This window comes from Hymenobacter lutimineralis, from assembly GCF_008271285.1.
Taxonomy (GTDB): Bacteria; Bacteroidota; Bacteroidia; order Cytophagales; family Hymenobacteraceae; genus Hymenobacter; species Hymenobacter lutimineralis.
On record NZ_VTHL01000014.1, the window covers coordinates 1 to 57,194 of the forward strand.

Sequence of the window (57,194 nt, forward strand, 5' to 3'; positions counted from 1 at the left end):
CGGCCGGCTCAAAGAAGCGCGAGGCTTGGCCACCCGCTACGAGAAAACCGCCGCCTCTTTTTTAGCCGTCGCTCACCTGCTCGCCGCCCTGGATTGGATGCGCTGACTGTCCACACTCTCTAGAAAACTTGTAGCAGATAACTAAAAAACGGAAGAAAAAGAAAGGCCCCGCAACAACCGTTGCGGGGCCTTTAACATACACTCTAAGCTCTAATAGTCATCATCGTCGTAGCGGCCTTTGCTTTTGCCGCGGCTGCCGCCGAAGCTGTCGTCATCGTCGAGGTCGTCGTTGAAGTCATCGTCGTCATCGTCGCCGAATGAGCCAAAGCCGCTGCCGCTGTCGGGGTCTTCGGCGGCTTCGGCGGCCGTGAATTCTTCCTCCGTCATGCTCGCCAAGTCGAGGGCTTCGTCGTGGGAAGAGCCCGTGTCGCGCCACATCAGGTAGTCGGCATATTTGGCCGATAGTTGGTCCTCAGAGGAGCCGCGGGTTTTGCTACCGCCGGTTTTGGCGAAGCTATCCAGCTCGTCATCATCATCGAGGAAATCGTCGTCGAGGTTGTCGTATTGTCTCATGGCCTGGCTAGGGCAGTAAGGGTTGGAAATTCAAAGAAAGCAAGCCGTGCGTAGGCGGCAAAGATACGGGCAGAGCGGCCCCGAAGTTCAGTGGTCCGTGGCCGAACACCGGACGTTACAATTTAGGACAGAAAACCATTGCAGCGTGTGCGCAGCCATAATTCGGTGAAAATTTCTGCTGTAGCGAACTATAGTTAATGAGCAGGCCGGGCGCCAAAATCGGTAATCTGGAGGTGATGCTGGCAAAAATCGTATTCCTCCGGCACGTTGCTCGACACCAGCACCAGGCGCCCGGGCAGGGTATTTCGGACGTGCTCCTGGTACCAGGCCACGCCCGTGCGGTCGAGGTTGGTGGTGGGCTCGTCGAGCAGCAGCAGGGGGGCTTCGGAGTACAGGGCCAGGGCCAGCTTGAGGCGCTGCTTCATGCCGGATGAAAAATCGCGCACCAGCTTGTGGCGCGATTTTTCCAGGTACATCAGCTCAATCAGGCGGCTGGGGCTGTAGCGGGCCCGAAATGGCTTGAACCGGGCATGAAACTGCAGCAGCTCCAGCAGCGTGAGTTCCTCAATCAGCTCCAGATAGGGGGCCGCATAGGCCAGCAGTCCGGGCACGTTTTCCACCGTTACTGCCTGCCCTTTGAACGAGTACGTTACGGTCCCTTCCGACGCCAGCAGCTGCCCCGATAACGTATTGAGCAAGGTGCTTTTGCCGGCCCCGTTAGGCCCCAGAATGGCCGTAGCCGTGCCCGGTTGAAAGGTGTGCGTCAGCCGGCGGAATATCCAGTCGCGCACGAAGCGTTTTCCCAGGCCGGTAGCTTCAATCTGCATGTTCGTTAAGCTGTTAGCTGATGGCTGTTAGCTGGTTGAAAAAGCTATCAGCTAACAGCTTACTATCAACTACTCGCCGCCCCCGTTGCCGTTGCGGGAATAGCCCTTGATAACGCCCCGGCCGGAGTTACGAATGAAGTTCACGACCTCATCCCGCTCGGGCGAAGGGGCCAGCTCCAGCTCAATCTGGTCGAGGGCCGCGTTGTTGTTCAGGCCACTGAGGAAAAGCAGGCGGTAGAGCTGCTGGATTTCGGCAATCTTCTGGTCGGAGAAACCCCGGCGGCGCAGGCCAATGGAGTTGATGCCCGCGTAGCTGAGTGGCTCCCGCCCCGCCTTTACGAAGGGCGGCACGTCCTTGCGAATCAGGGAGCCGCCCGAAATCATGGCGTGGGCCCCGATGTGTACAAACTGGTGAATGGAAGAGGAACCCCCGATGATGGCGTAGTCGCCAATTTCTACGTGCCCGGCCACCTGCACCGTGTTGGCCAGAATGCAGTTGTTACCAATTACGCAGTCGTGGGCCACGTGCACGTAGGCCATAATCAGGCAGTTGGCGCCCACTACTGTCTTGAGCTTGTCGATGGTGCCCCGGTTCACCGTCACGCACTCCCGAATCACGGTGTTGTCGCCGATGTGGGCCGTGGTCCGCTCACCGGCGAACTTCAGGTCCTGCGGCATGGCGGCAATAACGGCGCCGGGAAAAATCTTGCAGTTCTTGCCAATGCGCGCCCCCGCCATAATGGTCACATTGGGGCCAATCCAGGTGCCTTCCCCGATTTCCACGTCTTTATCAATCGTGGTGAAGGGCTCAACGACGACATTCTGCGCAATAATTGCCTCGGGGTGGATGTAGGCGAGCGGCTGGTTCATTCGGTGGGTAATTAGTAATTAAGAATTAATAATTAAGAATTGTCTCAACGCCCAGGCAAACGGTGGTCGGCTGAGAATTATTCATTCCTACTTATTAATTACTAATTGAAAATCAGGCGTCTTTGCGGACGATGCTGGCCGTCATTTCGGCCTCCATCACCACTTTGCCATTCACGAAGGCCTTGCCGCTCATCTTGGCAATGCCGCGTTTGATAGGAGCCAACAACTGGCACTTGAAAATGATGGTGTCGCCGGGCAGAACTTTGCGGCGGAAGCGGCAGCTTTCGATGCCCATGAAGTAGGTCCAGTAGTTTTCGGGGTCGGGCACGGTGTTGAGTACCAGAATACCGCCCGTCTGGGCCATGGCTTCAATCTGCAGCACGCCGGGCATCACCGGGTTGCCGGGGAAGTGGCCCGGGAAAAACGGCTCGTTCATCGTCACGTTCTTCACGCCGGTTACCGTGTTGGCATCCAGATGAATGATCTTGTCGATGAGCAGGAAGGGGTAGCGGTGGGGCAGGATCTGGCTGATCTTGTTGATGTCCATCACCGGCTCCCGCGAGGGGTCGTACGTAGGCACCGGCGACGAATTGGCCTCCAGCATCTTTTTCTTGATTTTCTTGGCAAAGGCCACGTTGGCCGCGTGCCCGGGCCGGGCCGCCAGGATCTGGCCTTTCAGCGGGCGACCTACCAGGGCCAGGTCCCCAATCAGGTCGAGGAGTTTGTGGCGGGCCGGCTCGTTTTTGTGGCGCAGGTCCACGTTGTTGAGGATGCCTTCCTTCTTCACCGCTACTTTGGGCTTGCCCAGCATGGTGGCCAGCTCGCTCAGTTCCTCTTCACTTACTACGCGGTCTACTACCACAATGGCATTGCTCAGGTCACCGCCTTTGATGAGGTTTTGCTTGTAGAGGGCTTCCAGCTCGTGCAGAAAGCAGAAGGTGCGTGAGCTGGAAATTTCGGAGGCAAACTGGGTGATATCGGTGAGGGACGCGTGCTGGGAGCCCAGCACGGGGGAGTTGTAGTCCACCATCACTGTTACGCGGTAGTCGTTCAGGGGCAGGCCGGCAATTTCCACGGCCCGCGGGTTGTCGACAAACCGTATTTCGTCGGGAATTTCGAAGTAGTTGCGCAGGGCGTTCTGCTCTTCCAGGCCTACTTCCTGCAGGGGCTTGATAAACTCGTAGCTAGAGCCATCCATAATGGGCGGCTCGGGGCCATCGAGCTGAATCAGCACGTTATCGATCTGCAACCCTACCAAGGCGGCCAGCGTGTGCTCCACCGTGTTTACGCGGGCCCCGTTCTGCTCAATGGTTGTGCCGCGGCTCAGGTCCACTACGTTGTCTACGTCGGCGTCTACAATGGGCTGCCCGGGCAGGTCTACGCGCTGAAATTTATACCCGTGGTTGATGGGCGCCGGGCAAAAGGTCATGGTAGCTACCACGCCGGTGTGCAGGCCAATGCCGCTTACCGTCACGGGAGCCTTAATGGTATGTTGCTTGTCGTTCATTGATAAGCTGTGAGCTGCTGGCGTTTTCGCGGTTAGCTGACGTTCAAAAAAAATCGGAGAGGAGGGTGGTAAGGATCAAAAAGCTGCTAACCAATAACTAACAGCCATTCGTCAGCAGCTTCGCGTCTGCAAAGCTAGGACTTTTCAGGCGTCTGCGCATTGCGCTCCAGTGCCGTGAGGCGGCGGTCCAGTTCGGGCAGGTGCCGGAAGATGGCATTGGCCCGTAAACTGTCGCGCAGGCTAAAGGCGGGGGAGCCCTGCAGAAACTCGCCCGAAACCTTAATGGACTTGCCCACGCCCGACTGCGCCGTGACGGTGGTTTTGTCGGCCAGGGTGAGGTGGCCTGCAATACCGGTTTGGCCGGCCAATACGCAGTAGCTGCCTATCTTGGTAGAACCCGAAATACCGGTTTGGGCGGCAATAACGGTGTGACGGCCAACCTCCACGTTGTGGGCAATCTGCACCAGGTTATCCACTTTCGAGCCTTCCCGAATGATGGTGGAGCCCATGGTGGCGCAGTCGATGGTGGCGTTGGCACCTACACTTACATTGTCTTCCAGCACCACGTTACCAATCTGCGGGATGGGCCGGTAGGAGCCGTCGGGCTGGGGGGCAAAGCCGAAGCCGTCGGAGCCAATAACGGCGCCGGCGTGCACCACGCAGCGTGCCCCAATCACCGTATCGGCGTATATTTTAGCTCCGGCGTAGATAATGGTGCCGTCACCAATGCGGCACCGGTCGCCGATGGTAGCATGTGGGAAAATGAGCACGTCCTGCCCAATGATGCAGTTTTCGCCGATGTAGGAAAAAGCCCCGCGGTAGTGGTTGTCGCCGATGGTGGAGCCAGCGCCCAGGAAGGACGGCTCTTCCACGCCGCGGCGGCCAGTGCGGGTGCTTTGCTGGTAAAACTCCAACAAGGCCGTAAAGCAGGAGTAAGGGTCCTCTACCCGGATAAGCGCCGCCGTCACGGGCTGGCGCAGCTCCAGGGTGCGGCTTACAATGACGGCCGTAGCGCCCGTGGTGTACAGCTGGGGCTCGTATTTGGGGTTGGCCAAGAAGGTAATGGCACCCGCTTGGGCTTCTTCGATTTTTGCCAGCCGATCAACGCGTAGTGCGGCGTCACCTTCCACTGCTCCGTGCAGCACCTCTGCTATCTGGCCTACGGTAAATTCCATCAGGCAAAAGTAGAGAAATATCTATTTCCGCCCGTTACCAGCGGCTAGTGTCTGCTCGGCTGTGCCTCTGGCCTAAGCTGAACTACGGGCGCATACATAGTTACCCACCCATCGGCATATACAGGGCAGTAAGCTACGCCGTGCAACTGCAGCCGCGCCGAGCGGACGGGGCGTTCCAGCACCAGCAGATCGAAGGGCTTTGGGTACAAGGTGCTATTACTGAACGCGTACAACGGGTAGTGAGCCGACTGGGCGTAGTGGTGAAAATATAGCTGATGAAAAGGCGCCCGGTAGTAGACGTGTCGCGGCTGTCGGCGGCGCACCCACTGGTATGCACGCTGCAACTGCTGTTCGCGCTGCTGCATAGCAACTACTACTTGGTGGGCGCGGATTATTTTGTACACGCCATACGCGCCCACCAACACCATACTTAGCAGCGCAGCCCACCCTTTAGGCAGGCGGAAGCGCGTGAACAGGTAATCGAGGCAGGTGGCTGCTACCAGAAAGAAGTAAGGCAGCAGATACAAGAGTGCCCGGGCCGGGACCTGCACGCGCTGCAACGGCATTAGCACCAGCGGCAGCAGGAGCATGACCAAAGCAGCACCACATACCCGGCGCCGTTCCGGTGGGAGCATTGGCAGCAGGACGACGGCTCCTACGGGAACCAGAAAAACGGCCCACTCAACCAAGCGCTGCTGCCCAAACAGCTCGTGGATTTGCGCCTGCAAGTACGGCGTGTAGCTTTCTAAAAAGGCGCTGAGGGTCTGAGGAGCAATGTAGGCGTTAGCCACCAAGGACCTAAGCCCGGAAATGGCTATGATCGGGCTATATACCAGGAGCGCCCCGCCGACTATTACTACAAGAGCTAAAGCCAACGTAAGCAACGGCCTGGTTTGCTGGCGCCGCGCGAAGCCGGGAACGGCCACAACGGTAAGCGCCGCTAACACATACGCGTAGGTAGGCACGGTGTACATGCCCAGTACGCCCGTCAACACGAAGCCAAACCACAGGAATCCCTGTTCCTTCGGGGCCGCTAGCAGGCGTAGAGTGGCAAAAAACTACACTACTGATAGGGTAAGCAGCAAAAAATACCCCCGCCCAGCTACGGCGTAATACAGCGCCATAGGCGAGAAGCTAACTAAGCCAACAACTAGAAAGGCCACGCGGAAACCAGCGAAACGCAGGAGTAGCAGAAAGAGCAGCACCGTGCCGACCAGGCTTATCAGAAAGGCCGGAAGCCGTAGAACCAGGGCGGCATTATCAGAGAAGCAGCTAACCAGCCAGCAACTCAGGCTAAAGAGAACATGGTTGTTGGGGAAGGGGTAAAAGCTGGTGCTGGCCAAGGCACCGCCCCGCACAAAGTAGTCGTAGGTAGCCACCTCGTCGGTGCCTAAGGGGTAGGCCAGCGCGTAGTACAAGCGCACGGCTACAATGTTCAGCAACAGCGCTCCGCTCAGTCCCCACTCCAGTCCCGATAACGCCCGCCAGGTCTTAAGTAAGCTCCCGAGCAGGCGCCGAGCATCCCACCAAAAGGCCCGCATAGTATAGTCCCCAGGCCGGCGCCGTACCTCATAATAGGTAGCCACCGCCCCCAGCAGAAAGCAGCTGGTCAGCCCCGCTATAAATACTCGGTAGCGGCTAGCCTCTACGTGCAGCACAAAGCCCGGCACGTCGTTCTGCGCGTAGAGCGCGTGGCGTAGGGTCTGGAAATCCGCGGGAGAAGTGAAACCATACAGCAGGGCCAGACTACCACTAACCAGCAGCAGACACAGGGCAAACAAGCCTAGCGGCAAGCTGCGGCTTCCTTCAGCCAACTGCTGACGAAACGAGGGCATATTGGAAAGAGTAACAAACTGCCTCAACGTCAGCGGCAAAGGCAAAAGACCTAGGTGATGCTGCCCGCAGGACTACTGCAGTATTTCCTTGGGAAAGCAGATGTAGTGCTTTTCCACCCGCTGGCCCAGGGCCTTAATGTTAGGCAGGTCGGAGGCTTCGGCCACGTTCACCACCCGGCCACGCTTGGTCAGCACATCAATGGTGTCCTGGCCGTCGGCGTCGTAGGCATTGTTGCTGATGCGGCCCACCAGCATGAGCTGGGCCGCGTCGGCGGGGGCAAGGTGGAAGTGTTCAGCAATGAGCTCCACAATGCCCAGCTTGAACTCTTCCTCGAACGGCTCCGCCTGCAGCTGGATCTTGAACAGGTGCCGGTCGAGCATGCTTTGAGCCAGGTAGTTGAGTACTTTATCGGGGTGGTCGGCCCAGAGCTTCACCGCCCCCCACACGTCGGTATCGTCGAGGCGGGTGAAGCGGCGCAGAATCTGGTCGTCGGCCTCAAACTCCTGCTGGGTGACGTTGCGCGAGAGAAAGAAGTGCAGGTTGGGTGAGGCAGGCACGTCTACCCCGGCCCGCACCAGGTCACGGGCCCGCTGCATGATGCGAATCACCATCTGCTCGGCTGACGTCACAGTCTTATGCAGGTACACCTGCCAGTACATCAGCCGCCGACTCACCAGAAAGTTTTCAATGCTGTACACGGCTTTTTCCTCCAGCACCAGCCGCTCGTCTACTACTGTCAGCATTTTAATGAGGCGGTCGGCGCCGGGGCGGCCCTCCTGCACGCCGGTGTAGAACGAGTCCCGGTTGAGATAGTCGAGGCGGTCCATATCCAGCTGACTGCTCACCAGTTGATGAAAAAACGGCCGGTGGTAGGTGCCCTGGAAAACCTCAATGGCCAGCGTCAGGGCGCCGCCAAACTGCGTATTCAGCTTGTTCATCAGGTGCAAGCTCACCTGCTCGTGGTGCACATCGTGGAAGATGCTGCGCTCCAGCGCGTGGGAGAGCGGCCCGTGCCCAATGTCGTGGAGCAGGATGGCCGCCATGGCCGCCTCGCCTTCCTTGGCCGAAATCTTCACCCCTTTGTCCTTGAGTGTGCGTAAAGCCAGCGTCATCAGGTGCATAGCGCCCAGGGCGTGGTGGAAGCGCGTATGCAAAGCCCCCGGGTATACATACATGGTGAGGCCCAGCTGCTGAATGCGCCGCAGCCGCTGAAAGTAGGAATGCTCAATCAGGTCAAACAGCAGCTCCGTGGGAATGGTCACGAAGCCGTACACAGGGTCGTTGAAGATTTTTTTCTTATTCATTGGGGTCTTAGGGTCTTGGAGTCTTGGGGTCTTGGTTGTCGGCCAATTTCCTATTCCCCAAAGAACAGCTATGCTGAAAGCCGATGGAATTGTGACGGAGGCTTTTAGTGCTTAATGATTTCGGGATTGGGTTAAAAAAGGTAAAACTACGATGCGCGGCCGTCGGGCAGGTTGGCTTTTACTTTCTGATAATAGGCAGTCAGCATCCGGCGCAGCTTTTCTACGTCGGACAATAACTGTTCAGCTGTTTCCGTTGGTAAGTATTCCAAACCCTGGGCCAGGAGCAGTTGCGAAGCCAGTTCGCTGGCCGAGCCCATAGCAATGGTCAGGAAGCGGAGTAAGTCGGGTGCTGACTGCCGACCGCAGCCTTCCGCAATGTTGTGAGGGATAGAAGCCGCCGCACGGCGCATCTGGCTGGTGAGACCAAACAACTCCTCTTTCGGAAAATGGCGGGTGATGCGGTAAATAGCCAGTGTCAGTTCTTGCCCTTCCTGCCAGATACGCAGCTTGCGAAAATCGAACATACGGCTCCTGAAATAGACATTAAGGAAAAACGACAACGCAAGATTGTATCTTATTTACCGGATTCACGGTAAAGCTAGTTGCTTTGCCTTCAGCATTGCCGCATTTCAAATAGCTTGGGAAAAGCGGGAGTGGCCAAAAACCAAGACCCCAAGATCCCAAGACCCCAAGACCCCAACATATGCAATACTCCATCCTCTGGGCCGACGACGAAATCGACCTCCTGAAACCCCACATTCTCTTCCTCAAGGACAAAGGCTACGACGTGACGGGCGTAAACTCCGGCACCGATGCCGTGGAGGAAATCCAGGAGAAGACCTACGATATCGTGTTTCTGGACGAGAACATGCCCGGTCTCACGGGCCTCGAAACCCTCACCGAAATTAAAGCCCTGCGGCCCACCGTGCCCGTGGTGATGATTACCAAGAGCGAGGAAGAGCACATTATGGAATCGGCCATCGGGGCTAAAATTGCCGATTACCTCATTAAGCCCGTGAATCCCAACCAGATTCTGCTGGCCGTGAAAAAGGTGCTCGACAACAAGCGCCTCATCAGCGAAGCCACCAACTCAGGTTACCAGCGCGACTTTCGTCAGCTGGGCATGCAGCTTTCCGACCGCCTCTCGCCCTCCGAGTGGGCCGATGTGTACAAGAAGCTTGTGTATTGGGAGCTCGAAATCAACGAGACGGAAGGCAAGAGCATGGCTGAAGTCTTCAACATGCAGAAGGACGAGGCCAACACCTACTTCGGCCGCTTTATTACCGAGAACTACGAGGACTGGGTGAACGGCGACGACAAGGACGCCCCGCTCATGTCGCACGAGCTGTTCCAGAAGCGCGTGTTCCCGCTGCTCAAGGAAACCGGCGACCAGCCCGTGTACTTCGTGCTCATCGACAACCTGCGCTACGACCAGTGGAAGGTGCTCGAGCCCATCATTGCCGAGCTGTTCACCGTCGACTCCGAGGAAACCTACTACAGCATTCTGCCCACTACCACGGCCTACGCCCGTAACGCCATCTTCTCGGGCATGATGCCCGGCGACATCCAAAAGAAATACCCCAACCTGTGGGTGTGGGACGATGACGATGAGGGCAAGAACCTGCACGAGGCCGAGTTCATGGAAATCATGTTCCAGAAGGCCAACCAGAAGCACAAGTTCAGCTACAACAAGGTGACCAACCTGCAGGCGGGCAAGGACTTGCTGGGCAAAATGAGCAACCTGCACAACAACTACAAGTGCAACGTCATCGTCTACAACTTCGTGGACATGCTCTCCCACGCCCGTACCGACATGGCCATGATCCGGGAGCTGGCCGCCGATGAGTCGGCCTACCGCAGCATCACCCGTTCCTGGTTTCTGCACTCGCCCTTGTATGAAATGCTGCAGGTTATTGCCGAGAAAAAGGGCAAGCTCATCATCACCACCGACCACGGCACCATTCGGGTGAAGCGCCCCTACAAGATTGTGGGCGACCGGAACACCAACACCAACCTGCGCTACAAGCACGGCAAAAACCTGGGCTTCGACGACTCCCGCGACGTGTACACCGTGCGCAAGCCGGAGCGCGTGTTCCTGCCCCGCGAAAACGTAAGCACGGCCTACGTCTTCACCGTCGGCGACTATTTCTTCGCCTACCCCAACAACTACAACTACTACGTGAACTACTACAAGGACACGTTCCAGCACGGCGGCATCTCCCTGGAGGAATGCATCATCCCCTACGTGACGCTGAGCCCGCGAGGGTAGATGAGGATAAGTCATAAAAAAGGCCGGTCAGTTGACCGGCCTTTTTGCTTTAGGCGTACAGCCAATGGCCGTTGTGCTTGTGGTGATAAGGAAAACGTACTTCTGTTTCCTCAGCGCCCTGCCGCAATTGAACCAAAGCAGTGCGGCTTTGACTCCGATGCCGAACCCAAAGCAAGTGAGTGAAAGCCCTGCCGGGGTGGTAGAAATTATACGCAAAGCTGCGGTAGAGCCAGATGCGACCACGTTGCCGGGGAGTCCAGGCCCAGCGTTTTTTAGATTGTTTCATATTGAGCTGTAGGTTAATCCCTATAGCTCATGACAGGTACTTCGGTAGCGTTTCATAATCTCACAAATTTGGTAGCAAGGAGTTCTACTTGCTGTCATGTGCGGGGCTTGCTCCCGTCCTCATTGCGTGCGTATTGGAAGGCCCCACAACTAGAGAGCGGCTGTAAAGTAATAAAGGGCATCTAGTGATTCAAGCCACTCAGCCCTTACCCAGCCCGGCGCTTTTCATCCTCGGCGCCGCCCTGCCGCCGCTTGCTCGGGGCTACCTTATCGTTGCCGAAGCGGTAGTTGAGCGACAGGGTAACTACCCGCGACTCAAAGCGCTGGTAAAACCGCTCGGTGTAGTTATTGAAGGTCGTGGTAGCCCGGCCCTTGTTAGTGTACAGCACGTCGGTAGCATTGAGCTTCACGGTGGCTTTGTTGTTCCACAAGCCTTTCTGCACCCCCAAGGAAAGCTCGCCCTGGGGCTTGGAGAGGAAAAACGCGTACCGCTCCTTCGACTGGTACGTGGCGTTGAGGTCGGCTTTCCAGTCGTGGCCCAGCGTGAAGGTGCTGTTGCTGCTCAGGTTGAAGGCCGGGCGGCCCGCATTCAGGGCAGTGCCGGCTACTTCGCCCACGAAGCGGCTGTAGTAGAACACCGCGTTGTTGTACACGCTCCACCACTTGGCCAGCTCCACCGGGGCCGTAACCGTGAGCGAGTAGTTGTACTGCCGGTCCAGGTTCTGGCTGGTCGATACCACAATGCGGCCGCCATCCTGCGCGGGCTGCACGGTGCCCACAATGGGGTTGGAGGTTACGGCGTAGCTCAGGCCCACGCTGTATTTCTGCTGGAAGGTGTGCGTCACCTCGGCGTTGTAGCTGGTCTGGGGCAGCAGGGCCGGGTTGCCGGCGCCGTAGGTGGTAATATCGATGTAGGAGCGAAACGGGTTCAGCTGTCCGTAGGAGGGCCGGTCGATGCGGCGACTCAGGGAAACGGCCAGCTCGTGCTTGTCCGAGAAGGTGTGCTTCACGGCCGCGCTGGGAAACAGCTGGAAGTAGTGGCGGCTGAAGCGCTGGGTTTCATCCTCCGGCTTGCCCTCGGCGTTGGTTTGCTCCCCGCGCAAGCCCGCCTGCAAAGTCCACTGGGGCAGGGTTTGGTTGAAGTTCACGTAGCCAGCCACAATGTTCTCATCATAGCGGAAACGGTTGGAGCGGCGCGGGTCCCGCACCAGGTTGTCCAGGTTATCGGCTGTGGCCGGTATGCGAAACTCCAGGTCGTTGTCGGAGTTCACCCAGCTGATTTTGCCCCCGGCTTCCAGGCGCAGCGCCTTGGTTAGTGGCCGGGTATAGTCAGCCTTCACCGACTGGATGGTCAGTAGGCTTTGCTGGTCGCTGGTGAGGCGGTCGGCCGAGTCGCGGGGGAAGGTGAAGCGCGTATCCAGCAGCTGTCCCCGGCGCGTGTCGTAGCGGGCGTAGTCCCCATCCACGGTCAGCTCGTGGTTGCCCAGGGAGTCCTGGAAGGTGTGCCGGAAGTTTACGTTGCCCGAGAAGTTAGGCACGTCGCCCGTGCGGCCGTTGTCGGAGCGGTAGCGCCGCGTGGGGGTTCCGTCGGCGGCGTAGAGCTCGGAGAAGTTGCTGCCCTTGCTGTCGGTTTTGAGGGCCAGGCCATTGAAAACCGTCCCAATGCTCGTGTGCTCCGAAAGTGTGTAGTCCAGGCCGGCTTTCCAGCTGTGCGAGCGGCCGTGCCCCACGCTTTCATTGTCCTGATACGACTTGCCCACCAGCGTCCGGCCGTTGTCGGAGTAGTCGAAAAAGTCCCGGTTGATGGTGAGGGCGCTGAAGTTGCGGCGGTCGGCAAAGGTGTAGGAGCCAAACACGTTGTAGTGCTTGCGCCGGTGGTTGAGCGTGAGGCCCGAGGTGAGCTTATGGTAGCGCCCATAGCCCAGGCTGGTATTCACGGTGCCGTTAGTGCCCTGGCGCTGGTCCTTCTTCAGGTTAATAGCAATAATGCCGGCCCCGCCCTGGGCGTCGTACTTGGCCGGCGGGTTGGTAATCAGCTCAATGCTTTTGAGCTGCTCCGCCGGTAGCCCGCGCAGGTAGTCGGCCAGCTCCTGGCCCGTCATGGGCTGGCGCTTCCCATCGATGAGCACCAGCAGGCCCTGGCGGCCCCGCAAAGCCAGGTTGTCGTTGCCGTCCACCGTCACGCCGGGGGAGCGGCGCAGTACATCCAGGCTCGTATTGCCGGCCGCCAGCGTGGAGCCTTCCACGTTCACCACCGTGCGGTCGGCTTGGCGCTCATACAGGGGCTTGGTGCCCACCACCGTCACTTCCTTCAGGGTAGTCGCGCCGCTGGTCTGCAAGGTGATAAGGGGCGCCGTCACGGGGCTGCCGGCTACATCCAGGGGCCCGGCCCAGGCCCGCCGGAAGCCTAGTTGCGCCACCGAAACCAGGTAGCGGCCGGTGGCGGTGGCCTCCAGCCGGTAGGCGCCCCGCTCGTCGCTGAACTCCGATTTCACCACCACCGAGTCGGCGGCGCGGTGCAGGGTAACGGTGGCAAACTCCACGGCCGCGCCCTGGGCGTCGCGCACTTGGCCGGTAATGGGCGCAGTCTGGGCCCGGGCCGAAAGGGCCAGCAAGGTGCCGGCCAGGGTAAAAGCAAAGGTTTTCATAGCAAAACAGCAGGTTGGTGAGGGAAAGCAGCGGCGAGTGTCAGACCAGTAAATGTCTGTACGAATAATTTCGTAGTAAATATACGAATGTGTTCGTAGATGAAAAATGATTTTGGTTTTTGTTGTTAAGTCAGCCGGTCGGCAGCAGGGGAGAACTCAGGAAGCGCAGTTCAGGTAAATGCGGTCCAGCAGGCGCCGTAGGGTGGCCACTTCTTCGTCGGAAATGCCCTGGAGAGCTACGGCGCGGTTGCTGAGCACCACGGGCTCCACAGCGGCGAGGGTAGCCGTACCGAGCGGGGTTACCCGCAGGCGGGTGCGGCGGGCGTCGTGGGCCACGGCCTCCGAGGTAAGCAGCCCCTGCTTGAGTAGCAGGGCAATCATGCGGGCCACCGAGGCCTGGTCCTTAAGCACCCGCTCCGCTATTTCGGTCTGAGTCAGGTTTTGGTCTTCCTCAATCACCTGCAGCACCAGCCACTGGTCAATGGTAATGGCAATGCGCGCCCGGTCGATGTTGGCCTGGGCCAGCTTCCGGTACGTGCGGATGGCCCGGTCGATGGAGTAGAAAATGATCTGAGAAAGCATCAGGAAATGAATTTGATTGAATAGACCTATGATATGTTATAGAAGTTGCCTGCGTCTGACGAAATAATTCGTACTTAAATGAGTTGATTTGTAGTATGTGCTGATTATCAGCGAAATAATTTTGTTATTCAACTGAAAAAACTGGCCGCGGCTATCAGGCCCAATAAAAAACCCGGACTCAGCTGCTGAGTCCGGGTTTAGGAAAACCTGCCTGAGGCTGCTTAGCGAAGAGCGTCCAACGCGGCTTTGAGGCGAGGCAGGGCGGCCTGAACGGAGGCCAGCGAGGCACCACCCACGGAAGCACGGAACCAGGGGTCGGTATCGGCCGAGCCAAAGGCACTGAAGGGCACCAAAGCCAGGCGCGCTTCGGCAATCAGGTACGAGGTCAGTTCCTTGGTAGACGTCAGGACCTGCCCGGCCGGGGTGGTTTTGCCTAGCACATCCAGCTTGATGGTGAGGTAAATAGCGCCCATGGGCACCACGGCCTGCACGGGGTAGCCCTGCTGCTGCAAATCCTGGAAGCCCTGGTAAAGTGCCTCCAGGCTGGCCTGCACGCGCTGGCGGAAATCTCCGAGGAAGGCATCCACCTCGGGCTGCCGGGGCAGATAGGCGGCGGTAGCCACCTGCTCGGCCTTGGGCGCCCAGGCGCCCACGTGACCCAGAATGGCCTTCATCTTGTCAATAATAACCGACGGACCAAACGCGTAACCTACGCGTACGCCGGTAGCCGCCAAACACTTGGAAATACCGTCGATGTAGATGACGTAGTCGCGCAGCTCGGGGCGCAGGTTCACGGGGTCGTAGTGGGCGGTGTTGCCGAAGGTCAGCAGCCAGTAAATCTGGTCGTACATAATGTACAAGGGCTTTTCGTCGGGGCCCCGCCGCTTATTTTCGGCAATTACCAGGTCGCAGATTTCCTCCAGGTCGGTTTTGGAGAAAACGGTGCCGGTGGGATTAAGCGGGGAGCAGAGGGCCAGCAGGGTAGCCCCGGCCAAATGAGGTGCCACTTCGGCCGCCGAGGGCATGAAGTTGTTTTCGGGGGAGGTAGCCACCAGCAGCCCTTCAGCGCCTGACAGGTGGCAGTAGTGGTTGTTGTTCCAGGAGGGCACCGGAAACACCACTTTGTCGCCGGGGTCGATGAGGGCCAGGTAAGTGGCGTAGATGAGCGGGCGGGAGCCGCCGGCCACCAAAATGTCGTTGGGCGAGTACTGCAGGCCCAGGCGGGCTTCCAGGAAGCGGCTCACGCTCTGGCGCAGCTCGGCCACGCCGTTGGCGGGTGGGTAATTGGTGTTGTGGGCGGCGTAGGCTCCGGTGATTTCGGCGGCCAGCTCGTCGGGAATGGGGAAAATACCGGGGTCGAAGTCGCCAATGGTGAGGTTGCAGATCTGCTCCCCCTTGCGAATCATGTCGTTTACTTCGTTGCCGATTTTGATGATTTCGGAGCCGATAAGGCTGCCCGCCATCCGGGAAACTTGCATGGGTTGGTGTGGTTATGGTCGGCTAAAGGTAATAGGTGAGGCGGTGATAGGTGACTAGGTGACACGGCGTGGTACCGGCGGGCCGCTGGGGCGGCCGCCAGGCGGGAAGCTGGTTTCTATCCGTCGGCGGGCAGACGCACCCGCGGCGCGGGCTAAGTCTGCCGCCAGGTAGCACCTGTCACCTGTCACTCATTACCTTTGCCCGTATGCTGAGAGTTGATATTCCGGATGTAGCGGCGCTGCCCGCGGCGGCGGAGCAGGTGCGGGCATTCCTGGCGGGGCACTCTATCGTCTGCTTCGAGGGCGAGATGGGGGCCGGGAAAACCACGTTCATCAAAGCCCTGTGCGCCAGCCTGGGGGTGCGGGAGGAAGTAAGCAGCCCCACGTTTTCCTTGGTGAATGAGTACCGCGACGCCCAGGACCGGCCCATCTACCACTTCGACTTCTACCGGCTCAATTCCCCCGAAGAGGCCCTGGAAATAGGCACGTTGGAGTACTTCGATTCTGGCTATCTTTGCCTGATTGAGTGGCCCAGCCGCATCGAGCCTTTGCTGCCGACTGACCGGCTACTTCTCACGCTTTCCGTCACCGGACCCTTTTCAAGAGAATTAAGAATGAAGAAGGACGAATGAAGAGTTGGCCTTTTCCCGTTGCGCGGAGCTGCCAGCCCTTCCTTTTTCCTTCCTCCTTCTTCCTTCTTAATTAAACCAAGATGCCCGAAGCAGTACCCCCTGGATTTGAGGCGTTGGCCGCGAGCCGCGCGTATTTCACGCAGGAATCCATGCTGGCCGTGGAAACGCGCAAGCGCCGGCTGTTTATCGGGCTGCCCCGCGAAACGTCTCTGCAGGAAAACCGCATCTGCCTCACGCCCGAGGCCGTGAAGCACCTGGTGGAGGAAGGCCACGAGGTCGTCATCGAAAGCGGGGCCGGGGAGCCCAGCAAGTACTCCGACCACAACTACTCCGAGGCCGGGGCCTCCATTGCCTACACGCCCAAAGAAGTGTACGAGGCCGACCTGGTGCTGAAAGTAGCTCCGCCCACCGCCGAGGAAATTGATTTGCTCCGGCCCAACCAAACGCTGATTTCGGCCCTGCAATTCGGCTCCCTCTCGGCGGAGTACATTACGGGCATTCTGCGGAAGAAAGTCAACGCCATTAGCTTTGAGCTGATCAAGGACCCCTCGGGGGCCCGGCCGGTGGTGCGGGCCATGTCGGAAATTGCGGGCTCTACCGTGATGCTGGTAGCGGCCGAGTACCTGGCCCGCTCAAACGAAGGCAAGGGCGTAATTCTGGGCGGTATCACGGGCGTGCCGCCTTCGCAGGTGGTCATTCTGGGCGCGGGCACCGTGGCCGAGTACGCCGCCCGCGCCGCTACGGGCCTGGGCGCCGAGGTGAAGGTGTTCGACAACCACCTCTACAAACTGCGCCGCCTCAAGCAAAACCTGGGTATTCAGCTGTACACCAGTACCCTAGATACCTACACCCTCAACCAGCAGATTCGCCGCGCCGACGTGGTGATTGGGGCCTTGAATGCCGAGGAAGGCCGCATTCCCTTCATGGTGCCGGAGGATGTGGTGGCCTCCATGTCGCCGGGCTCCGTCATCATCGACGTGAGCATCGACCAGGGTGGCTGCTTCGAAACCTCGGAAATGACCAGCCACAGCAAGCCGGTGTACCGCAAGTACGACGTGGTGCACTACTGCGTGCCCAACATTGCCTCCCGTGTGCCGCGTACGGCTACCAACGCCCTGAGCAACATTTTCACCCCCATTCTGCAGGAAATCAGCCAGCACGGCGGCATCAACGAGGTGCTGTTTACGAACGAGCATTTCCGCTCCGGCGTGTACGCCTACAAAGGCTCCCTCACCAACTCCGTCATTGCCAAGAAATTCAATATGCGCTATAAGGAGCTGGGCCTGATGATTGCCGTGCGGAATTAGAACCACGGATTCGGGCGGATTTTTCGGATTTCACGGATTTTGTTGACGGCACGGCGGGCGTCCGGTAGCGGCTGCCATGCAGCCATTGCTCCGCTCACGGTGTGTGCCTGCTCCGCTCAGGCCGTGCGGAGCAAGCGCACGACCCGAGCGGAGCAACGCGTATCGGCCCCTGATTGCTTCAGGGGCGACGACTGAAGCAATCAGGGGCCGGCACTGAAGCAATGGGTGTGGTAAGCCTACCTATTCTGCCGAGCCAGCCACCAGCAGCGCCTTCCACGCGTCCAACAACTTTCCTTCTTCCAATAACTGCTTGCCTAGCTGCATCAGGGCTTGCTGTTGCGTGGCGGCCTCCGGCAACGCTAGAATGGCCAGCACGGCAGGCTCCTGGCGGTAGGCGGCTACTTCCTCGGGGGTGGGCAGGGCGTGGGCTTCCACGTTGGCGAGGCGGCCCAGGTTGTTGCCGGTGAGGATATCGGAGTGGCGGATATGGGCCGGGAGCTGGTCGAAGCCGATGCCGAGGTTGCGGTTGGGCTTGGGCACTTCAAACAGGGTTTGGGCGGAGCGGCTGTACCAGTCGCCGCCGAGGCGGGCCACCGCGTCGAGCTTTACGGGGTCGATGCCGATGCCGGAGGGCAGGATAATGTCTTCGCGGAAGTGCGCCAGCACTACCCGGCACAGCACCAGGTTGCCGGCTCCGTTGTTCTGGCCCAGCTCAATCACCTGCTCCACCACGCACTCGAAGGCGGCCGGGGCTTCCAGCACCCGGGGCGGGCGCACCCGCTGGCTCGCTACTTCGGTAAAACCGGCCTTTACAAATTCATTTACGCCCTTGGCGTACTCCGTGCTGGCCAGTGACATCTGCTCCACCATGGCGTAGTCGCAGATGTGCACCACGCACTCGGCTACCTCGCGCACATTTTGTAGGGTATGCTTCTGGGAGTTGTCGCGTACCCGGTTGGCGGGCGAGAAGGCCAGGATGGGCGGGTTGGAGCCAAAGCAGTTAAAGAAGCTATAGGGGCTCAGGTTTACGCGGCCTTCGGCATCTACGGTACTTACAAACGCCACCGGGCGCGGGGCTACGGCGCCCACCATAAATGGGTGCCAGTCGGAGGGCGAGAGGTCGGAGGGCGTGATGCTGCGGAATGGGGTGGGAGGGGTGGACATGGGGTGGAAGCAAGAATGAGATGCCAAAGGTCAGCGTTTGCGGGCAAACAGCGGGCAGGCGAAAAAGGAAATCCGGCGCACATGCCGAAGCGTGCCAGCGGAAAGATTTTCGGCGGTTGACGCCCGTCACACGGCAAGACTTCTGAACTATAGATACTTTTACCGCTGCGCCATCTGCACTAACCAGCCTCGCTATGTTCGGAATAAACCACATTAAGTTTGACTCCATGACCTATGCCATTCACTACAAGAATGGCCGGATAGCGAAAGAAGGGCGGGGGTTGTCGTTCTATTATTTCGGGCCCAACAGCTCCATCGTAGCCATTCCAATGGGCAGCAACGACCTGCCCTTTATCTTCAACGAAACCACCCACGACTACCAGACGGTTTCCATCCAGGGGCAGATTACCTACAAAGCCGGCAACCCCAAGCAACTGGCCGAGCAGCTCGACTTTACGGTGGACAGCCGCGGCGTGTACAAGAAAAACGACCTAGAAAAGCTGCACCAGCGCATCATCAACGAGGCCCAGACGGCTACTGCCACCTTCGTGCAGAGCCTGGGGCTGAAGGACGCCATGCGCGCAGCCAAAGCCATTGAAGTAAACATTGCCGAGGGGCTGGCTGCTTCCAAGGCTATTATGCTGCTGGGTATTGAGGTGCTGAGCGTGAATATTCTGGCCGTGAAAGCCACCCCGGAAATGGGCCGCGCCCTGGAAACCGAAACCCGTGAGAAGATCCAGCAGGAAGCCGACCAGGCCGTGTTTGAGCGCCGCAACTTTGCCGTGGAGCAGGAGCGCAAAATCCGGGAAAGTGAGCTGAACACCGAAATAGCGGTGGAGGAGAAGAACAAGCAGATTGCCGAGAAGAAAACCGAGGGCGAGATGCAGAAGGCCGAAAGCACCCGCAAGCTGCGCGAAATGCAAGTGCAGGCCGATATTTCGGTGGAAGAGCAGCGCAAGCTCCTGATTGAGCAGAACGCGGAAAACCAGCGCAAGGAAGCCGAAACCCGGGGCTACGTGCTGGAAACTACCCTGCGGCCCTACAAGGATATGGACTGGCGCCTGCTGGTGGCCCTCAGCAACAACCCCGACCCGAAGTTCAACATTGCCCTGGCCTTCCGCGAACTGGCCGAAAACGCGGGCAAAATCGGGAACCTCAACATCTCCCCCGATTTACTGGATTCCCTGCTGAACGATTCTGACAAGCCCCAGCCCGGCCGCCGATGAGCCTCGACTACGCCATTCTGGTACGCAACAAAACGCGCCTGGAGCAGCTCATGGAGCGTTTCAACACCAAGGCGCAGGCCAAGTTCTACATCGAAAGTGTGGGGGGCGAGTTTGCCGAGTACGAGGCCGAAAATGCCCGTTTCCAGGAGTCGTTTTCCCTGGTGCAGCGCCGCCTGTCGTCGGTAATCAAGAACAAGGTAGTCGACCGGGCCTACCTTCCGTCGTTTTTGTTTAACCCCAAGCAGCTGGTAGTAGTGGTGGGGCAGGACGGGCTGGTAGCCAACACGGCCAAGTACGTGGGCGGCATTCCCATCATTGCCGTAAACCCCGACCAGGAGCGCAACGATGGGGTGCTGCTGCCCTTCACGCCCCAGGACTTTCTGCCGGCCGTGGAGCGCGTGGTGGCCGGCCGTTTTCAGGCGCGGGAAGCCACGCTGGCCGAAGCCCGCCTCCACGACGGGCAGCGCCTGCTGGCGTTCAACGACCTGTTCATCGGGGCCGCCTCGCACGTGTCGGCCCGCTACCGCATTGCGTATGAAGAGGCGCAGGAGCAGCATTCTTCGTCGGGCATCATCGTGTCCACCAAATCGGGCTCGACGGGCTGGCTGAGCTCGGTATTCAACATGACGGCCGGTATGAGCCGCTTCCTGGAAGATGACGAAGAAGCCCTGCCGCGGCCGGCTCTGACGGAGGAAGAGCTGATGTTTGTGGTGCGGGAGCCATTTCAGAGCAAACGCACCCAGGCCGGGCTGACGGCGGGCCTGCTGGATACGACAACACCCCTACGCGTGGAATCGATGATGCCCACGAACGGCGTCATCTTCTCCGATGGCGTCGAAACCGACTTCTTGCAGTTCAATTCCGGCGCTATTGCCACCGTCGGGGTGGCCCCGGAAAAAGCGCGGCTGGTTTTGAAGAGCTAACCGTTGCCAATTGCTTTACTTCCTGAGATTACGCAGTAGCTGCCGAAGCCTCTGTTCGGGTTTCTGGTTTCGAGTTTCTGGTTTGTTCCTGACGTTCAACTCGAAACTCGAAACCCGAAACCCGAAACCCGAAACAGATACTGGATGCCTCACTGTGTAACATCAGTTACTTCCATTCATGATGCAGAATACCCAGCTAAGCAAACTCCTGAGCTATGCTCTCCGCCACCGCCCCGACGAGCTGGGTCTCACCCTCGACGCCCAGGGCTGGGTGCCGGTAACTGACCTCCTAACAGCCCTGCAAACCCGCGATGCCCGCATTTCTCTGAGCCAGTTGCAGGCAGTAGTAGCCTCCAACGACAAAAAGCGGTTTGCCTTTTCCGAAGATGGCCAGTTGCTGCGGGCCAGCCAGGGCCACTCCGTGGAGGTTGACCTGGGCCTAGAACCCGTGGTGCCGCCCGCAGCCCTATACCACGGCACCGCCACCCGGTTTGTGGCCAGCATCTTGGCCGAGGGGCTGCGGCCGGGCAGCCGTCAGCATGTGCACCTCTCTCCCGACCGCGCCACCGCCGAAGCCGTTGGCCGGCGGCACGGCAAGCCCGCTATTCTGCTGGTAGCGGCCGGGGCTATGCACGAGGCCGGAATTCCGTTCTACCAATCGGCCAACGGCGTGTGGCTGACGGCCGCCGTGCCACCGCGGTATCTGCAGCCGGAGCTGCCTGAAAGCATATGAAGCGGCTACTAACGTTAGCCGGGCTAGGCCTGCTAGCTGCTTCGGCAGCGGCTCAGCCTTCTGCCGGTTCGGCGGCCGATACAGTCCGGCTGCGCCGCCACATTGTCGCGCTTACATCCACGCCCGAGCCGCGCAACTATCTGCACCTGCCTAGCCTCAACCAGGCCGCCGACTATATTAAAGCCGAGCTGACTGCCGCCGGGGCCCGCCCTGCCGAGCAGACGTACACCGTGCAAGGCCGCGTGTATCGCAATATCCTGGGTTCGTTTGGGCCAGCTGAGGGGCCGCGCCTCATCCTGGGGGCGCACTACGACGTGTTCGGGGAGCAGCCCGGCGCCGACGACAACGGCAGCGGGGTAGCGGCCCTGTTGGAAGTGGCCCGCCTGCTGGGCCAGCAGGCGGCGCTGCCTTACCGGGTGGATGTGGTAGCCTATACCCTGGAAGAGCCACCGTTTTTTCGCACCAGGAACATGGGCAGCTACGTGCACGCTCAGGCTTTGCACGAAGCAGGCGTGGCGGTGCGGGGCATGGTGGCGCTGGAAACCCTCGGGTATTTCGACGACCGAAAGCATACCCAGGACTATCCACTGTCACCCCTGAAATGGCTATATGGCAACAGGGGTAACTACGTAACGGTGGCCCAGAAATTCGGGAACGGCCGGTTTGGGCGGCAGTTTGCCCGTCGTTACCGGGGAGCTGCTGCCTTGCCCGTGAAGCGCTTCAAAGCCCCGGCCTGGCTGCCCGGCATAGACTTCTCCGACCACCTCAACTACTGGCATTTCGGCTACCCGGCTGTACTGCTCACCGACACGGCTTTCTACCGCAACAAGCACTACCACCAGCGCAGTGATACGCTGGACCGACTGGATATGCGCCGCTTGGGTTTGGCCGTGGATGCTCTGCTGGCGGTGGTACTGCAACCTTAACTGCTAGGATGCGCCGACCAAACAACGAATGGCGCCGGCTAGTGGTAATAGGGCCAGTGGAAAATAGACCTGGGGCCGCCGGAGCGCTGGGTATTCTAGCCTCAGTCTGCCAGCGGTGGGGGCTCCGCTCATCCAGGTATAGGGCAGATGAAGCGCAGGAAACCGGGCCGTGGGTACTTCTTCAGGAGCCAGAAGCTCAAGCCGATGGCGCATTGGGTAGGCTTACCGTGAAGGTAGTGCCAACACCAGGGGTGCTACTTACATCCAGCTTCCCACCGCGCTGCTGAATAATACTCTGAATCATGTGCAGGCCCAGGCCTACTCCCTCGCCCTCGGCCGTGAGGCGGGTGAAGGGCTGGAATAGCCGGTCCCGGTCCCGGGCCAGGTCGATGCCGCGGCCATTGTCGGTCACCGTAAGCACCACTAGGTTATCCTGCCGATGGGTGCGTACTTCAATTACCGGGCGCCGCTCCGGGGCGCGGTACTTCAGGGCGTTGTGAACCAGGTTTTTCAGGATGCTTTCCAGGTAAATGCGCGGGTAATAGATGCTGGGTGCAGCCTGGAAATCGGCCGTGAGCTGCCCATATTGCTGGTGCAGGAGCTCGGCTACTTCGGCTTGCACCGTGGCAAATACGTCGGCAAAGGCCACGCCTTCCGGGGCGGAAGCCGCCGCCCCGTGCTGGGTGTGCAGCACCTGCAGCAGGCCCTGCACCGTGTCGGCGAGGCGGGTAGCCTCCTGATCCAGCAAAGTCAGGACGTGGTCCCGCACCGGCTCCGAAGACTCCTCGTGGTACACCTCCAGCAGGCTACGCAAATTCGTGGATGGCCCCTTCAGGTCGTGGGCCACGATGTGCACAAAGGAGTCTAGGGCCGTATTGGCCTCGCGCAGGGCCTGGTTTAGGCGCTGGGCCTCGTAGGCAGCGTCGGCGCGCGCCAGGGCCCGGCCGGCGTAGTCGGCTACCAGGTTGAAAAAGGCCCGGTATGCCTCGTCCAGGGGGCGGCGGGCGCTCAGGCCCACAATCAGCACGGTCGTAGCGGCGCTTCCCGGCAGGCCATTGTGCAAGGGCAGGAGCAGGGCACCCGAAGGCTGCTCGGGCCACTCCCCCGTGGGCCAGGAGCCAAAACGCTCGGTCAGGTTCTCGACCAGCAGAGGCGCACTGCGGCGCACGGCTTCGGCCAGTGGCCAGCCCGGGGAAGAAAAGTCGGGCACCAGCGGGAGGGCAGCCGGGGCCGCGGGCTCCCCGGCAGGCAGGCCAAACCAGGCCCGCAGCTGGGCATGGGAAGCGGCGGGCTCGTGCGTATAGAGCAGGGCAAAAGGTATGTCGGCCGCGTTGGTGGCCAGGGCACCAATGACGTGCTGGGCCGCTTCGGCCGGCAGAGCCGACAAAGCCGTTTGGGCCGTGAGGTGGCTAAGGAGCGCCAGGCGCCAGTGCTGAAGCACGGTAGCAGTGGTTTCCAGCGCCGTTACGAAAATACCGGCCACTACGCCGGCTTCGTTGTAAATGGGGCTGTGGGAGAAGGTGAAGTACGCCTCCTCGACCGTGCCCCGGCGGTTGGGCAATACCAGGCTGTTTTCGAAGTAGGTAGTCTGCCCGGCCAGCACGGGCTGGAAAATATCCAGCAGAAAGGGCCACATCTCCCGCCACCACGGCTCGGCAGGCTGGCCTAGGGCGCCAGGGTGCTTGCCTTGCAGAATGGTGGCGTACCCATCATTATAGAAGTGCACAAGCTGGGGCCCCCAGTGCACCATCATCGGAAACTGCGAGCCAAGATTAATGCTCACGGCCGTGCGCAGACTTTGAGGCCAGGTGCGCACGGGGCCAAGCAGCGTCTGGGACCAGTCCAGCTGCCGAATACGGGCGCCCATTTCCCCGCCGCCGGGAAACAGGCGCGCTAGTAGCTCCGCTTCCGGTAGCAGTTCGTTGGACTCAGCTGACAAAGGCATAAGGCTAGTACGCGAAGCGTCGCATGGATGAGTGCCGCCCCGTGGGCGCGGTAGCTCAAATATACCCCAACTATTTTTTGCCTGGGGTTTCCGCAGGCGGGAAAGCCCTTGGCATATGGTTCCCAGGCAGAGTTCCGAGTCGCGTTGGGGGTAGGCAACGTCCCAGACTCAACCAGCTAAGCAGCACCCCGGACGAAGAAAAACCACTCCTGGTACTCAGTTGCGGCGGCCCCGCCGGCCTTGCGCCGCTGAATAGCTTCTAAGGTCCTGCACTGCCTGCAACTACCCCGGTGGCCACGCTGCACCAGCCGCTTAAGTGGGGTGGCTGGGTGTGGGTAGCGTACCCACCCATACCCAGCCGGTTTGCACTAGTAGGTACTCCTGCCCATCAGGGGCCTGGTAGGGCCGGTGCGGCTTGCGAAGCACCCAGGCGGGCCAGCTGGTGGGGTAATCAAACCGGTCGAGCATGGCTTCCCAGCGGTGGGTGCGCCAGGAAAGCTGCCCGGCGCCGGGTAGCTGCTGGTACTCCGGTGGCAGGGGAGGGCCCTCCGGCACGGCGTGGCCGGAACCCGTAGCGTACCAACTGATGCGCTCCTGCACGCCGGCTACTACCTGGGAGCTGTGCGCAAAATCGGGCGAAACCAGCCAAACCGCCAGATAATAGGACTCGGGCTGGTTGTGAAGCCGTTGGTTCCAGGCCAGGAAAGTGTCCAGTAAGTACTGCGCCGCTACCTGACGTACCGCTTTGGGCGGCTGCCGCTGGTGCCAGTGCCAGGGACCAAGGCCGAGTTTTTCATAATCATAATGCCAATGCTTCAGGCTGGCAGGATTCAACGCAGCGGTACCTTGCTGGTAGCGTTGCTGAAGCCCGGCAAAGCGGCGGCGCTTGCCACGGATCTTTTTAGAAGCCGGCATAGAAGGATGATTAGTAGATTATTTGCTAAAATACTATATCTTTACTAAATACCTATAGCTAGTAGGTAAGCCCTTACTCACCCGCCTCATGTCCCAACTGCGCTGCCCCAAATGCGAATCGATGGAAGCTACGAAAAGTGGCGTGGTAGGGGGACGGCAGCGCTATAAGTGCAAGAACTGCGGCTACCACTACTCGGTAGCCAAGGCGGGCAAGGAAACCAATCCGTACTACGTGATTAAAGCCCTGCAGCTGTTTATAGAAGGCGTGAGCTACCGCGAAATCGAGCGGTTGCTGGGCGTGAGCCACGTATCGGTCATGAATTGGGTGAAGAAGTACGGGGTGAAGGCTCCCCGCCAGACCGGTTACCACCCCACGTATAAAATACTTAATCAGAAAGAGTTGGCGGAGTTTTTTCAGAAGCCCGAAAACCTGAAAAGCGCTGGCCTGATGGTAACGGAGCTGGGCGATAAGTACATGATGATCCGGTGGGAGCGGTTCCGGCAGGCCTAAGCCTATAGCGGTTAGCAGAACTATAGCTGGGGTGTGGCTTCCAGCGGGGGATTTTTCTACTTGGCGGTACCAGTCCGGCACCCCAAGGCGGTGGCGGTTGGCCCCGCCGAACTTTCCCTCACCGCAATTCCCCCAACCATGCAAAACGTCCGTTATGCGCTGGCTTTGAGCACCCTGCTCACGGCTACCGCCGCCACGGCTCAGATTCAGCCCGTGCCGCCGGCCCAGCCGGCCCCGCCCCCCGCCGCGCCGGCTGTGCCACCCACTCCGGCTGCCCCCACCGAATCGGTACCGTACGGGGCGGGCATGAAGGTGAACATCTCGCCCGATGGCTCGAAGTACGTGCGCTTTATTACCTGGCATCAGGTGTGGTCGCGCTGGACGAAGAACAACACTGGTACGCTGCGCGCCCCCGGCAAGCCCCAGGATAGCCAGGTGGACTTCGCCCTGCGCCGCTCGCGTTTTATTGTGCTTTCGCAGCTGAACCCGCGCTTTCTGGTGTACACGCACCTGGGGATTAATAACCAGACAGCCGTGAGCGGGGGCACCGCGCCCACCACCGACGGCAAGAAGCCGCAGCTGTTTGTGCACGAAGCCGTGGTGGAATACAAGGTAAACCAATACCTGAACCTGGGCGCCGGCATGCACTACCAGAACGGCCTCTCGCGCATGACGCGCTCCAGCACCATCAACTACCTCACGCTGGATGCCCCGCTCACCAACTGGCCCACCATCGAAACCATCGACCAGTTTGCCCGCGGCATTGGCGTGTACGGCAAAGGCCGCATCGGCAAGCTGGACTACGCGCTGTCAGTAAATGAGTCGTTTCTGACCAACCAGACGGGGGCCTTCAGCACTCCTCTGGGCCTGGGTACCACCGCCACCACCGGCACCGCCCCCGACCAGGTGACCACCAGCACCGGCAACAACACGGCTCAGTACAATCCCCAGGGAACCAACCACATTTACCAGGGCTATTTCAGCTACGAGTTTCTGGAGCAGGAAGGCAACCTGCTGCCCTTCAACGTGGGCACCTACCTGGGCGCCCGGCGCGTATTCAACATTGGGGCCGGCTTCTTCTATAACAAAGACGGCATGGTGTCGCGCCCCACGGGCAGCGTAGTGAGCGTGCCCGGCACGGCTTTCACCCCGGCGCAGACTGCGGCTATTGGTACGGAAAAGCACGACATTGCCCTGTTCTCGGCGGACGTGTTTTTTGATACGCCCCTCAACAAGGAGACGGGCACGGCCTTCACGCTCTACGGCGTGTACTACAACTACAACATGGGCCCCAACCACGTGCGCTTTATCGGGGCGGCCAACCCCGGCTATGGGGCCGATGCCCGCCGCGGCAACGCCGTGCCACAGTCGGGCACGGGCAACGTGGGCTACGTGCAGGCCGGCTACCTGCTGCCCAAAAATCTGCTCGGCCCCAAGGTGCGCGTGCAGCCCTACGCTTCCCACCTGCTGGCTGGGTACGAGGGCCTGAAAACCAGCACCGGCGAGCAAAAGAACGTGAACATCTTCGATGCCGGCGCCAACTTCTACGTGGACGGGCACAACGCCAAGTTCACCCTCAACTACCGCCACCGCCCCGACTTCACGAACGTGAACGACGTGCAGTACCGGCCCGAAATCACCCTGCAGACGCAGGTTTCCCTGTAAGCCGCTCGGCCCAGCTGTCAACCGAACCTTTCACTCCAACCCGTAATTCCCATGAACCAGCACTTACCCCAGCGCGACGCGGCGGCCTACGCCGGTGCCGCGCCCGTGGGCAGCCCCGTCGCCGACGAGGCCGTGACCCATGACAACAACGCCGTTTCGTCCAGTAAAATCTGGCAGGTGATTACCGCCTCGTCGGTGGGCACCGTCATCGAGTGGTACGACTTCTACATCTTCGGGTCGCTGGCCGCCATTATCGGGCCGGTGCTGTTTGGGCACCAGGGCAAGCTGGAAGACTCCCTGCTGGGGGCGCTGGCCGTGTTTGGGGCGGGCTTTGTGGTGCGGCCATTCGGGGCCTTGTTTTTCGGCCGCATTGGCGACATGATCGGGCGCAAGTACACCTTCTTGGTCACGCTGCTGATTATGGGTGGGGCCACCTTCGTGACGGGTCTGATTCCCAGCTATGATTCCATTGGCATTGCCGCGCCCCTCATTGTGGTGGTGCTACGTTTGCTGCAGGGCCTGGCCCTGGGCGGCGAGTACGGCGGGGCCGCTACCTATGTGGCCGAGCACGCTCCCGATAAAAAGCGGGGCTACTTCACCAGCTTTATCCAGATTACGGCCACTGGCGGGCTGATCCTGAGCATTTCGGTGATTGTGATTACGCGCAAGATCATGGGCGAGGAGGCCTTCAAGGAGTGGGGCTGGCGCGTGCCCTTCCTGCTCTCGGGCCTGCTGGTTATTGCTTCTTACTACATCCGCCGCAAGCTGCACGAGTCGCCGCTGTTTGCCAAGGCCAAAGCCACTGGCACCACCAGCACCAATCCGCTGCGCGACTCCTTCGTGAACCCCGTAAACCGCCGCCTGGTGCTTATTGCCCTGTTCGGCGTGACCATGGGTCAGGGCGTCATTTTCTACACCAGCCAGTTTCAGGCCTATTCCTTCATGAATAATACCCTGAAGATGGACTTGGTAGACTCCAGCACCATTCTGGTAACGGCTATGCTGCTGGCTACGCCGCTGTTCGTGTACTTCGGCTCCCTGTCCGACCGCATCGGCCGCAAGCGCATCATCATGACGGGTATGATCTGCGGGGCGCTGTTCACCATTCCGCTGTTCTACGGCATCAAGGCCTTTGCCGGGCCGCTCACCGAAATTACCCCGGCCACCGTGGATGCCGCCGGCAAAGCCGTGCCCGCCGTGATGAAGGCCCTGACGCCCAACATCCCCGCCATGATTGCCCTGACGTTTATCCTCGTGCTGTTCGTGACGATGGTATACGGCCCGATTGCGGCTTATCTGGTAGAGCTGTTTCCCACCAAAGTGCGCTACACCAGCCTGTCGGTGCCTTACCACATTGGAAACGGCGTATTCGGGGGATTTGTGCCGCTGGTGGCCACCTGGATAGGCGTGTGGGCCACCACCCAGCCCGAGGGCACTTTCGCCAAGGACCACAGCAGCCTGATCGGGCTGGCCTACCCGGTGCTGGTGGCTTTCATCTGCTTCGTGATTGGCGTAATCTATATGCGCGATGTGCGCAACGTGCGCATCATGGACTAGCGGTGAAAAAGTGAATTTGTGAGAAAGTGAAGTCCGTCGTGTCGCTGGCCCGGCGGACTTCGCATGAATCGGATGCCGCGCTGCGGTTTGCCGAAACCCGATAGTACGGGATGATTGTGTAGTATAGCCTCCAAACCCGCGAGTCAGCAACGCTCAACCCCCCTACGTATGCCACCCATTTCTCCCCAGGAACAGCCGGAGCAGCGGCGCGGGCAGCGCCTGCTGTTTGTGGGGCTGCTGTTTGCGGTGCTGCTCAACTTTCCCTTCCTGGCGGTCTTCGACCACGATGGGCGGGTGGCGGGTATCCCGGTACTCTACCTCTACGTGCTGCTGGCCTGGAGTGCGCTGGTACTCGCTACAGCCTGGCTGGTAAGGGCGCCGAAGAATCAGTAATTCCTGATCAGTAAAACAGAATTCATCAGGGAATAGAAAAGGAATAATTTCTCTGGCCTGCCTGCTGCTCTTTGCTGAATTACTAATTGCTAATTACCCATTCCTAATTCTCACCACATGCCCACGCTGCTGGTTCTTGGCTTTTCCTTCGGTTACCTCGCCCTGCTGTTTGGGGTGGCGTACGCGGCGGAGCGCCGGTCGGCGGCCCGGCGCAGCCTGGTGAGCAACCCCTACGTGTACGCCCTGAGCATGGCCGTGTACTGCACCGCCTGGACGTACTACGGCTCGGTGGGGCGGGCCGCGCACTTCGGACTGGAGTTTGTGGGTATTTACCTGGGGCCCACGCTCATGGCCCCGGCCACCTGGCTGGTGCTGCGCAAAATCATCCGCATCTGCCGGCGCCAGCGCCTTACGTCCATTGCCGATTTTATTTCCGCCCGCTACGGGAAAAGTGCCTCCCTAGGCGCCCTGGTGACGGTGGTGTGTGTGCTGGGAGTAGTGCCCTACATTGCCCTGCAAATAAAGGCCATTGCGGCTTCTTTCGACATTCTGACGCGGCCTGCTGCCAGCCTGAGCCAGCCCCTGCACACGGCGTCGGCAGTGGGCTCGGCCCTGTACACCACCGTGGCGCTGGCGTTTTTTACCATCATCTTCGGGGTGCGGTCCATTGAGGCCACCGAGCGGCACGAGGGCATGGTGCTGGCCGTGGCCCTGGAAAGCCTGGTGAAGCTGGTGGCTTTTCTGGCTGCCGGCTTGTTCGTCACCTACGGCCTGTTTGGGGGCTTTGCCGATGTGTTCGAGCGGGCCGCGGCCCTGCCCGAGCTGCGCCGCCTGTTTACGCTGGAAGGGGCCGGCACCACGCCGGGACAGTGGTTTACCTTGCTGCTGCTGAGCATGGCCGCCATTCTGCTCTTACCGCGCCAGTTTCAGGTGTCGGTAGTAGAGAACGTAAACGAAAACCACCTGCGCAAAGCCATGTGGCTGTTTCCGCTCTACCTGATCATCATCAACCTATTTGTGCTGCCCCTGGCGTTTGGGGGCCGCCTGCTCGACGGCGACGGGCACTTCGACGCCGATACGTTTGTACTGGCCCTGCCCCTGCAGGCGGGGCACCCCTGGCTGGCGCTGCTCATTTACCTGGGCGGGCTGTCGGCGGCCAGCAGCATGATCATCGTGGAAACCATTGCCCTCAGCGTGATGATGAGCAACCACCTGCTCATGCCCCTGCTGGTGCGCGTGCCCGCGGCCCGCGCCGAGGGCGCCCGGTGGTTTGCTTATCTGGGGCAGGTAGCCCTGCACAGCCGCCGCCTGGCCGTGGTGCTGGTGCTACTGCTGGCCTACGGCTACTACGCCGTGGTGGGCCACCTGCTGCCGCTCGTCAACATTGGGCTGGTGTCGTTTGCGGCGGTGGCGCAGTTTGTGCCGGTGGTGCTGGGCGGGCTCTACTGGAAAGGCGGCACCCGCCAGGGCGCTACCGCCGGCATTCTGGCCGGGTTTATCATCTGGTTTTTTACCCTGGTGCTGCCCACGCTGGTGGGGCCCGGCATGCTGCCCGCCGACCTGCTCAGCCATGGCCTGCTGGGCCAAAGCTGGCTGCGGCCCTTTGCCTTGTTCGGGCTCGACGGCCTGGATTATCTCTCGCACGGCTTGTTCTGGAGCTGGTTTTTCAACCTGGGCCTGTACGTGGGCGTTTCCCTGGGGCGGCAGCCTTCGGCCCTGGAGCAGCGCCAGGCCGAGGTGTTCGTGGACGTGTTCCAGCACGGGGCCAGCTTCGAAGGCCCGGCTGGCTGGCACAGCGCCGCGCCCCTGCCCGACGTGCGGGAGCTGCTGGCCGGGTTCCTGGGTAAAAAGCGGGCTAACCAAGCCCTGAAGGCGTTTCAAGACCGGTTCCCCGGGGCGCATACCACGGATACCGTAGCCCCACCCCAGGCCGACCCGCGCCTGCTGGCTTACGCCGAGCAGCTGCTGGCCGGCTCCATCGGCCCGGCCTCGGCCCGGCTGCTGCTGCGTTCTTCGGTGGGGGTGGAAGACATCAGCTTCGACAACGTAGTGGGCATTCTCAAGGAAAGTCAGCAGCTGCTGGAAGCCAACCGCCAGCTGCAAAAGCAGCAGCGCCAGCTCCAGCGCCTTACCCAGGAGCTGCAGGCGGCCTACGACCAGCTGCAGGAGCTGGACCAGCACAAGGATGAGTTTCTGTACACCGTTACCCACGAGCTGCGTACCCCGCTTACCAGCATCCGGGCCCTGGCCGAAATCCTGACCGACAACCCCGACCTGGATGAGGAGGAGCGGCAACGGTTTCTGCTTACCATCACCCGGGAGTCGGAGCGGCTGGGGCGCCTGATTACGCTGGTGCTGGATTTGGAAAAGTACGAGTCGGGCAAGGCTACGCTGGAGTTGGCACCCGTTGCTATGGCCGATGTGGTTACCGACGCCCTGGACGCCGTGGGTCAGCTGCTGCGCGACAAGCACATTCAGCTGCGCGTGACCATCCCGCCCGATTTGCCCCCGCTGCCGGGCGACCAGGACCGGCTGATGCAGGTGCTGGTGAATCTGCTGAGCAACGCCGTGAAGTCCTGCCGGGCCGATGGCTCGGGTAGCATTGCGGTAGCCGTGGAGGCGGGGCCTGACTTGCTGCGCCTCTCGGTGCAGGACAACGGCAAGGGCATCGACCCGGAGTTCCACCAGCTTATCTTCGACAAGTTCTTCCAGGCCCGCCATCAAACTATGCGCAAGCCCGAAGGCTCGGGGCTGGGCCTGGCCATCACCAAAAAGATAGTGGAGCTGCACGCCGGCCGCATCTGGGTGGAAAGCCACCCCGGCCACGGCGCCTGCTTTTCGGTAGAGCTGCCCGTTTCAATGAAAAATGAGGAATGAACAATGAACAATGAAGCAGCTGCTCTCACCACCTTCGGCCTCCGCGCCTTAACTTCTCGCTTCTAATTCTTCATTCCTCGCTCCTCATTCTTCATTCTTCACTCCCCGAAGATGGTTCCGCATATTCTCATTGTCGACGACGAGCCCAACATCGTCATGTCCCTGGAATTTCTGATGCGCAAAGCCGGCTATACCATCAGCATTGCCCGCAACGGCACCGAAGCCCTGGAGGCTATTGACCGCACGGCTTTCGACGTGGTGCTGCTGGATATTATGATGCCCGACGTGGATGGCTACCAGGTGTGCCGCACCCTGCGCCAGCGCCCCGACCGCACCGCCACCCGCGTTATCTTCCTTTCGGCCAAAAGCAAGGAGGCCGACATTCAAAAAGGCTACGATGCCGGCGCCGACCTGTATCTGCCCAAGCCCTTCAGCACCCGCCAGCTGATGGACAAAGTGAAGGACCTGCTAAACCCCGGAGCCGGCACCAAGCCGCTGAACCAGTAGCTGGCCTTGCTCACCCATTTCACTAACTCCTCACATTTCTTCTTTCCCATGCCCGACACCTCGCCCAAACACCCGCGCATCCGCAGCATCGAAGGCTACCACGAAGCCTACTACCTCAGCATTCATCACCCCGAAGAGTTCTGGGCCTCGGTGGCGGCGCCCTTTACCTGGCGCCGTAAGTGGGATAAGGTGTTCACCTCCGATATGCCAGCCGGCCGCAACGAGTGGTTTGCTGGGGCCCGCCTCAACATCACCGAAAACTGCCTGGACCGCCACCTGGCCACCCGCGGCAATAAGCTGGCCCTGATCTGGGAGCCCAACGACCCCAAGGAGCGTCACCTGCGCCTCACGTACCGGGAACTGCACCAGCGCGTGTGCCAGTTTGCCAACGTGCTGCACAACAACGGCGTGGAGAAGGGCGACCGGGTGTGCCTTTACATGCCCATGATTCCGGAACTGGCCGTTGCCGTACTGGCCTGCGCCCGTATTGGGGCAGTACACTCCGTCATCTTTGCCGGCTTCTCCGCCACGGCCATTGCCGACCGCGTGAATGATGCCCGGGCTTCGGTAGTCATTACGGCCGATGGCCTGAACCGCGGCACCAAGCAGATTCCGGTGAAGCGGGTGGTAGACGAAGCCCTGGAGCTATGCCCCTCCGTGCGCCGCGTGCTGGTAGTGGAGCACCTGGGCTGGCCCGTGCAGATGGAGGAGGGCCGCGACGTATGGTACCATGAGGAGGCCGAAGGTGTGGCCAAAACCTGCCCGGCCGAGGAAATGAGCGCCGAGGACCCGCTGTTTATCCTTTACACCTCGGGCAGCACCGGCAAGCCCAAGGGCGTGGTGCACAGCACTGCCGGCTACATGGTGTGGACGGACTACACCTTCCGCAACGTGTTCCAGATCGAGGAAAACGACATTTACTGGTGCACCGCCGATGTGGGCTGGGTGACGGGGCATTCGTACCTGCTCTACGGGCCGCTGCTGGCCGGCAGCACTTCCCTTATGTTCGAGGGTATTCCCACTTACCCCGACGCCGGCCGCTTCTGGGAAGTTATCGATAAGCACTCCGTCAGCATTTTTTACACGGCGCCCACAGCCATCCGCAGCCTGATGGCCGCCCCGCTTGACAACGTTCTGAGCTACTCCCTGGATTCGCTGCGGGTGCTGGGCTCGGTAGGGGAGCCCATCAACGAAGAAGCCTGGTACTGGTACTACCAGCACGTGGGCAAGGAGCGTTGCCCCATCGTGGATACCTGGTGGCAGACGGAAACCGGCGGCATTATGATTTCGGCCCTGGCCGGCATTACGCCCAGCAAGCCCACGCACGCCGGGTGGCCCATGCCAGGCGTATTGCCCGTGCTACTCACCCAGGAAGGCCAGGAAATTGAGGGCAACGACAAAGAGGGCTACCTCGCCATCAAGCAAAGCTGGCCAGCCATCATCCGTACCACCTACGGCGACCATGAGCGCGCCGTGCAAACCTATTTTACCCCGTACCAGGGCTATTACTTTACCGGCGACGGCGCCCGGCGCGACGAGAACGGGCTGTACCGCATCATTGGGCGCGTGGATGACGTCATCAACGTGAGCGGGCACCGCTTCGGCACGGCGGAAATCGAGAATGCCATCAACCAGAACGCCAACGTGGTGGAAAGTGCCGTGGTAGGCTTTCCGCACGATGTAAAAGGTCAGGGCATTTACGCCTACGTCATCTGCCGCCCCGGCGCCTGCGACACCACCACGGACAAGTCGCACGTGGAGGCCAGCATCATCGAAACCATTGTGGCCGAAATCGGGAAGATTGCCAAGCCCGACAAAATTCAGATTGTAACGGGGCTGCCCAAAACCCGGTCGGGCAAAATCATGCGCCGCATTCTGCGTAAGGTGGCGGAGGGCGACACCAGCAACCTGGGCGACACGTCCACGCTGCTGGACCCTGCCGTGGTCGACGAAATCATCGGGGGAAGAAAGTAACCACCTGCCCAGCAAAAAGCCCGAGCGGAGGAATCCGTTCGGGCTTTTTCGGTTGTAGCGCCAAGGCTTGGCTAGCCACAGGTTACAGAGCGTTGTAGCCCCGCTGGTAGCCTTTGCGCTTAGCGGGCTTCTTGTCGCCGGAGCTTAGCAGCACCACCGTGCCCGCCGCCAGGGCAGCCACGGTAGCCAGCTTCAGAATCAGGCTGGTGCGGTTGTGCTTCCACTCGACGGGGTAACCTTTCTCGGCGTAGATGTTGGGCACGGTGCCGTGGATCAGGTCGTCGATAATGCCTTCCACTACGTTTACGCGGTCGGCCAGCACCAGGGGCAGCCAGTGCCGGTAGCGGTTTTCGCTGTAGTGAAAGGCCACCCGGCGAATCATGCCGCTAAGGCCGCTTGGCGGTACGGTAGTCCCATACACGGCCGATACGTTGGGCCGCTCAATGGAGCGTAGCTTCTCGGTATCATCGTGCTGCAGGGTGGGGCGGTGCTTGCTGTCAGGATCCTGGCCTACATTCATGCGGGTCCGCATGGGGTAGGTAGGGTCGTTTTTGGGGTCGGCATCCACACCCCAGCCCGGAATCTGCTTGGGGTCGATGGGGGTATTGATTACGTTGGTTTCCATGGGGTCAGTCGGCGTTTCGGGTTGGCAGATTAGGGTATCAGCACCGGTTTGATGCAGTTGTCCAGCTTAGCGGAGAACATGCGGTAGCCGTCGGCCACCTCAGCCAGCGGAATGCGGTGGGTAATCAGCCCTTTGGGGTTGAGCGTCCCGTTCTGCACGTGCTGAATCAGGCGGGGCAGCAGCCGCTTTACCGAGGTTTGGTTGGCCCGGATGGTGAGGCCCTTGTTGAGCACGTTGCCAATGGGAATGAGGTTGTCGGTAGGGCCGTAAACGCCCACAATCGACACCACGCCCCCTTTTTTCACCGAGTTGATGGCCCAGTGGACGGCCGTGGCCGAGCCGGCCTGCAGCAGGAGCTTGCGCCCGGTAATAGTTTGCATGGCGTTGCCGGCAGCTTCAGCGCCCACGGCGTCAATTACGCAGTCGGCCCCAATCCAGTCAGTAATCTTCTTGATGAACACCACCGGGTCGCCAATTTCCTCGAAGTTGTACGCCTCGCAGTAGGAATAATTGCGCGCAAACTCCAGGCGGTATTCTTCCTTGTCGATGATGATGACCCGACCGGCCCCAAACAGCCAGGCGCAACGGGCCGCCATAATGCCCACCGGGCCGGCGCCAAACACCACCACCGTGTCGCCGGTCTGAATGCCGGCCATTTCCGCGGCCTGGTAGCCCGTGGGCACCACGTCGGTGAGCAGCACGGCATCGTCCAGGTCCATGCCCTCCGGAATGATGGTGGGCCCTACGTTGGAGTAAGGAACGCGGGCGTATTCCGCCTGGCCGCCGTCGTAGCCGCCGGCCGTATGCGAGTAGCCAAAAATGGCGCCTACGGCCGTAGCTTCGGTGTTGGACTCGTGGCAGTTGCCGAACATGCCCTGCCGACAAAAGTGACACTCGCCGCAGGCAATGTTGAAGGGCACAAGAACCCGGTCACCAACTTTCACTTTGGTGACTTCCGAGCCTACTTCTACTACTTCTCCCACAAACTCGTGGCCGAAGGTGGTACCTACCCGGGTATCGGGCACGTTGCCGTTGTAGAGGTGCAGGTCGGAGCCGCAGATGCAGGTACGCAGCACCTTAACGATGGAATCCTGGGGATGCTTGATTTCCGGCATGGGTTTCTGCACGGCGCGGACCCGCTTCGGGCCTCGGTAATCCATAGCTAACATATTTCTCCGGATTTAGGGTTTGGTTGGTGGGAGGGAAGGCCGGCTACCGGCAGTTTCGGGAGGAAATCTGCGCCGCGGCTGGCCCCAGATTAGTACTACCCTCCCAGCAGAAGGTTGCTACTGTTCAGCTTAGCAGGAAACGGATTAAGTGCGTTTCGAAGCCATAGTAAGTAGGAAGCTCTTTAAATAGTGTGTTGACTACTAGTTATATACTTGATAAGGCTTGCTGGGTCAACAGCAGGTGCTGCGCCCGGCAAGCAAAAAAATGCCCCGCGCTGGAGGAGGCGCGGGGCGGGTACTACCTGGAATGGGGTGGGCCTTGCTACAGATTGTAGAGCAGCTCCCGGGCATTGTAGTCGGGCACGCCGCGCGTGTAAGGCGGATAAAACTGCCCGTGGCGGGAATACAGGCCGTACACGTAAAAGGACTTGCCGTTGTAGAACTCGTCGTAGCCGGGCTCGAGGCGCATAGCCCAGCGCACGTGCTGGCCAGCCTCCGACAGGGCCGCTAAATCCTCGAAAGAATAAGGCCGGCGCTGTTTATCCACGGCCAGCCAGGGAATGTTGGAGTCAACAATCATCCACCCTTTCGCCGTCAGCACTTCCAGCGTTGCGTGGCTTGGGGAGCCCGGCCGAAACAGCTCCTTCCAGAGAGGAGTGGAAGGAACATCGGCATAAACGGAGACATGGCGGGTTTTAAAGCCCAGGCTCATGTAGATCTTTTCCAACACGCGGCTGCGCGAGTAGCAAAGGCCTTTTTGGCTGAGATATAAATCTTTGGGTTCCCGGGATTGGGCCACCGGAATGCTTTCGGCCAGCTCGGTGCGGGCCATTACCGCGTGCTGGACGCTTTGCAGCAGGCTGAGCTGCTCGGCGTACGACAGGCGCGCCGCTTTGGGCTCGGGTGAGGTGCGCAGGAATTTCTCAATGTAGGTGATGTCCTCGTGCGTGAGCGACTTATCCACGTTGTAGTAGTGAAAAGTGCCCACGGCTAGCACCACGGCCGCTACCAGCCCGGGCCAGTAGCGTTTCAGGCCTTTTTTCTTTACCCCCGAGGGCAGCGCACTTGGCTTAACCAGAAGAGATGTCATGAGAAACAGTACTTAAGTCAAGTGTAGAGAAGCTGGGCAAAGATATAGTTCTATTGCCGAATAAGCCGGCCAGGGTAAGAAAGGCGTAAATGCCTTAGCAAGGCTATTAGAAATGAACGTAGATAACTTTGAATATAATGAGATGAATATTTTATTTAATATTGAAATAAGCCAGCTGCCAGGCTGCGAATGAATAGTGGTGACATGCCAACAAACCCCTTAGGGCATTGTTTGCCGGGGAAAGTCAAGTACCCGTATTTTACACCGGCCCCACTCGAATCAGCATGGGGCTGGTGTATATGTAGAAAAAGTGCAAAAACAGGTTTTGGTGATTCTGACGCCGCGCACTCCTGCCCATGGCCTTCGGCCCGAGGCGCGACATCTTCTGGGTACAAGCAAATGGGCCAGGGAACGGGCTGGGATGGGATACCGAAGTAACTTCTACTCCCGATAGGCCTGGCAGGAGGTTACCCCTGCGCCGCCGGCAGCACCTTGCCCGTTACTTCGCCAAAGCCAATGCGCAGCCCGTCTTTTTCGCAGTAGCCGCGCATGGTTACCCGGTCGCCGTCCAGCAGGAACTTGCGCTCCGAGCCGTCAGCCAGGGGCACGGGGCGGGTACCGCGCCACCCCAGCTCCAGCATCGAGCCCAGGGAGTCGGGCGTGGGGCCCGAGATGGTGCCGGAGGCGTACAGGTCGCCCACTTCCAGGTTGCAGCCATTGGAAGCCTGGTGCGTGAGCTGCTGGGCCATGCTCCAGTACATCAGCCCGAAATTGGTGCGCGAAACGGTAGTCTCCGGTCCGTTTTCGGGCTGAATGGCGACTTCCAGGCGCACGTCGAAGTTGTGCTTGTCTAGCTGGCGTAGGTAGAGCAGGGGCTCCGGCTCCTGCACGGGGCCCGCCACCCGGAAGGGCTCCAGGGCGTCTAATGTGACCACCCACGGCGACACGCTGCTGCCGAAGCTTTTCCCCAGGAACGGCCCCAGCGGCACGTATTCCCAGCTCTGAATGTCGCGGGCGCTCCAGTCGTTGAATAGCACCAGCCCAAAGATGTGGTCTTCGGCGTACTGCACCGGCACCGTGTCGCCGAGCTGGGTGCTTTTGCCGACGATGAAGCCTACTTCCAGCTCAAAGTCCAGCTGCTGCGAGGGGCCGAACGTGGGCGCGGCGGCATCCGGAGCCTTGCGCTGCCCATTAGGCCGCCGGATATCCGTGCCCGACACCACAATGGACGACGCCCGCCCGTGGTAGCCGATGGGAATGTGGCGCCAGTTGGGCAGCAGGGCGTTGGCCGGGTCGCGGAACATGATGCCCACGTTGGTGGCGTGCTCGATGCTGCTGTAGAAATCGGTATAGTTACGGGGTTTCACGGGGCGCAACATGCGCACTTCCTGCTGGCGCAACAGGCACTCCCGCATCACCTCATCCGAGCGCAGAGCGGTATTGTCGTGGCGCAGCAGCTCCGAAACGCGCTGGCGCACGGCCCGCCAGGCCGGCCGGCCCAGGGCAATAAACTGGTTGAGGGAACGGCGGCGAAACACCTTGGGCATTTTGGCCCCCAGCTCCAGGTCATCAAAAAAGCCGAACTGGGCTACGGCGTACAAATCCAGCACGTACTCGCCAATAGCTACCCCCAGCCGCGGGCCGCGCTCCTCGGTTTCGAACACGCCAAAGGGTAGGTTCTGAATGGGAAAGTCGCTGCCGGGCGCAATATCAATCCAGGAGTGCAGGGCGGGGTCGTTGGGGTTAGCCATTCGGGAAGGGTGGTTGGTAGTAGCAAGGGCAAAGGTAGTGGCGGCGGCGGAATGCAGCCGGGAGGTGGAATCCTATGAAGGCGCTATCTTACGGCCGTAGCTCCCGCCACGTATTGCTGCAGGCGTTACGGGAGGATTTGTTTCGGTTAGAGGATACCCGTTGGAGCTATTGCCGAAACCGGGAAGGGATTTGGTTTTGGGGATATAAATGTTAATGATAATAATATGATAACACATCCTACACATAACATATCAGCCGAAAAAGCGACTGACTTGCTAAAAGACGGACTAAATTTAATTGACTTTTATATTGACGGAGAAATTAAAATAGAAACAAATGATACTTGGGAGAAAGAAGTTGTATTTGAGAATTGTATTATAGAATATTTTTCGGGTAGTGTCACTCATTTCGACAAGCCTGTGAGACTTGTAAACTGCCATTTCAAAAAATGCCAATTCGTTTTTACATACTTTTTAGGCGGTCTGATAGTTGATAATTGCACATTTGACAATTATTTGGACTTTCAAGCTGGCGGACATAATAAGATAGGCAACCCTCTTATTATTACGAATAACGAATTCAAAGGCTTTGTAAACTTCTTTGATTGTTGGTATGAAAACGAAGTGATAATTAGCAACAATAAATTTCACAATGGGACAAACTTGTTTGGTAATCCATTTAACATCCCTGTGACGTTTGATAAAAAACCAATTGTCAAAGATAATTTTGGGCAACTTGACTTAGATAATGAGGGGGGAGTGAGTAACGAAATGACATAAACATTAACCGAGACAATAACTACTGCCGCTAACAGGCGTTGGCCAAAAAGCGGTTTCAGCGCTTAAATGAAGTTTTGTGATGGCAGATACTTAAATGCTTCGAATTCTGCTTCTTCGCCAAGCTGCAAACGGTTAACCAAACAAGTATAATGCCCCGTCCCAACCGGAAAACCGGCAGGAGCGGGGCGTTGCTGTATAGATTTAAGCGAACCTGCCGAACTGGGGCGGCTGGCTGATACAGGGAGCGGTTAGAAGCACTTAAACACAACGCGTCGCCTTAGGCCTCGGGCGGGGTGGGTAGCCACTGGAGCAGCTGATCGAAGCTTTCCGGGCGCGGAGCCGTGTAGATGGGGTGGTGAAAAGCGTGCAGCTTTTCCAGCAAGGCCAGCAGTTGCCGACGCTCTACGGGCGTAAGGTCGCCGGCAATGAGCTGGGAGGCCTGCTCCATGCGCCCAAATACCTGCCAGAGCACGCTCCGGCCCGCTTCGGTGAGCGTGAGCAGCTTGCGGCGGCGGTCGGTGGCGTGGGGCTGCTCCTGCACCAGGCCGCGGGCCAGCAGGCGCTTAATCACCTCGGTGCCCGAGGCTTTTTCATGCACGTTGAGGGCCACCATCTCGGTTTTCGTCAGGGGCTGGTGGCCGAGCACCGTGGCCAGGTAAGAAAAATCGTCGGCCGTGAGCAGGGGAGTGCCCGCCAGCCCCAGCCGGATGTAGGAGCGGGCGTAGCGGTTCAGGAAAATGAGCAAGCGGCCAATCTCGGCCTCTACCGACATGGCCGGTGCGCCCGTGACTGTAGCCCGAGGCGTAGGCGCCACGGGCGGCGTTCCGGCCGTTTGGGCCTGCAGCCAGGCACTGAAGTCGGCCAGCGTAGCGCGTTCCGGGGTAGCCGGTCTGGCTTGCTCGTACGCCGCTACCTGGTCCAGCAGCTCTTTAAGAAATGAATAATCCATCACACGCAAGCAACAAGGTAGTAAGGCAAAAAGTGTGAAGAAATCGGAAGTAGTATGAAAACATATCTGGCTGAGCGAAGTTAGGAGGATATCAAACAAATAAAGTCGGGTGTCATGCTAATTCGCTACTGTCTGTTTTTTCTTTTGTTGGCGGTGAGTACGGCCGGTTTCGGTCAGGCCACCGGCGTGCTGGGCGGCACCGTGCGCGACCGAAGCACCCAGCAGCTCCTGCCCGGGGTAACCTTGGTGCTGGAGGGTACCTCCCTGGGTACGGCCACCGACGCGGAGGGGCGTTTCCGGCTGACGGATATCCCCACGGGCAGCTACAACGTGCGGGCGCCTTTCCTGGGTTACGAGCCGCTGCTGCGCGCAAACGTGGTCATCAGCTCCGGTAACGCCAACATCCTGAGCCTGGAGCTGACGCCCGCGGCCCAGCAGCTGGGCGAAGTGCAGGTAACGGCCAACCGCTCCGTGCGGGTGGCTACCGCCGAAACGCCCCTGAGCGTGCAGCGCCTGAGCGTGGAGGAAATCAAGAGCAACCCGGGCGGCAACTTCGACATTTCGAAGGTGGTGCAAACTCTGCCCGGCGTGGGCGGCGGGGGCGCGGGTGGCACCGCCGGCTTCCGCAACGACATCATCATCCGGGGTGGGGCGCCCAACGAAAACGTGTATTACCTCGACGGCATTGAAGTGCCCGTTATCAACCACTTCCAGACCCAGGGCTCCTCGGGCGGCCCCACAGGCCTACTCAACGTGTCGTTTATTGAGGAGGTAACGCTGAGCACCTCCGCCTTCGAGGCGCGCTACGACAATGCCTTGTCCTCGGTGCTGCAGTTTCGGCAGCGGGAGGGCAACCCCGAGCGGGTGCAGGGCAACGTGCGCCTGAGCGGCACCGAAGTGGCCGGCACGCTGGAAGGGCCCCTGGCCAAAAACACCACCTTCCTGGCCTCGGTGCGCCGCTCCTACCTGCAGTTGCTGTTCCAGGCCCTCGACCTGCCCATCCGGCCTAACTACTGGGATGCCCAGTTCAAGGTAAGCACCCGCCTCTCGCCCAAAACCACCCTCACGGCCCTGGGCGTAGGGGCCATCGACCATTTCGAACTGGCCGTGCCCAAAAAGGCGTCCCCCGAAAGTGAGTACACCCTGCGCAACACGCCCACCATCGACCAGTGGAACTATACCCTGGGCGTATCCCTGCGCCAGCTGCTGGACCGGGGCTACCTCAACGTGGCCTTAAGCCGCACCCAGCTCGACAACCAGTTGGACCGGTTTGAGGGCGGTACGGCCTTTGCCGGCGACGAAAGCCGGCGGGTGCTGCTCACGCGCTCCGGCGAAACCGAAACCAAGCTGCGCGCCGACGTGAACAAATCGGTGGGCAAGTGGCAGTACGCCTACGGGGCCGTGGGCCAGCTGATTCACTACGACTCCCGTTACTTCAACCGCCTGCGCCGGGCCGTGCTGGCTCCCGATGGCACCGAGCAACAGCCCGCCGTGGACGTGCGGTTTCAAACGGACCTCGACTTTGCCCGCTTCGGGGTGTTTGCCCAGCTCACGCGGCCCTTCCTGCCCGGCGACCGGCTCACCCTCTCGGCCGGGGTGCGCGCCGATGGCAACACCTTCACCGAGCAGGGCGCCAACCTGCTGCGCACGTTCTCGCCGCGCCTTTCGGCCTCCTACGCCCTGGCTCCGCGCTGGAACCTGAACGCCTCGGTGGGCCGCTACTACAAAATCCCGCCCTCCACGCTGCTGGGCTTCCGCGACGCCGCCGGCAGCCAGGTCAACCAATCGAACCGCTATATCGGCAGCACGCACTATGTAGCCGGGGCCGAGTGGCTGCCGGGCCCGGCTACCCGCTTCACGCTGGAAGGCTTCTGGAAGCAGTACGACCATTACCCCGTCAGCGTGCGGGACGGCATCAGCCTGGCCAACCTGGGCGGCGACTTTGCCGCCCTGGGCAACGAGGCCGTGACGAGCACCGGCCGGGGCCGGGCCTTTGGGGGGGAGTTCTTTTTCCAGCAGAAACTCACCAACAACCTGTTTGCCGTGGCTTCCTACACGCTGTTCCGCAGCGAGTTCAGCGGGGGCGATGGCCGCTACCGTCCCTCGGCCTGGGACACCCGCCACCTGGCCTCGGTGCTGCTGGGGCGCAAGTTTAAGCGGGGCTGGGAAATGGGTTTGAAATACCGCTTTGCCGGCGGAGCGCCCTATACGCCCTTCGATGCGGCGGCCTCCCAGCAGAACTACCTCACCCTGGGCCAGGGCGTGCTCGATTATTCGCAGCTGAATACCCAGCGCCTGAAGAGCTTTCAGCAGTTTGATTTCCGCCTCGACAAGAAAATCAACTGGCGCCGCGTCACGCTCGACCTTTTCCTGGACGTGCAGAATGCCTTTGTGCTGCCCACGCCCGCCGCCGAGAGCTACACCTTCCAGCGCACCGCCGATAACTCCGGGTTCGTGACCACCGACGGCCAGCCCGTGCGCGAAGACGGCGCCAACGCCGTGCCCACGCTGCTCAACAACAGCGACGCGACCGTACTGCCTACCATCGGGTTTATCGTAGAGTTTTAACCCCTTCCGCTTCCGCAGCCGCCGGAGGCTGCCTTCCCGGCGGGACTAGTTTTCAAACCGACGGCTACGGGCTTTGCACAGAAGAATCCCCGAGTGAGATGGACCATGCGCTCCAAATCACTCGGGGATTTTTCACTTAGGGCCCGAAAAATCAGGCCTCCATGTCCAGCACAATCCGGCCGTTAATCCGGCCCGCGCTCAGGTCGGCCAGCACCTGGTTGATGTTCTCCAGCCGTTCGGTCTGAAAGTGCACCTGCACTTTGCCGGCCGCGGCAAACGCCAGACTTTCGACCAAATCCTGGCGGGTGCCCACAATGGAGCCCCGCACGGTTTTGCGGGCCAGCACCACGTCAAAAATATTCAGGTCGAAGCCGCCCGGGGGCAGGCCCACCAGGGCCAGGGTGCCGCGCCGCCGCAGCATGCCCACGCCCTGGGCAAAGGCCGCCTGCGACACGGCCGTCACCAGCACGCCGTGGGCCCCGCCCAGCTGCTGCTGCACAACCTCCACCGGGTCGTGGGTGGCGGCGTTGACCACCAGGTCGGCGCCTACGCTCTGGGCCAGGCGCAGCTTGTCTTCCTGCACATCCACGGCGGCTACCAGCATGCCCATGGCTTTGGCGTATTGCACCGCCAGATGGCCCAGGCCCCCGATACCGGAAATAACCACCCACTGCCCGGGCTTTACCTCGGTTTCCTTCAGGCCTTTGTACACCGTCACGCCCGCGCACAGAATGGGGGCCGCCTGCTGAAACGACAGGGAATCGGGAAGCAGGCCCACGTAGGCGGGGTCGGCCAGTACGTACTCCGCGTAGCTGCCCTGCACCGAGTAGCCCGTGTTCTGCTGGCTGGGGCACAGCGTTTCCCAACCCGAGTAGCAGTGCTCACAGTGCCCGCAGGCCGTGTACAGCCACGGGATGCCCACCCGGTCGCCCTCTTTTACCTGGGTGACGCCTTCCCCCACGGCCACCACGGTGCCCACGCCTTCGTGCCCCGGAATCAGGGGGAGGGTGGCTTTCACGGGCCAGTCGCCGTTGAGGGCGTGCAAATCGGTATGGCAGACCCCGCAGGCTGCTACTTTTACCAAAATGCGGCCAGCCGTGACCTGAGGCACCGGCACTTGTTCGATTTGCAGGGGCTGGCCGTAGGCGCGGGCCACGGCGGCTTTCATGGTGAGAGGCAACATATGCGTGGGTTTTGGGGGAAAGGTGACGTCAGCAGGGGATAGGCGGGTGGAGCTATTCGGTGGCGGGCAGCACCAGCACCGGCAGGGCACTGTGCAGCAGCACGTGGGCCGTGACGCTGTGATGAAACAGCTGGCCCAAAAAGCTGCGGGGCCGGGCTACCACCATCACCAGGTCGAAATCCTCGGGCCGGGCCGCCTGCAGAATGCCCTCACCGGGGTGGTGGTGCACCACCGTGCGGGTGCGCACCGCCTTGGGCAGCTCCACGGCCAGGCCCGTTTGCACCGCCGAATCCCAGATGGCCGGGTCGGGCGCGGCTTCTGCGGCCGCTACGGGGGCTACGTGCACGATGGTCAGCTCCGCGTGCAGGGCTGCCAGCAGGTGGCGGATAGCCCCGGCGTGGGCTCCCAAGGAAAACGACTCCCCATCCACGGCCAGCAGCACCCGCCGCGGGGGCGTGGTTGTAACCAGGGTATGGGGCACCACCAGCATGGGGTAGGGGGCCGTGCGCAGAATATCGAGCGAAGTAGTCTGAATCAGCTCGTCGGGCAGGTCGGAATAATCGGGGCGGCCCAGGACCACCAGCGTAGGGTGGTGACGGCTCACGGCGTCGGCCAGGGCGTAGGCCACCTGGCCGTGGCCTACCTCGGCCACCACGGGCACGGCCAGGTTACCGGCTACGCTATTCAGGGCCAGGGCAATGGCTTCCTGGCTTAGGTTGGAAAGCTGTCCGGTGAACATTTCCGGGTCCAGCACCGAGTCGCGGCGCACGTGCAGGAGCACCAACCGGGCCCCGATTTCGCCCGCCAGGTTGCTAGTGTAGTCCAGGGCACGGTCGGCTGCCTGAAAGAAGTCGGTGAGGATGAGCAAGGAAGCAACCATGGCAGGGATAAGGTGAAGGTCTGCCACAAAGGACCATGCTTACCCCTTGCCGGAGCATGCCGAAGGTCAGCTTTGCGCATGACTTTTATCATGTAGTCCGCTCACCCAGCCCGTTAGCCGAACGTCAGATAAAATTGTTTTTAAATCCTATTTTATTAACAGTCAAAGGGATGTCTTGAATACTAGTCTTTGTTTGGGTCCATCTTCGGCCGCGAGCAGCCGGAGCCGGATGGGCTCTGAGGCAGACGGCTGGCGAAAAGTCCTGCTATTTTCGGGGGCTGCCGGGTCGTGGCCTGCTTTTGTCCTGCCCACCCGTCGAAGCCCTTACCTTTAGCGCCATGCAGGTTTCCATCTACAGCGTCCGGGGCTACGAGCTACCCTTTCTGAGCCAAGCCCTGGACGAAGACCACTCCGTCCGCTGGCTTACGGAGGCCCTGGGCCCGGCCACGGTGGAGCTGGCCCGGGGCACGGAGGCCGTGGTCCTGTTTACCAATGATACGGCCGATGCTGCCGTGCTCGAACAGCTGGCCGCCCTGGGTGTGCGCTACGTGGCCGTGCGGGCCGCTGGGCACGACCAGGTAGATGTGGAGGCGGCCCGCCGCCTGGGCTTGCGCGTGAGCTACGTACCGGAGTACTCCCCCCATGCCATTGCCGAGCACGCCGTGGCTCTTATGCTGGCCCTGAACCGCCAGCTCCGCCGGGCAGATGCCCAGGCCCGCCAAGCCGACTTTCGTCTCGACTCGCTGGTAGGGTTTGATTTGCACGGCAAAACGGTGGGGCTGGTGGGCTGCGGCCGCATTGGCGGGGTGCTGGCCCGCATCCTGCACGGCTTCGGCTGCCACCTGCTGGCCCACGACCTGGCCCCCGACCCCGAGCTGACCCGGCGCTACCACCTGCGGTACGTGTCATTACCCGAACTGTGCGCGGCCGCCGATATCATTAGCCTGCACGCGCCCCTGACGCCGGCCACGCACTACCTATTTTCCGCCTCGCAACTGGCCCTGCTCAAGCCGGGTGCCATGCTCATCAACACGGGCCGGGGTGGCCTGCTTGACACCCGCGCCGCCCTGACGGCGCTGCAGTCCGGGCACCTGGGCTACCTGGGGCTGGATGTGTATGAGCACGAAAAAGGGCTGTTCTTCGCCGACCATTCCCGGGACGCGCCCGACCCGCTGCTGGCGGCGCTGCTCAACCACCCTAACGTGCTCATCACCGGGCACCAGGGGTTTCTCACGCGCGAGGCCCTCACCAACATTGCCACCACCACGGCCGCCAGCCTGGCGGCCTGGGCCCGTAACGAGCCCGCCGCGCACGAGCTGTAGTTGCCGCGTAGCACCCTAGTCATTTCACCGGTTTAATTTCCATCTGGCCGTGCTTGTTTCCGTTGTTTTGCGGTATTGCTGGTGTTTTTTGCCGCTCCTGAATTTGCCGCGTTGTGTGCCGGCCTCTTCTGGCGCCGGGGCGCCGGCCCGGCCCGGAGTAACCCGCCCGCTTTCCCCGGAGCCAGCCGTGTCGTCCCTCATCCAAGCCCTGCTCGACACCACCCGCAGCGGCACCGCGGGTGCCCGCGACCAAGGACTGAAGCTGCAGGCCGGCTCCCTGGTGCGCACGTTCTACGGCTCCACGTATCAGCCAGCCTGGACGGTGCCGGCCGATAGCACTACCCCAGGGGCACGGGCAGCCTTAACGGTGCTGGCCGGGGCCGCCGCGCATGGCCTGCCCCCGGAGGGGTACCACACGCCACTGCTGCGGGGCCTGCGTGACTCGCTTTTCCGCCGGGTGGTGCCGGAGCGGCGGCCCTGGCAGCAAGCCCGGCTGGAAGTATATCTGACTGATGCCGTGCTGCGCTTTATGCGGGACGTCAGCCGCGGGCGCCTGCGCCCCTACACCCTTTCGGCGGCGGAAACCGCTGCGGGCCAGTCCCGCCAGCCGGCCCTGGAGCTGCGGGCCGCCCTGCAGGCGGCTAGTCCGACCGGGGCAGTACCCGCGGCTATGCTGGCCGGCCAGCCGGCCCACCGCGAATACCGGCAGCTACAGCAGGCGCTGGCCCGGTGGCTGGCCCGCCCTGTCGCGCCCGATTCGGTGAACGGGCACCGCCGGCAGTACGAGCAGGCAGCCCTCAACCTGGAGCGGTGGCGTTGGGATGCCTTGCCGGCCGACTCAGCCTACATCTTCATCAATATTCCGGCCTATGAGCTTCAGCTCGTCGCCCAGGACTCGGTACAGCGCCGGCATCGGGTGATAGTAGGCAAGCCCGAAACGCCCACGCCCACGCTCAGCAGCCGCATCAGCCACTTTACCCTGGCCCCCGACTGGTACGTGCCCCGCTCCATTGCCACCAGGGAAATGCTGCCCCACCTGTGGGCCGACCCGGGCTACCTGGCCCGCAACGGTCTTACCCTCTACGATGCCCGGGGCCGTCCGCTGGATGCCACCCGCATCAACTGGCATCAGGTCACGGCGCGCAACTTTTCCTACGTAATCCGCCAGTCGGCTGGGTGTGACAATGCGCTGGGCAACATTGTATTCCGGTTTGCCAATCCCTACGCGGTGTATCTGCACGATACGCCCCAGCGCCAGCTGTTCAACCGCTCCACCCGGGCCCTGAGCCACGGCTGCATCCGGGTGGAGCAGCCCCTGGTGCTGGCGGCCTACCTGCTGCGCCGCGAACACCGCCAGGTGGAGCTGCCGACCGAAGCCGAGTGCGCCCGCCAGCCGCGGCCGCACGACGTGCGCCTGCTCCGGCCCCTGCCCCTGCACGTGCGCTATGCCACCTGCGTGGCCGAAAACGGCCGCCTGCGCTTTCTGCCCGACATCTACCGCCGGGACGAAGCGCTGCGCCGGGCTCTGTTTCCCGCCGGGGGCTAGGGGTTCGGGCGCGGGCTGCTCAAGGCAAGGGTGATAAAAGTCATGTGATAAGCCAATGCTGATCAAGGCACTGGCCTATGGGCTAGGCGTTATTTGCTCCTGCTCTTCAGCCTGGCCGGCAGCGGCCTTCACCTAACCTTCCTTTCGTCATGCTCACGCCCTCGGTTTTGTTTCCAGTCCTTTTGCTGGCCGCGCTGGCCCTGGCTAGCGCTTACCTGCGCGGCACCCATCAGCGGCCCGCCCGCTAAGCTTTGCCCAATGCGCTGGTCTGGCTTCTGCCCACGCCGCCTGCGGGTTCAGCTAGTGTCCGGGCCGGCAGCCCCCGGAAAACTGGCCGCCTTTGGTCCTTTTTCTCCTCTCATCCCGATTGTCATGGCACCCTCGCTCGTTGTGCTCACCGATTTTTTTGCCGTTTCCAACCGTGCCCTTTCCTACGCGGCCGGGTTGGCCGTGCCCTTGCACGCCCAACTGGTGCTGCTGCACGTGCGCCATGACGGTCTGCTGGCCCCGGAAACGTACTCTTCCCTGCATACCCGGCAGGGAGAGCGGCAAACTACCCAGGCATTGCAGCAGTTGGCGGCAGAGCAGCCCGTGCCAGCTGAAGTCGACATTTCTGGGGAGCTGCTACCCGAGGCGGTGGCTGCCGCCGTGCGCCAGCACCAGCCGTTGTTGCTTGTGCTGGGCCAGCCCGGGGCCTCTACCGTGCCGCCGGAGGAAATTACTGCCACTGCCCTGGAGCTGTTGCGTCATGTTCCCTACCCGTTGTTGGTGGTGCCAACGGTAGGGTGGGACGTATTTCCACCCCGGCGCTTCCTGCTGGCCCTCGACGGGCAACCATTTCGGTTGTTTCCCCAGCCAGATGTACTGCGGCAGCTGCTGGCCGCTACTGCGGGCACCCTGGCGGCCGTGCAGGTAGCCGGCGCTGAGGCAGCATCCGCCGACCCGGGCGCGGTACTAGAGACCATCCGGGTAAATAGCCTGGTTGATGAACTGCCGGTAGGCAAGGTATATACGGTGGCGCAAAGCAACGTAGCCGAGGGTATACTGCAGGAAGCCAGCCGGCAGGCAGCCGATGTAGTGGTAGTAGTGGCGCGGCGTCACAGCTTGCTGGGTAGTCTGTTTCACCACAGCGTCACGGCCCAGCTGCTGCGGGAGTGCCCGGTGCCGGTGCTGCTGCTCCCGGCAGAAGACTAACCGCCCGGTGCCGCGCAGCGCTGCCAAACGACCGCGCCCCGCTCTTGCCGGGAAAACCGGTAGGAGCGGGGCGCGGCGGCAGAAACTGAACGCGGTTTTAGAACTGTGGAGTGGGCACCGGGGTGGGCGACACGGGGTGGCCGGTCTGGCCGGCGGGCTGCTCGCTCATGGGCGTAAGGTTCACGGCTTCCACGGCGCGGATTTCGGGCACGGCTTTCTTTACCGATTCCTCTACGCCGGCTTTCAGCGTCATCGGCGACATGGGGCAGGTACCGCAGGCGCCCAGCAGCTCCAGGCGGAGCACCATATCCGGGGTAATGTCCAGCACGCGCACGTTGCCCCCGTCGGCGGCCAGATAGGGCCGGATGGTATCCAGGGCCTGTTCGATGCGGGGCAGGAGCGGATGGGCTTCTACGGCGGCAGATAGTGTCATGAATCGATGAATTAAGCGAAATATAGGCTGAGGCCGCAGCTTTCGGAAGATCAGCAGCGGGGCTACGGCCACAAAGGTAGGGCATTCGGTTGACGCAAACAGTAAACCGGCCGGAACGCGCAGAAGTTCAGGGAAAGGCGTGAAGGGCAGCACGTGAGCAACAGACCGTCCTGCTTCATCTGGCGTCCGCGAAGGCGAAGCAGGACGGTCTGTTGCTCACGTGCTGCTGGCTACGACTTCATTTCCACAACATTGGTTTTCGGGGCCATGGCGTTGCGGATGCTTACCTGGCGGGCCAGGTCTTCGGCCAGCTGCGCGAACACTACCGCAGAGGGCGTGTTTTCCTGCAGGATGGCCGGCGTGCCCAGGTCGCCATTTTCGCGGATGCTCTGTACCAGCGGAATCTGGCCCAGCAGCGGCACCTGGTGCTTTTCGGCCAGGGCCACGCCGCCGCCTTCCCCAAAGATATAATACTTGTTATCGGGCAGCTCGGCGGGCGTAAACCAGGCCATGTTTTCCACAATGCCCAGCACCGGCACGTTGATCTGGGGCAGGCGGAACATCTGCAGGCCCTTCTCGGCGTCGGCCAGGGCTACGGCCTGCGGGGTAGTCACGATGAGTGAGCCGGTTACGGGTACCGTCTGCACCATGGTCAGGTGAATGTCGGAAGTTCCGGGAGGCATGTCCAGCAGCAGGTAGTCCAGCTCGCCCCAGTCTACTTCCGTGATAAACTGCTTGAGGGCCGAGGAAGCCATGGGGCCGCGCCACACAATAGCCGACTCGGCCGGAGCCAGGAAGCCAATGCTCATCAGCTTCACGCCGTGGGCCACCACGGGCTGAATAAAGTTTTTGCCGTCGGGCCCCTGGAACACGTGGGGCCGCTCGTTCATCACCCCAAACATCAGCGGCATGCTGGGGCCGCTGATATCCGCATCGACGAGGCCTACTTTGGCGCCGGTTTTCGCCAGGGCAATGGCCAGGTTGGCCGTGACGGTGCTTTTGCCCACGCCGCCCTTGCCCGAGGCAATGGCAATGATGTTCTTCACGCCCGGCAGCAGGTCGCGGTTCTGGCGCATAGTGGTCACGCGCGAGGTCATCACAATCACCACCTCCGCCTCGGCGTCCACCATCGTGTGGATGGCCCGCTCGCAGGCGTCGTGGATGAGCTGTTTGAGGGGGCAGGCCGGGGTGGTAAGCACCACCGTGAAGGAAACGGTGCGGCCAGTAATCTGCACGTCCTCAATCATGTTGAGCGTGACGAGGTCTTTGCCCAGGTCGGGCTCCTCCACGTAGCTCAGGGCCTTGAGGACGGCTTCTTTGGTAATGGGTGCCATGGGATATAATCAGCGAAGAAAGTGCGGATGCAAAGCGCAAAGATAACCCGGAAACCGGGGCGGCGGTTGCACAACATGGTTTCCCTAGAACGTCATTCCGCACAGCCCGCGAGATTCCGCGGACTGCTCGGAACAACGAACGAACCTCTACAGCCCGAACTGCGCCAGCAGAGCCTCCTTGTACTGCTTGCCGACGGGCAGCTTTTCGGGCAGGTCGTACAGTTCTACCTCGTTGCCGCTGATGGCCCGGATGGCGTCGAGGCGCACGATGTAGGACTTCTGGATGCGGATGAAGCGGCTGGGCGGTAGCTGGTCTTCCACCCGGCTCATGCGCAGGTAAGTGATGATCATCTGATTTTTGAGCACGAGGCGGATGTAATCCTTCATGCCCTCGATGTAGTAGATTTCCTCGAACAGCACCCGGCGCAGGGAGTGGCCCTCCTTCACGAACAAAAACTGCGGCGCGGCAGCCACCGGGGCGGGCGGGCGGCTGCCCACCACGGCCAGGGCCTTGTTCACGGCCTTCATAAAGCGCGGAAACGACACGGGCTTCACCACGTAATCGAGGGCGTCGAGCTCGTAGCCTTCCAGGGCGTGGTGGGGCGAGGCCGTGACGAAGATGACGTAGGGCGGATTGTGCAACGAGCGAATGAACTCCAGCCCGTTGACCTGGGGCATGTTGATGTCGGAAAACAGCAGGTCGATGCGCTGCTGCCGGAGCACCTCCAGGGCCTCGAAGACATGCTCGCAGCTGGCTACCAAGTGCAGGCCGGGCATCTGGGCCACGTAGCCCTGCAGCAGCTCGCGGGCAAAAGGCTCGTCGTCGATAATCAGGCAGTTAATCATAAAGTCGGGGAGATGGGCAGGAGGGAAGCCCCGGCGGGAACCGCGGCGGCGGCCGAAGCCAGGCGCAGGGCCAGCACTACGTGGTAGGTGTGGGTGTCGGGGTCCTGGACGAGGTGGAGCTGGTAGTCCTGGGGCAGATAGTGCAGAGCCAGGCGCTTCTGCACGTTGGCAATGCCCACGCCGCCCACCTCGCGGCGCGGGGCCTGAGGGCTGTAGCTGTTGCGCACCTCCAAGTGCAGCCAGCCCTCGGCGGCCGTGAGCGAAATGGCCACCCAGGAGGCATCGAGGCTGCTATCGACGCCGTGCTTGAAGGCGTTTTCCACGAAGGGAAAGAACAGCAGCGGCGTGACGCGGTAGGCCGCCAGCTGCCCGGTTTGCTGGTAGTCGATGCGCACCTTCTGGCCGTAGCGCAGCCGCTCCAGCTGCAGGTACGCTTCCAGAAACTCCACCTCCCGCGCCAGCGGCACCAGCGCCGCCTCCGATTCAAACACCGTGTAGTGCAGCAGTTGGGTGAGGTGCTGCACCATATCGGGGGCGCGCTTGTCCTGCTTCACCACCATCATGTACAGGTTGTTGAGGGTGTTGAACAGGAAGTGCGGATTCACCTGGGCTTTCAGGAAATTCACTTCCAGGTGCAGGTTTTCGCGCTCCAGGCGCAGGCTGTGGTTGCTGCTGTGGAGCACAAACCGCAGGAAGCGCAGCAGAATAGGCGGCACCACCGTCACGGCAAAATCGTTGAGGCCCATGCTCACGCTGCGCCACGAAAACACCCCGGCCCAGAGGCTGCCGTCGAGGAAGCGGTGCGCGTAGCTGTAGAGGTCCGCGGAAATCAGACCGGCGCGGTCCAGCAGGGCGTAGCAGGCGTAGGAGCACAGCGCCCAGAAGTAGTAGATGGCCACCAGCCCCAGAGCCGTGAGCAGCCAGCGCCGCCGCAGCAAAATGCGCGGCAGCAGTACCTCCGCGAAGAAGTAGTAGCTGCCGATAGTAGCCACCGTATCCTTCAGCACAAAGGCCCAGGTTACCACTGGCGGCTGCCCGAAGCTGCGGAACACGTAGTATTCAAAGCCCACAAACAGCAGCCACCAAGCCGCGTGCCGCAGCAGCCGGCCACCCGGCGTGGCGAAAAACCGGCTGGCCCGGGCGCGGGTATCAGCGGGAAGCAGGCGCATCGGGCGGGAGCTGGAGGTGGAGTCGCAGGTGCACGCGGTGGGCATCTTCGGTGAGAGCCACGGTGTGCCGGCCGGGGTAGAGCAGGGCCAGGCGGCGCAGGGCGGCCTGCACGGCCGCATGGGGACGGTAAGTGAGGGGCAGGGCCGCGGCGCTGGTGCGGGTAAGGGTGAAGGTTACGGCCGCGGGCTGCACCGCTACGGTGCTGTGCAGGGTGACGGCGGTGCCGGGCGGGGCGGCGTCGAGGCCGGCGCAGAGGCGCTCCAGCAAGGGGTGCAGCAGCAGCGGCGCCAGCTGCTGCGGGCCGGGCAGGCCGGTGGTTTCGTGGGTGATGCGCACGGTAGCGGGGCGGCGCAGGCGCTCCAGGGCCAGGTAATCGGCCAGGAATTCCAGCTCCCGGCTGAGCAGCACCCGCTCGGTATCGGTTTCGTAGAGCGTGTAGCGCATCAGATCGGCCAGGTGCAACACCATATCGGGGGCGCGGGCGTCGCGGGTGCGGGTGAGCTGGTGCAGGCTGCCGAGGGTGTGGAACAGAAACTGCGGGTTGATCTGCGACTTGAGGTAGCCCAGCTCCAGGCGCAGGTGGTTGCGCTCCAGCTGCAGCCGGCGGCGGTCCACCACCAGCGCGTAGGCCAGAAAGCTGATCAGCACCGGAAACAGACAGATGGCCAGCAGCCCGAAAAACACGTTCAGCTGCTGCCCATGGCTGAGGAGCGCGGCCCGGAACCCTTCCACGTAAAACCCGTGCAGGGTGCGCCGCAACCCCGGCGAAATCGGCGCATACGCTTCGGCCAGTCGGGTGCCGGCATACATCCAGAACTGAAAGGCATAGAGCAGGGCTACCCCGCCCAGCAGGGCCCGGCCGTAGTGCCCGCGCAGCAGCCAGCGCGGAATAATCAGGTACACTAGGGCATTGAACAGCAGCACTGCGTAGCCCATCTGCAGCCCCACCAGCGGCCAGATGGGGCCGTCGAAATGGAAGTTGGGGCGGCGGTTCCAGGCCACGTAGAACCCGGCCAGCACCAGCCACAGCAGTGCCTGCAGCAGCAGGGTAGTGGTGCGGGCACCCAGGACCGGCCAGCGCCCGGCGGCCCCCAAATCAGATTCAGGCATAGCAAAACGGCAGACCAAGTCGGGCTTTGGTGGTGTGGGGGCCGCGCTTGGTCGAAGAAACTTCGGGAGCCTAAAGCTCCGGAATTTCTTTGTTCCAGAATCTACCGCTCGCCAACTAAATCTTCGCTCATGCGCTGCTCCTTCCGCCTCCCGCTCTGTTTCGTTCCTGCCGCCGCTACCACCCGTCGCCTACGCCTGGCCGCCGGCCTGACCCTGGCTGGCCTGCTCAGCCTGCCCGCCCAGGCCCAGACGGCTCCCGCCGCGCCCGATACCGCTTTCCAGCGTCTCTTGGTCAAAAACCAGTTTCCCCTTACCCCAACCGCCACCCAACTGAGCGGCTCCGGCTGGGAAAAGCTGCGCCAGGATATCGAGAAAAGTACGCTGGTGCTGGTGGGCGAAGGTCACGGCATGGCCCAGGTGCCGCTGTTTACCCAGGCCGTAGCCCAGGTGCTCAAGCCGAAGGTATACGTGGCCGAAATCGACAAGTACCAGGCCCGCGACCTGCACCGCCTGGCTGCCCAGCCCGGCCTGCCCACTGCCTTTACCCGGCAGCATCCCATGGAGTTGTCGTTCTACAGCTGGGTGGAGGAGTTTGAGCTGGCCCGGACGCTACGGGCGCAGAATGCCGCTTTCGTGGGGGTGGAGCAGGTGGGCGGGGCCACCCCCGGCCGCCTGTTCGGCCTTATGGCAGAGCAGGTGAGAAGCAAGAAGGCCAATGCCTACCTGCTGCGCATAGCCGCCAAGTTTCAGGCCCAGGACCGCGCCGATATGCTACTGGGCTCCTACGAGCACACCACCGTCAATACCATCCGCCCCGCCACCCTCGACAGCCTGCGCGCCTTCACCCGGACCGAAAGCCAGGAGGTGCGCCAGATGCTGCAGGATTTTGAAGCCAGTTCCGCCATTTTCAAAACCAACGCGGCGGGCCAGCCCGGCGCCCACCGGGCCCGCATCAACCTGATGAAGCGCAACCTGCTGCAGGAGCTGCAGCCCTACACCGCCACCGGGCAGCCGCTGCCGCCCATGCTGTTCAAGTTCGGCGCCTACCACGCCGGGCGCGGCCGCAGCATCTGGGGCGACATGTACGACGTGGGCAACCTGGCCATGAATCTGGCCGACGTACACGACCAAAAGAGCCTGCACATCTTTGTTATCGGCAAGCAGGGAATCCAGAACGGCGGCAGTAACCCCGACGATTTCAGCAAGAACGTGGCGCCGTATTCCTACGCCGAGGAAGACATGATCAAGCCCTTCGCCGCCGCTACCCCCGCCGCCGGGCCCTGGCAGGTGTTCGATGTGCGCCCCCTGCGCCGGGCCATCCTGCGCCAAGGCCTGAAAATAGCCAACCCGGAGCTCGAAGCCACCATCCTGGGCTACGACTACGTGGTTATCATTCCCGAAACCACGGCTAGCCACAACTTTTAGCCCCAGTAGCGCGAGCCGTGCGGTTTGCGCTACTGGCGTTGTGAGCAGATGCACGATGGCGAGACGCAATACTTAGTATCTCGACATCGTCCCGCGCATTGTCAGTTGCCAGGCAGTAGCTTTAGCGTTGACAACCGACAACTCCCTACTTATGCAGCTTGGTATCGACAGCTTCGCCGCGGCCCCTACGGGGGGTACCGCCTCCGACAACGCCACGGCCCTGGGCCAGCTCCTGGAGCGCATTGAGCGGGCCGACCAGGTAGGCCTGGATTTCTTCGGTATCGGGGAGCACCACCGCCGCGAGTTCCTCGACTCGGCCCCGGCCGTGATTCTGGGTGCGGCGGCTTCGCTCACCCAGCGCATCCGGCTGGGTAGCGCCGTGGCCGTGCTCAGCGCCGCCGACCCCGTGCGGGTGTTCCAGCAGTTTGCCACCCTCGATTTGCTCAGCCACGGCCGGGCCGAACTGGTAGTGGGCCGCGGCTCCTTCACCGAAGCCTTCCCGCTCTTCGGCCTGAACCTGCACGACTACGACGCCTTGTTCGAAGAAAAGCTGGCGTTGCTGCTCCAGATCCGCGACCAGGAGCAAGTGAGTTGGAGCGGGCGGTTCCGGCCGGCCCTCACGGGGCAGGCCGTGTACCCGCGGCCCATGCAGGCGCAGCTGCCCATCTGGCGCGGGGTGGGCGGCACGCCCGAGTCGTTTGTGCGGGCCGGGGCCATGGGGCTGCCGCTGATGGTGGCCATTATTGGGGGCGAAACCCACCGCTTCCGCCCCCTCGTGGACCTCTACCGGGAGGCCGGTAAGCAGGCCGGCTTCGCGCCCGAGCAGCTGCAAGTGGGCCTGCACTCCCTGGGCTACGTGGCCGAAACCACCGAGCAGGCCGTGGCCGACTACTACCCCGGCTACGCCCGCACCTTCACCCGCATTGGTCGGGAGCGGGGCTGGCCGCCCGTCACGCCCGGCCACTTCGAAGCCCAGCGCGGCCCGCGCGGAGCCCTGCTGGTGGGCAACCCGGAGGAAGTAGCCGCCAAGATCCGGCGCCACGCCGAAGCCCTGGGCGGCGTAAGCCGCGTCACCTTTCAGATGGACAACGCCGACCTGGCCCCTGAAAAGCTCCTGCGCGCCATTGAGCTGCTGGGTGAGCGGGTGAAGCCGCTGCTGGGGTAGAAGCGGGGGTAGGCGTGTTTCAATTACTGTCATCCTGAGTTGCCT

Annotated in this window: 49 protein-coding genes; 21 read left to right on the plus strand and 28 right to left on the minus strand. The window is 61.3% G+C overall.

Translation table 11 applies throughout. The features are described from left to right. Window positions 1-210 precede the first annotated feature (210 nt). The 9 genes from FY528_RS13325 to FY528_RS13365 all read right to left on the minus strand — a co-directional run bounded on the left by FY528_RS13325 (window position 211) and on the right by FY528_RS13365 (window position 8,616). Complete coding sequence (locus FY528_RS13325) at window positions 211-573, minus strand: hypothetical protein (RefSeq protein ID WP_149071521.1); 363 nt, start codon at window positions 571-573, stop codon at window positions 211-213. Window positions 574-767: 194 nt separating this feature from the next. Next, entirely contained in the window at window positions 768-1,400 is a 633-nt protein-coding gene (locus FY528_RS13330; protein WP_149071522.1) for an ABC transporter ATP-binding protein, read from the minus strand. A gap of 69 nt (window positions 1,401-1,469) precedes the next feature. After that, window positions 1,470-2,270: an acyl-ACP--UDP-N-acetylglucosamine O-acyltransferase gene (gene lpxA, locus FY528_RS13335; protein WP_149071523.1), complete on the minus strand. Its 801-nt coding sequence runs from the start codon at window positions 2,268-2,270 to the stop codon at window positions 1,470-1,472. Window positions 2,271-2,382: 112 nt separating this feature from the next. Then, window positions 2,383-3,777: a bifunctional UDP-3-O-[3-hydroxymyristoyl] N-acetylglucosamine deacetylase/3-hydroxyacyl-ACP dehydratase gene (locus FY528_RS13340; protein WP_149071524.1), complete on the minus strand. Its 1,395-nt coding sequence runs from the start codon at window positions 3,775-3,777 to the stop codon at window positions 2,383-2,385. Window positions 3,778-3,911: 134 nt separating this feature from the next. Continuing rightward, on the minus strand, window positions 3,912-4,952 hold the full coding sequence (gene lpxD, locus FY528_RS13345; RefSeq protein ID WP_149071525.1) for a UDP-3-O-(3-hydroxymyristoyl)glucosamine N-acyltransferase: 1,041 nt from the start codon (window positions 4,950-4,952) through the stop codon (window positions 3,912-3,914). Between the two features lie 44 nt (window positions 4,953-4,996). Next, entirely contained in the window at window positions 4,997-5,743 is a 747-nt protein-coding gene (locus tag FY528_RS13350) for a hypothetical protein (protein WP_149071526.1), read from the minus strand. 267 nt (window positions 5,744-6,010) lie between these two features. Further along, the gene (locus FY528_RS13355) at window positions 6,011-6,787 is read right to left on the minus strand and encodes a hypothetical protein (RefSeq protein ID WP_149071527.1); all 777 of its coding nucleotides are present in this window, start codon (window positions 6,785-6,787) and stop codon (window positions 6,011-6,013) included. 72 nt (window positions 6,788-6,859) lie between these two features. Further along, entirely contained in the window at window positions 6,860-8,092 is a 1,233-nt protein-coding gene (locus FY528_RS13360) for an HD domain-containing protein (protein ID WP_149071528.1), read from the minus strand. Between the two features lie 146 nt (window positions 8,093-8,238). Then, on the minus strand, window positions 8,239-8,616 hold the full coding sequence (locus FY528_RS13365; RefSeq protein ID WP_149071627.1) for a four helix bundle protein: 378 nt from the start codon (window positions 8,614-8,616) through the stop codon (window positions 8,239-8,241). Between the two features lie 179 nt (window positions 8,617-8,795). Here FY528_RS13365 and porX point away from each other — a divergent pair, with 179 nt between their 5' ends. Further along, window positions 8,796-10,361 carry a T9SS response regulator signal transducer PorX gene (gene porX / locus FY528_RS13370; RefSeq protein ID WP_149071529.1) on the plus strand — a complete coding sequence of 522 codons (1,566 nt, stop codon included), beginning with the start codon at window positions 8,796-8,798 and terminating at the stop codon, window positions 10,359-10,361. Window positions 10,362-10,410: 49 nt separating this feature from the next. Here the strand turns inward: porX and FY528_RS13375 are convergent, their stop codons facing one another. From FY528_RS13375 to FY528_RS13390, 4 genes are all read right to left on the minus strand, one after another. Beyond that, the gene (locus FY528_RS13375) at window positions 10,411-10,647 is read right to left on the minus strand and encodes a hypothetical protein (protein ID WP_149071530.1); all 237 of its coding nucleotides are present in this window, start codon (window positions 10,645-10,647) and stop codon (window positions 10,411-10,413) included. Between the two features lie 205 nt (window positions 10,648-10,852). Then, complete coding sequence (locus FY528_RS13380; RefSeq protein WP_149071531.1) at window positions 10,853-13,294, minus strand: TonB-dependent receptor; 2,442 nt, start codon at window positions 13,292-13,294, stop codon at window positions 10,853-10,855. Between the two features lie 156 nt (window positions 13,295-13,450). Continuing rightward, the gene (locus tag FY528_RS13385; protein WP_149071532.1) at window positions 13,451-13,876 is read right to left on the minus strand and encodes a MarR family winged helix-turn-helix transcriptional regulator; all 426 of its coding nucleotides are present in this window, start codon (window positions 13,874-13,876) and stop codon (window positions 13,451-13,453) included. A 221-nt stretch (window positions 13,877-14,097) separates the two neighbouring features. Continuing rightward, entirely contained in the window at window positions 14,098-15,354 is a 1,257-nt protein-coding gene (locus FY528_RS13390; protein WP_149071533.1) for a pyridoxal phosphate-dependent aminotransferase, read from the minus strand. A gap of 206 nt (window positions 15,355-15,560) precedes the next feature. Between FY528_RS13390 and tsaE the strand changes: the two genes are divergently transcribed. Continuing rightward, a complete protein-coding gene (tsaE, locus tag FY528_RS13395) occupies window positions 15,561-15,986 on the plus strand; it encodes a tRNA (adenosine(37)-N6)-threonylcarbamoyltransferase complex ATPase subunit type 1 TsaE (protein WP_149071534.1) in 426 nt (141 codons plus the stop codon). Between the two features lie 80 nt (window positions 15,987-16,066). Continuing rightward, on the plus strand, window positions 16,067-17,293 hold the full coding sequence (locus FY528_RS13400; RefSeq protein WP_149071535.1) for an alanine dehydrogenase: 1,227 nt from the start codon (window positions 16,067-16,069) through the stop codon (window positions 17,291-17,293). A 240-nt stretch (window positions 17,294-17,533) separates the two neighbouring features. On the opposite strand, the gene FY528_RS13405 is transcribed toward FY528_RS13400, so the two are convergent. After that, window positions 17,534-18,457, minus strand: a complete 924-nt coding sequence (locus FY528_RS13405; protein ID WP_149071536.1) for a flavin reductase family protein — start codon at window positions 18,455-18,457, stop codon at window positions 17,534-17,536. A gap of 194 nt (window positions 18,458-18,651) precedes the next feature. Here FY528_RS13405 and FY528_RS13410 point away from each other — a divergent pair, with 194 nt between their 5' ends. The 4 genes from FY528_RS13410 (at window position 18,652) to FY528_RS13425 (ending at window position 22,265) form a co-directional block, all read left to right on the plus strand. Further along, window positions 18,652-19,683, plus strand: a complete 1,032-nt coding sequence (locus FY528_RS13410) for an SPFH domain-containing protein (RefSeq protein ID WP_149071537.1) — start codon at window positions 18,652-18,654, stop codon at window positions 19,681-19,683. Next, a complete protein-coding gene (locus FY528_RS13415) occupies window positions 19,680-20,606 on the plus strand; it encodes an NAD(+)/NADH kinase (protein ID WP_149071538.1) in 927 nt (308 codons plus the stop codon). The genes FY528_RS13410 and FY528_RS13415 overlap by 4 nt, the downstream gene beginning before the upstream one ends. Window positions 20,607-20,784: 178 nt before the next feature. Further along, complete coding sequence (locus FY528_RS13420; protein WP_222931817.1) at window positions 20,785-21,339, plus strand: RNA 2'-phosphotransferase; 555 nt, start codon at window positions 20,785-20,787, stop codon at window positions 21,337-21,339. Continuing rightward, window positions 21,336-22,265, plus strand: a complete 930-nt coding sequence (locus FY528_RS13425) for a M28 family peptidase (RefSeq protein ID WP_149071539.1) — start codon at window positions 21,336-21,338, stop codon at window positions 22,263-22,265. The genes FY528_RS13420 and FY528_RS13425 overlap by 4 nt, the downstream gene beginning before the upstream one ends. A gap of 196 nt (window positions 22,266-22,461) precedes the next feature. On the opposite strand, the gene FY528_RS13430 is transcribed toward FY528_RS13425, so the two are convergent. Together FY528_RS13430 and FY528_RS13435 are read right to left on the minus strand one after the other, a co-directional pair. Next, complete coding sequence (locus FY528_RS13430) at window positions 22,462-24,210, minus strand: sensor histidine kinase (RefSeq protein ID WP_149071540.1); 1,749 nt, start codon at window positions 24,208-24,210, stop codon at window positions 22,462-22,464. 312 nt (window positions 24,211-24,522) lie between these two features. Further along, window positions 24,523-25,125, minus strand: a complete 603-nt coding sequence (locus tag FY528_RS13435) for a hypothetical protein (RefSeq protein ID WP_149071541.1) — start codon at window positions 25,123-25,125, stop codon at window positions 24,523-24,525. Between the two features lie 88 nt (window positions 25,126-25,213). Here FY528_RS13435 and FY528_RS13440 point away from each other — a divergent pair, with 88 nt between their 5' ends. From FY528_RS13440 to acs, 7 genes are all read left to right on the plus strand, one after another. Next, window positions 25,214-25,636, plus strand: coding sequence for an IS1/IS1595 family N-terminal zinc-binding domain-containing protein (locus FY528_RS13440; protein ID WP_149071542.1), 423 nt, complete (start codon window positions 25,214-25,216; stop codon window positions 25,634-25,636). Window positions 25,637-25,774: 138 nt separating this feature from the next. Further along, window positions 25,775-27,301, plus strand: a complete 1,527-nt coding sequence (locus tag FY528_RS13445) for a hypothetical protein (protein ID WP_262383997.1) — start codon at window positions 25,775-25,777, stop codon at window positions 27,299-27,301. A 51-nt stretch (window positions 27,302-27,352) separates the two neighbouring features. Continuing rightward, on the plus strand, window positions 27,353-28,858 hold the full coding sequence (locus tag FY528_RS13450) for an MFS transporter (RefSeq protein WP_149071543.1): 1,506 nt from the start codon (window positions 27,353-27,355) through the stop codon (window positions 28,856-28,858). Window positions 28,859-29,026: 168 nt separating this feature from the next. Then, window positions 29,027-29,251, plus strand: a complete 225-nt coding sequence (locus tag FY528_RS13455) for a hypothetical protein (protein ID WP_149071544.1) — start codon at window positions 29,027-29,029, stop codon at window positions 29,249-29,251. A gap of 117 nt (window positions 29,252-29,368) precedes the next feature. After that, window positions 29,369-32,128, plus strand: a complete 2,760-nt coding sequence (locus FY528_RS13460; protein WP_149071545.1) for a sensor histidine kinase — start codon at window positions 29,369-29,371, stop codon at window positions 32,126-32,128. A gap of 111 nt (window positions 32,129-32,239) precedes the next feature. Continuing rightward, window positions 32,240-32,635, plus strand: coding sequence for a response regulator transcription factor (locus FY528_RS13465; RefSeq protein ID WP_149071546.1), 396 nt, complete (start codon window positions 32,240-32,242; stop codon window positions 32,633-32,635). Between the two features lie 48 nt (window positions 32,636-32,683). Then, window positions 32,684-34,609, plus strand: coding sequence for an acetate--CoA ligase (gene acs / locus FY528_RS13470; protein ID WP_149071547.1), 1,926 nt, complete (start codon window positions 32,684-32,686; stop codon window positions 34,607-34,609). A gap of 82 nt (window positions 34,610-34,691) precedes the next feature. Here the strand turns inward: acs and FY528_RS13475 are convergent, their stop codons facing one another. The 4 genes from FY528_RS13475 to fahA all read right to left on the minus strand — a co-directional run bounded on the left by FY528_RS13475 (window position 34,692) and on the right by fahA (window position 39,244). Beyond that, the gene (locus tag FY528_RS13475; protein ID WP_149071548.1) at window positions 34,692-35,234 is read right to left on the minus strand and encodes a hypothetical protein; all 543 of its coding nucleotides are present in this window, start codon (window positions 35,232-35,234) and stop codon (window positions 34,692-34,694) included. 29 nt (window positions 35,235-35,263) lie between these two features. Further along, the gene (locus tag FY528_RS13480) at window positions 35,264-36,403 is read right to left on the minus strand and encodes a zinc-dependent alcohol dehydrogenase (protein WP_149071549.1); all 1,140 of its coding nucleotides are present in this window, start codon (window positions 36,401-36,403) and stop codon (window positions 35,264-35,266) included. 322 nt (window positions 36,404-36,725) lie between these two features. Then, a complete protein-coding gene (locus FY528_RS13485) occupies window positions 36,726-37,493 on the minus strand; it encodes a transglutaminase-like domain-containing protein (RefSeq protein WP_149071550.1) in 768 nt (255 codons plus the stop codon). Between the two features lie 467 nt (window positions 37,494-37,960). Then, a complete protein-coding gene (gene fahA, locus FY528_RS13490; protein WP_149071551.1) occupies window positions 37,961-39,244 on the minus strand; it encodes a fumarylacetoacetase in 1,284 nt (427 codons plus the stop codon). Between the two features lie 225 nt (window positions 39,245-39,469). Here fahA and FY528_RS13495 point away from each other — a divergent pair, with 225 nt between their 5' ends. Further along, window positions 39,470-40,024, plus strand: a complete 555-nt coding sequence (locus FY528_RS13495; protein ID WP_149071552.1) for a hypothetical protein — start codon at window positions 39,470-39,472, stop codon at window positions 40,022-40,024. 277 nt (window positions 40,025-40,301) lie between these two features. Here the strand turns inward: FY528_RS13495 and FY528_RS13500 are convergent, their stop codons facing one another. Next, the gene (locus tag FY528_RS13500; RefSeq protein ID WP_149071553.1) at window positions 40,302-40,973 is read right to left on the minus strand and encodes a MarR family winged helix-turn-helix transcriptional regulator; all 672 of its coding nucleotides are present in this window, start codon (window positions 40,971-40,973) and stop codon (window positions 40,302-40,304) included. Window positions 40,974-41,087: 114 nt separating this feature from the next. Here FY528_RS13500 and FY528_RS13505 point away from each other — a divergent pair, with 114 nt between their 5' ends. Then, the gene (locus tag FY528_RS13505; protein WP_149071554.1) at window positions 41,088-43,541 is read left to right on the plus strand and encodes a TonB-dependent receptor; all 2,454 of its coding nucleotides are present in this window, start codon (window positions 41,088-41,090) and stop codon (window positions 43,539-43,541) included. Between the two features lie 151 nt (window positions 43,542-43,692). On the opposite strand, the gene adhP is transcribed toward FY528_RS13505, so the two are convergent. After that, window positions 43,693-44,724 (minus strand): alcohol dehydrogenase AdhP, encoded by a 1,032-nt coding sequence (adhP, locus tag FY528_RS13510; protein WP_197748852.1) that lies wholly within the window; start codon window positions 44,722-44,724, stop codon window positions 43,693-43,695. A gap of 52 nt (window positions 44,725-44,776) precedes the next feature. Further along, window positions 44,777-45,604 (minus strand): universal stress protein, encoded by an 828-nt coding sequence (locus FY528_RS13515; protein ID WP_149071555.1) that lies wholly within the window; start codon window positions 45,602-45,604, stop codon window positions 44,777-44,779. Window positions 45,605-45,942: 338 nt separating this feature from the next. Between FY528_RS13515 and FY528_RS13520 the strand changes: the two genes are divergently transcribed. From FY528_RS13520 to FY528_RS13530, 3 genes are all read left to right on the plus strand, one after another. Further along, complete coding sequence (locus FY528_RS13520) at window positions 45,943-46,926, plus strand: 2-hydroxyacid dehydrogenase (protein WP_149071556.1); 984 nt, start codon at window positions 45,943-45,945, stop codon at window positions 46,924-46,926. A gap of 115 nt (window positions 46,927-47,041) precedes the next feature. Continuing rightward, window positions 47,042-48,472 (plus strand): L,D-transpeptidase family protein, encoded by a 1,431-nt coding sequence (locus FY528_RS13525; RefSeq protein ID WP_149071557.1) that lies wholly within the window; start codon window positions 47,042-47,044, stop codon window positions 48,470-48,472. 372 nt (window positions 48,473-48,844) lie between these two features. Next, entirely contained in the window at window positions 48,845-49,666 is an 822-nt protein-coding gene (locus FY528_RS13530) for a universal stress protein (protein ID WP_187632117.1), read from the plus strand. A gap of 97 nt (window positions 49,667-49,763) precedes the next feature. Here FY528_RS13530 and FY528_RS13535 read toward each other — a convergent pair whose 3' ends face one another. The 5 genes from FY528_RS13535 to FY528_RS13555 all read right to left on the minus strand — a co-directional run bounded on the left by FY528_RS13535 (window position 49,764) and on the right by FY528_RS13555 (window position 54,559). Beyond that, window positions 49,764-50,099, minus strand: coding sequence for a NifU family protein (locus tag FY528_RS13535; RefSeq protein WP_149071559.1), 336 nt, complete (start codon window positions 50,097-50,099; stop codon window positions 49,764-49,766). 230 nt (window positions 50,100-50,329) lie between these two features. Further along, window positions 50,330-51,433 (minus strand): Mrp/NBP35 family ATP-binding protein, encoded by a 1,104-nt coding sequence (locus tag FY528_RS13540; protein WP_149071560.1) that lies wholly within the window; start codon window positions 51,431-51,433, stop codon window positions 50,330-50,332. Between the two features lie 147 nt (window positions 51,434-51,580). Next, on the minus strand, window positions 51,581-52,279 hold the full coding sequence (locus tag FY528_RS13545; protein ID WP_149071561.1) for a LytR/AlgR family response regulator transcription factor: 699 nt from the start codon (window positions 52,277-52,279) through the stop codon (window positions 51,581-51,583). Further along, window positions 52,276-53,448, minus strand: coding sequence for a sensor histidine kinase (locus FY528_RS13550; protein ID WP_187632118.1), 1,173 nt, complete (start codon window positions 53,446-53,448; stop codon window positions 52,276-52,278). Before FY528_RS13550 ends, FY528_RS13545 begins: the two co-directional genes overlap by 4 nt. Further along, a complete protein-coding gene (locus FY528_RS13555; protein ID WP_149071563.1) occupies window positions 53,429-54,559 on the minus strand; it encodes a histidine kinase in 1,131 nt (376 codons plus the stop codon). Before FY528_RS13555 ends, FY528_RS13550 begins: the two co-directional genes overlap by 20 nt. Window positions 54,560-54,688: 129 nt before the next feature. Here FY528_RS13555 and FY528_RS13560 point away from each other — a divergent pair, with 129 nt between their 5' ends. Next, a complete protein-coding gene (locus FY528_RS13560; protein WP_149071564.1) occupies window positions 54,689-55,984 on the plus strand; it encodes a hypothetical protein in 1,296 nt (431 codons plus the stop codon). Window positions 55,985-56,135: 151 nt separating this feature from the next. Then, the gene (locus FY528_RS13565; RefSeq protein WP_149071565.1) at window positions 56,136-57,149 is read left to right on the plus strand and encodes an LLM class flavin-dependent oxidoreductase; all 1,014 of its coding nucleotides are present in this window, start codon (window positions 56,136-56,138) and stop codon (window positions 57,147-57,149) included. Window positions 57,150-57,194 lie beyond the last annotated feature (45 nt).

Coding starts and splice junctions, on each gene's coding strand:
- FY528_RS13480 (WP_149071549.1), bottom strand. CDS start 36,403: ATGTTAGCTATGGATTACCGAGGCCCGAAGCGGGTCCGCGCCGTGCAG.
- FY528_RS13435 (WP_149071541.1), bottom strand. CDS start 25,125: ATGCCGGCTTCTAAAAAGATCCGTGGCAAGCGCCGCCGCTTTGCCGGG.
- FY528_RS13505 (WP_149071554.1), top strand. CDS start 41,088: ATGCTAATTCGCTACTGTCTGTTTTTTCTTTTGTTGGCGGTGAGTACG.
- FY528_RS13475 (WP_149071548.1), bottom strand. CDS start 35,234: ATGGAAACCAACGTAATCAATACCCCCATCGACCCCAAGCAGATTCCG.
- porX (WP_149071529.1), top strand. CDS start 8,796: ATGCAATACTCCATCCTCTGGGCCGACGACGAAATCGACCTCCTGAAA.
- FY528_RS13405 (WP_149071536.1), bottom strand. CDS start 18,457: ATGTCCACCCCTCCCACCCCATTCCGCAGCATCACGCCCTCCGACCTC.
- FY528_RS13430 (WP_149071540.1), bottom strand. CDS start 24,210: ATGCCTTTGTCAGCTGAGTCCAACGAACTGCTACCGGAAGCGGAGCTA.
- tsaE (WP_149071534.1), top strand. CDS start 15,561: ATGCTGAGAGTTGATATTCCGGATGTAGCGGCGCTGCCCGCGGCGGCG.
- FY528_RS13450 (WP_149071543.1), top strand. CDS start 27,353: ATGAACCAGCACTTACCCCAGCGCGACGCGGCGGCCTACGCCGGTGCC.
- FY528_RS13410 (WP_149071537.1), top strand. CDS start 18,652: ATGTTCGGAATAAACCACATTAAGTTTGACTCCATGACCTATGCCATT.
- FY528_RS13520 (WP_149071556.1), top strand. CDS start 45,943: ATGCAGGTTTCCATCTACAGCGTCCGGGGCTACGAGCTACCCTTTCTG.
- FY528_RS13515 (WP_149071555.1), bottom strand. CDS start 45,604: ATGGTTGCTTCCTTGCTCATCCTCACCGACTTCTTTCAGGCAGCCGAC.
- FY528_RS13465 (WP_149071546.1), top strand. CDS start 32,240: ATGGTTCCGCATATTCTCATTGTCGACGACGAGCCCAACATCGTCATG.
- FY528_RS13385 (WP_149071532.1), bottom strand. CDS start 13,876: ATGCTTTCTCAGATCATTTTCTACTCCATCGACCGGGCCATCCGCACG.
- FY528_RS13485 (WP_149071550.1), bottom strand. CDS start 37,493: ATGACATCTCTTCTGGTTAAGCCAAGTGCGCTGCCCTCGGGGGTAAAG.
- FY528_RS13530 (WP_187632117.1), top strand. CDS start 48,845: ATGGCACCCTCGCTCGTTGTGCTCACCGATTTTTTTGCCGTTTCCAAC.
- FY528_RS13420 (WP_222931817.1), top strand. CDS start 20,785: ATGATGCAGAATACCCAGCTAAGCAAACTCCTGAGCTATGCTCTCCGC.
- FY528_RS13340 (WP_149071524.1), bottom strand. CDS start 3,777: ATGAACGACAAGCAACATACCATTAAGGCTCCCGTGACGGTAAGCGGC.
- FY528_RS13330 (WP_149071522.1), bottom strand. CDS start 1,400: ATGCAGATTGAAGCTACCGGCCTGGGAAAACGCTTCGTGCGCGACTGG.
- FY528_RS13400 (WP_149071535.1), top strand. CDS start 16,067: ATGCCCGAAGCAGTACCCCCTGGATTTGAGGCGTTGGCCGCGAGCCGC.
- FY528_RS13535 (WP_149071559.1), bottom strand. CDS start 50,099: ATGACACTATCTGCCGCCGTAGAAGCCCATCCGCTCCTGCCCCGCATC.
- acs (WP_149071547.1), top strand. CDS start 32,684: ATGCCCGACACCTCGCCCAAACACCCGCGCATCCGCAGCATCGAAGGC.
- FY528_RS13380 (WP_149071531.1), bottom strand. CDS start 13,294: ATGAAAACCTTTGCTTTTACCCTGGCCGGCACCTTGCTGGCCCTTTCG.
- FY528_RS13550 (WP_187632118.1), bottom strand. CDS start 53,448: ATGCGCCTGCTTCCCGCTGATACCCGCGCCCGGGCCAGCCGGTTTTTC.
- FY528_RS13540 (WP_149071560.1), bottom strand. CDS start 51,433: ATGGCACCCATTACCAAAGAAGCCGTCCTCAAGGCCCTGAGCTACGTG.
- FY528_RS13390 (WP_149071533.1), bottom strand. CDS start 15,354: ATGCAAGTTTCCCGGATGGCGGGCAGCCTTATCGGCTCCGAAATCATC.
- FY528_RS13455 (WP_149071544.1), top strand. CDS start 29,027: ATGCCACCCATTTCTCCCCAGGAACAGCCGGAGCAGCGGCGCGGGCAG.
- FY528_RS13415 (WP_149071538.1), top strand. CDS start 19,680: ATGAGCCTCGACTACGCCATTCTGGTACGCAACAAAACGCGCCTGGAG.
- lpxD (WP_149071525.1), bottom strand. CDS start 4,952: ATGGAATTTACCGTAGGCCAGATAGCAGAGGTGCTGCACGGAGCAGTG.
- FY528_RS13360 (WP_149071528.1), bottom strand. CDS start 8,092: ATGAATAAGAAAAAAATCTTCAACGACCCTGTGTACGGCTTCGTGACC.
- FY528_RS13375 (WP_149071530.1), bottom strand. CDS start 10,647: ATGAAACAATCTAAAAAACGCTGGGCCTGGACTCCCCGGCAACGTGGT.
- FY528_RS13355 (WP_149071527.1), bottom strand. CDS start 6,787: ATGCCCTCGTTTCGTCAGCAGTTGGCTGAAGGAAGCCGCAGCTTGCCG.
- FY528_RS13365 (WP_149071627.1), bottom strand. CDS start 8,616: ATGTTCGATTTTCGCAAGCTGCGTATCTGGCAGGAAGGGCAAGAACTG.
- FY528_RS13495 (WP_149071552.1), top strand. CDS start 39,470: ATGATAACACATCCTACACATAACATATCAGCCGAAAAAGCGACTGAC.
- adhP (WP_197748852.1), bottom strand. CDS start 44,724: ATGTTGCCTCTCACCATGAAAGCCGCCGTGGCCCGCGCCTACGGCCAG.
- FY528_RS13325 (WP_149071521.1), bottom strand. CDS start 573: ATGAGACAATACGACAACCTCGACGACGATTTCCTCGATGATGATGAC.
- FY528_RS13560 (WP_149071564.1), top strand. CDS start 54,689: ATGCGCTGCTCCTTCCGCCTCCCGCTCTGTTTCGTTCCTGCCGCCGCT.
- FY528_RS13565 (WP_149071565.1), top strand. CDS start 56,136: ATGCAGCTTGGTATCGACAGCTTCGCCGCGGCCCCTACGGGGGGTACC.
- fahA (WP_149071551.1), bottom strand. CDS start 39,244: ATGGCTAACCCCAACGACCCCGCCCTGCACTCCTGGATTGATATTGCG.
- FY528_RS13545 (WP_149071561.1), bottom strand. CDS start 52,279: ATGATTAACTGCCTGATTATCGACGACGAGCCTTTTGCCCGCGAGCTG.
- FY528_RS13460 (WP_149071545.1), top strand. CDS start 29,369: ATGCCCACGCTGCTGGTTCTTGGCTTTTCCTTCGGTTACCTCGCCCTG.
- FY528_RS13425 (WP_149071539.1), top strand. CDS start 21,336: ATGAAGCGGCTACTAACGTTAGCCGGGCTAGGCCTGCTAGCTGCTTCG.
- lpxA (WP_149071523.1), bottom strand. CDS start 2,270: ATGAACCAGCCGCTCGCCTACATCCACCCCGAGGCAATTATTGCGCAG.
- FY528_RS13500 (WP_149071553.1), bottom strand. CDS start 40,973: ATGGATTATTCATTTCTTAAAGAGCTGCTGGACCAGGTAGCGGCGTAC.
- FY528_RS13445 (WP_262383997.1), top strand. CDS start 25,775: ATGCAAAACGTCCGTTATGCGCTGGCTTTGAGCACCCTGCTCACGGCT.
- FY528_RS13440 (WP_149071542.1), top strand. CDS start 25,214: ATGTCCCAACTGCGCTGCCCCAAATGCGAATCGATGGAAGCTACGAAA.
- FY528_RS13555 (WP_149071563.1), bottom strand. CDS start 54,559: ATGCCTGAATCTGATTTGGGGGCCGCCGGGCGCTGGCCGGTCCTGGGT.